At 72.6% G+C, this 57,671-nt stretch carries 41 protein-coding genes, 4 tRNA genes, 1 other RNA gene and 5 pseudogenes (1 of these 51 cut by a window edge); 28 read left to right on the plus strand and 23 right to left on the minus strand.

Annotation, left to right across the window (positions count from 1 at the left end; translation table 11 throughout):
- The 3 genes and pseudogenes from ASF82_RS16060 to rnpB all read left to right on the plus strand — a co-directional run.
- Positions 1-178: pseudogene (locus ASF82_RS16060) on the plus strand (Nif3-like dinuclear metal center hexameric protein); the annotation flags it as partial.
- A gap of 65 nt (positions 179-243) precedes the next feature.
- On the plus strand, positions 244-984 hold the full coding sequence (locus tag ASF82_RS05620) for a zinc ribbon domain-containing protein (protein ID WP_235491167.1): 741 nt from the start codon (positions 244-246) through the stop codon (positions 982-984).
- Positions 985-1,054: 70 nt separating this feature from the next.
- Positions 1,055-1,437, plus strand: an RNA gene (rnpB, locus tag ASF82_RS07620) — RNase P RNA component class A.
- A gap of 112 nt (positions 1,438-1,549) precedes the next feature.
- Here the strand turns inward: rnpB and ppgK are convergent.
- The gene (ppgK, locus tag ASF82_RS05625; protein ID WP_056054479.1) at positions 1,550-2,317 is read right to left on the minus strand and encodes a polyphosphate--glucose phosphotransferase; all 768 of its coding nucleotides are present in this window, start codon (positions 2,315-2,317) and stop codon (positions 1,550-1,552) included.
- A 38-nt stretch (positions 2,318-2,355) separates the two neighbouring features.
- Positions 2,356-3,219, minus strand: a complete 864-nt coding sequence (gene map / locus ASF82_RS05630) for a type I methionyl aminopeptidase (protein WP_056055875.1) — start codon at positions 3,217-3,219, stop codon at positions 2,356-2,358.
- A gap of 92 nt (positions 3,220-3,311) precedes the next feature.
- Here map and ASF82_RS15525 point away from each other — a divergent pair, with 92 nt between their 5' ends.
- From ASF82_RS15525 to ASF82_RS05660, 6 genes are all read left to right on the plus strand, one after another.
- Positions 3,312-3,485, plus strand: a complete 174-nt coding sequence (locus tag ASF82_RS15525) for a hypothetical protein (protein WP_056054483.1) — start codon at positions 3,312-3,314, stop codon at positions 3,483-3,485.
- 66 nt (positions 3,486-3,551) lie between these two features.
- Entirely contained in the window at positions 3,552-4,889 is a 1,338-nt protein-coding gene (locus ASF82_RS05640) for a glutamine synthetase family protein (protein ID WP_056054486.1), read from the plus strand.
- A gap of 30 nt (positions 4,890-4,919) precedes the next feature.
- Complete coding sequence (locus tag ASF82_RS05645; protein WP_056054489.1) at positions 4,920-7,865, plus strand: bifunctional [glutamine synthetase] adenylyltransferase/[glutamine synthetase]-adenylyl-L-tyrosine phosphorylase; 2,946 nt, start codon at positions 4,920-4,922, stop codon at positions 7,863-7,865.
- Between the two features lie 501 nt (positions 7,866-8,366).
- Positions 8,367-10,010, plus strand: coding sequence for a glycosyltransferase (locus ASF82_RS05650; RefSeq protein ID WP_156369927.1), 1,644 nt, complete (start codon positions 8,367-8,369; stop codon positions 10,008-10,010).
- Entirely contained in the window at positions 10,003-11,565 is a 1,563-nt protein-coding gene (locus tag ASF82_RS05655) for a glycoside hydrolase family 26 protein (protein ID WP_056054497.1), read from the plus strand. The genes ASF82_RS05650 and ASF82_RS05655 overlap by 8 nt, the downstream gene beginning before the upstream one ends.
- A gap of 58 nt (positions 11,566-11,623) precedes the next feature.
- Positions 11,624-13,048, plus strand: a complete 1,425-nt coding sequence (locus ASF82_RS05660; protein ID WP_056054500.1) for a UDP-glucose/GDP-mannose dehydrogenase family protein — start codon at positions 11,624-11,626, stop codon at positions 13,046-13,048.
- Between the two features lie 155 nt (positions 13,049-13,203).
- Here the strand turns inward: ASF82_RS05660 and glnA are convergent, their stop codons facing one another.
- Positions 13,204-14,628 carry a type I glutamate--ammonia ligase gene (glnA, locus tag ASF82_RS05665; RefSeq protein ID WP_056054503.1) on the minus strand — a complete coding sequence of 475 codons (1,425 nt, stop codon included), beginning with the start codon at positions 14,626-14,628 and terminating at the stop codon, positions 13,204-13,206.
- 385 nt (positions 14,629-15,013) lie between these two features.
- Between glnA and ASF82_RS16070 the strand changes: the two are divergent.
- Positions 15,014-15,222, plus strand: a pseudogene (locus ASF82_RS16070) (RDD family protein); the annotation flags it as partial.
- A gap of 142 nt (positions 15,223-15,364) precedes the next feature.
- Here the strand turns inward: ASF82_RS16070 and ASF82_RS05670 are convergent.
- Positions 15,365-16,040 (minus strand): annotated as a pseudogene (locus ASF82_RS05670) (DUF4191 family protein); the annotation flags it as partial.
- Between the two features lie 133 nt (positions 16,041-16,173).
- Here ASF82_RS05670 and ASF82_RS05675 point away from each other — a divergent pair.
- The gene (locus ASF82_RS05675; RefSeq protein ID WP_056054505.1) at positions 16,174-17,556 is read left to right on the plus strand and encodes a hypothetical protein; all 1,383 of its coding nucleotides are present in this window, start codon (positions 16,174-16,176) and stop codon (positions 17,554-17,556) included.
- Between the two features lie 12 nt (positions 17,557-17,568).
- Here the strand turns inward: ASF82_RS05675 and sucB are convergent, their stop codons facing one another.
- From sucB to ASF82_RS05690, 3 genes are all read right to left on the minus strand, one after another.
- Positions 17,569-19,104 carry a 2-oxoglutarate dehydrogenase, E2 component, dihydrolipoamide succinyltransferase gene (gene sucB / locus ASF82_RS05680; protein ID WP_056054507.1) on the minus strand — a complete coding sequence of 512 codons (1,536 nt, stop codon included), beginning with the start codon at positions 19,102-19,104 and terminating at the stop codon, positions 17,569-17,571.
- A 64-nt stretch (positions 19,105-19,168) separates the two neighbouring features.
- Positions 19,169-20,542 carry a dihydrolipoyl dehydrogenase gene (gene lpdA / locus ASF82_RS05685; protein WP_056054510.1) on the minus strand — a complete coding sequence of 458 codons (1,374 nt, stop codon included), beginning with the start codon at positions 20,540-20,542 and terminating at the stop codon, positions 19,169-19,171.
- 191 nt (positions 20,543-20,733) lie between these two features.
- Positions 20,734-22,209: a leucyl aminopeptidase gene (locus tag ASF82_RS05690; protein ID WP_056054513.1), complete on the minus strand. Its 1,476-nt coding sequence runs from the start codon at positions 22,207-22,209 to the stop codon at positions 20,734-20,736.
- 86 nt (positions 22,210-22,295) lie between these two features.
- Here ASF82_RS05690 and ASF82_RS05695 point away from each other — a divergent pair, with 86 nt between their 5' ends.
- From ASF82_RS05695 to ASF82_RS05715, 5 genes are all read left to right on the plus strand, one after another.
- The gene (locus ASF82_RS05695; protein ID WP_056054517.1) at positions 22,296-23,210 is read left to right on the plus strand and encodes a proteasome assembly chaperone family protein; all 915 of its coding nucleotides are present in this window, start codon (positions 22,296-22,298) and stop codon (positions 23,208-23,210) included.
- Positions 23,211-23,256: 46 nt separating this feature from the next.
- Positions 23,257-24,606: a nitrate/nitrite transporter gene (locus ASF82_RS05700; RefSeq protein ID WP_056054521.1), complete on the plus strand. Its 1,350-nt coding sequence runs from the start codon at positions 23,257-23,259 to the stop codon at positions 24,604-24,606.
- Positions 24,607-24,742: 136 nt separating this feature from the next.
- Complete coding sequence (locus ASF82_RS05705) at positions 24,743-26,260, plus strand: RNA polymerase sigma factor (RefSeq protein WP_082514457.1); 1,518 nt, start codon at positions 24,743-24,745, stop codon at positions 26,258-26,260.
- 4 nt (positions 26,261-26,264) lie between these two features.
- Complete coding sequence (locus tag ASF82_RS05710; RefSeq protein WP_056054529.1) at positions 26,265-27,524, plus strand: MurT ligase domain-containing protein; 1,260 nt, start codon at positions 26,265-26,267, stop codon at positions 27,522-27,524.
- Positions 27,521-28,276 carry a type 1 glutamine amidotransferase gene (locus tag ASF82_RS05715; protein WP_056054533.1) on the plus strand — a complete coding sequence of 252 codons (756 nt, stop codon included), beginning with the start codon at positions 27,521-27,523 and terminating at the stop codon, positions 28,274-28,276. The genes ASF82_RS05710 and ASF82_RS05715 overlap by 4 nt, the downstream gene beginning before the upstream one ends.
- A gap of 99 nt (positions 28,277-28,375) precedes the next feature.
- Here ASF82_RS05715 and ASF82_RS05720 read toward each other — a convergent pair whose 3' ends face one another.
- Entirely contained in the window at positions 28,376-28,603 is a 228-nt protein-coding gene (locus tag ASF82_RS05720) for a hypothetical protein (RefSeq protein ID WP_056054537.1), read from the minus strand.
- A gap of 234 nt (positions 28,604-28,837) precedes the next feature.
- Here ASF82_RS05720 and ASF82_RS05725 point away from each other — a divergent pair, with 234 nt between their 5' ends.
- Positions 28,838-30,934 (plus strand): type IIA DNA topoisomerase subunit B, encoded by a 2,097-nt coding sequence (locus ASF82_RS05725; RefSeq protein WP_056054541.1) that lies wholly within the window; start codon positions 28,838-28,840, stop codon positions 30,932-30,934.
- A gap of 81 nt (positions 30,935-31,015) precedes the next feature.
- Here the strand turns inward: ASF82_RS05725 and ASF82_RS05730 are convergent, their stop codons facing one another.
- Positions 31,016-33,535 carry a DNA topoisomerase (ATP-hydrolyzing) subunit A gene (locus tag ASF82_RS05730; RefSeq protein ID WP_056054543.1) on the minus strand — a complete coding sequence of 840 codons (2,520 nt, stop codon included), beginning with the start codon at positions 33,533-33,535 and terminating at the stop codon, positions 31,016-31,018.
- A 101-nt stretch (positions 33,536-33,636) separates the two neighbouring features.
- Between ASF82_RS05730 and ASF82_RS05735 the strand changes: the two genes are divergently transcribed.
- The gene (locus ASF82_RS05735) at positions 33,637-34,773 is read left to right on the plus strand and encodes an alkaline phosphatase family protein (RefSeq protein ID WP_056054545.1); all 1,137 of its coding nucleotides are present in this window, start codon (positions 33,637-33,639) and stop codon (positions 34,771-34,773) included.
- A gap of 1 nt (position 34,774) precedes the next feature.
- Here the strand turns inward: ASF82_RS05735 and ASF82_RS16345 are convergent.
- Positions 34,775-34,958 (minus strand): annotated as a pseudogene (locus ASF82_RS16345) (DUF3071 domain-containing protein); the annotation flags it as partial.
- 1 nt (position 34,959) lies between these two features.
- Positions 34,960-35,929 (minus strand): annotated as a pseudogene (gene sepH, locus ASF82_RS16350) (septation protein SepH); the annotation flags it as partial.
- A gap of 197 nt (positions 35,930-36,126) precedes the next feature.
- Here sepH and ASF82_RS05745 point away from each other — a divergent pair.
- Positions 36,127-36,417, plus strand: a complete 291-nt coding sequence (locus ASF82_RS05745) for a DUF4193 domain-containing protein (RefSeq protein WP_056055877.1) — start codon at positions 36,127-36,129, stop codon at positions 36,415-36,417.
- Here ASF82_RS05745 and ASF82_RS05750 read toward each other — a convergent pair.
- Complete coding sequence (locus ASF82_RS05750; protein ID WP_056054551.1) at positions 36,392-36,847, minus strand: DUF3093 domain-containing protein; 456 nt, start codon at positions 36,845-36,847, stop codon at positions 36,392-36,394. The two genes, ASF82_RS05745 and ASF82_RS05750, sit on opposite strands and share 26 nt — an antisense overlap.
- A gap of 38 nt (positions 36,848-36,885) precedes the next feature.
- On the opposite strand from ASF82_RS05750, the gene dut reads away from it, so the two are divergent.
- From dut to dxs, 5 genes are all read left to right on the plus strand, one after another.
- On the plus strand, positions 36,886-37,386 hold the full coding sequence (gene dut, locus ASF82_RS05755; protein WP_056054554.1) for a dUTP diphosphatase: 501 nt from the start codon (positions 36,886-36,888) through the stop codon (positions 37,384-37,386).
- A complete protein-coding gene (locus tag ASF82_RS05760; RefSeq protein WP_082514344.1) occupies positions 37,383-38,102 on the plus strand; it encodes a DUF3710 domain-containing protein in 720 nt (239 codons plus the stop codon). Before dut ends, ASF82_RS05760 begins: the two co-directional genes overlap by 4 nt.
- A 13-nt stretch (positions 38,103-38,115) precedes the next feature.
- Complete coding sequence (locus ASF82_RS05765) at positions 38,116-38,925, plus strand: DUF3159 domain-containing protein (protein ID WP_056054557.1); 810 nt, start codon at positions 38,116-38,118, stop codon at positions 38,923-38,925.
- Positions 38,926-39,081: 156 nt separating this feature from the next.
- Complete coding sequence (acnA, locus tag ASF82_RS05770; RefSeq protein WP_056054561.1) at positions 39,082-41,913, plus strand: aconitate hydratase AcnA; 2,832 nt, start codon at positions 39,082-39,084, stop codon at positions 41,911-41,913.
- 118 nt (positions 41,914-42,031) lie between these two features.
- Positions 42,032-43,972, plus strand: coding sequence for a 1-deoxy-D-xylulose-5-phosphate synthase (gene dxs, locus ASF82_RS05775; protein WP_056054564.1), 1,941 nt, complete (start codon positions 42,032-42,034; stop codon positions 43,970-43,972).
- A 132-nt stretch (positions 43,973-44,104) separates the two neighbouring features.
- Here the strand turns inward: dxs and ASF82_RS05780 are convergent, their stop codons facing one another.
- The 4 genes from ASF82_RS05780 to ASF82_RS05795 form a co-directional block, all read right to left on the minus strand.
- Positions 44,105-46,252, minus strand: coding sequence for a 3-hydroxyacyl-CoA dehydrogenase NAD-binding domain-containing protein (locus tag ASF82_RS05780; protein WP_056054569.1), 2,148 nt, complete (start codon positions 46,250-46,252; stop codon positions 44,105-44,107).
- Positions 46,249-47,454: a thiolase family protein gene (locus ASF82_RS05785; RefSeq protein ID WP_056054573.1), complete on the minus strand. Its 1,206-nt coding sequence runs from the start codon at positions 47,452-47,454 to the stop codon at positions 46,249-46,251. The genes ASF82_RS05780 and ASF82_RS05785 overlap by 4 nt, the downstream gene beginning before the upstream one ends.
- A 72-nt stretch (positions 47,455-47,526) precedes the next feature.
- Positions 47,527-48,828 carry an HRDC domain-containing protein gene (locus ASF82_RS05790; RefSeq protein WP_082514345.1) on the minus strand — a complete coding sequence of 434 codons (1,302 nt, stop codon included), beginning with the start codon at positions 48,826-48,828 and terminating at the stop codon, positions 47,527-47,529.
- Positions 48,829-48,877: 49 nt separating this feature from the next.
- Positions 48,878-49,474: a DUF3000 domain-containing protein gene (locus ASF82_RS05795; protein ID WP_056054577.1), complete on the minus strand. Its 597-nt coding sequence runs from the start codon at positions 49,472-49,474 to the stop codon at positions 48,878-48,880.
- Positions 49,475-49,554: 80 nt separating this feature from the next.
- On the opposite strand from ASF82_RS05795, the gene ASF82_RS05800 reads away from it, so the two are divergent.
- Complete coding sequence (locus ASF82_RS05800) at positions 49,555-50,802, plus strand: S9 family peptidase (protein ID WP_235491168.1); 1,248 nt, start codon at positions 49,555-49,557, stop codon at positions 50,800-50,802.
- Here ASF82_RS05800 and ASF82_RS05805 read toward each other — a convergent pair.
- Genes ASF82_RS05805 through ASF82_RS05815 form a run of 3 tightly spaced genes read right to left on the minus strand, consistent with a single transcriptional unit; the run spans position 50,723 to position 52,886 of the window.
- Positions 50,723-51,493 carry a dihydrofolate reductase family protein gene (locus ASF82_RS05805; RefSeq protein WP_056054580.1) on the minus strand — a complete coding sequence of 257 codons (771 nt, stop codon included), beginning with the start codon at positions 51,491-51,493 and terminating at the stop codon, positions 50,723-50,725. The genes ASF82_RS05800 and ASF82_RS05805 overlap by 80 nt on opposite strands.
- Entirely contained in the window at positions 51,490-51,981 is a 492-nt protein-coding gene (locus tag ASF82_RS05810; protein WP_235491169.1) for a SufE family protein, read from the minus strand. Before ASF82_RS05810 ends, ASF82_RS05805 begins: the two co-directional genes overlap by 4 nt.
- Positions 51,982-51,986: 5 nt before the next feature.
- On the minus strand, positions 51,987-52,886 hold the full coding sequence (locus ASF82_RS05815; protein ID WP_056054586.1) for a sulfurtransferase: 900 nt from the start codon (positions 52,884-52,886) through the stop codon (positions 51,987-51,989).
- A gap of 265 nt (positions 52,887-53,151) precedes the next feature.
- Here ASF82_RS05815 and zapE point away from each other — a divergent pair, with 265 nt between their 5' ends.
- On the plus strand, positions 53,152-54,171 hold the full coding sequence (gene zapE, locus ASF82_RS05820) for a cell division protein ZapE (RefSeq protein ID WP_056054588.1): 1,020 nt from the start codon (positions 53,152-53,154) through the stop codon (positions 54,169-54,171).
- Between the two features lie 256 nt (positions 54,172-54,427).
- Positions 54,428-55,711, plus strand: coding sequence for an ammonium transporter (locus ASF82_RS05825; protein WP_056054591.1), 1,284 nt, complete (start codon positions 54,428-54,430; stop codon positions 55,709-55,711).
- 325 nt (positions 55,712-56,036) lie between these two features.
- Here the strand turns inward: ASF82_RS05825 and ASF82_RS05830 are convergent.
- The 3 genes from ASF82_RS05830 to ASF82_RS05840 form a co-directional block, all read right to left on the minus strand.
- Positions 56,037-56,108: transfer RNA gene (locus ASF82_RS05830), tRNA-Val, on the minus strand.
- Positions 56,109-56,172: 64 nt separating this feature from the next.
- Positions 56,173-56,246: transfer RNA gene (locus ASF82_RS05835), tRNA-Cys, on the minus strand.
- Between the two features lie 66 nt (positions 56,247-56,312).
- Positions 56,313-56,384: transfer RNA gene (locus ASF82_RS05840), tRNA-Gly, on the minus strand.
- Between the two features lie 173 nt (positions 56,385-56,557).
- On the opposite strand from ASF82_RS05840, the gene ASF82_RS05845 reads away from it, so the two are divergent.
- Positions 56,558-56,630 (plus strand) — tRNA-Val (locus tag ASF82_RS05845).
- A 91-nt stretch (positions 56,631-56,721) separates the two neighbouring features.
- Here ASF82_RS05845 and ASF82_RS05850 read toward each other — a convergent pair.
- Positions 56,722-57,671, minus strand: partial view of a carboxypeptidase-like regulatory domain-containing protein gene (locus ASF82_RS05850; RefSeq protein WP_056054595.1) — the 3' portion only. Its footprint extends 79 nt past the window's final position; only the last 950 of its 1,029 coding nucleotides appear in the window; the start codon falls outside the window, past its right edge; it ends in the stop codon at positions 56,722-56,724.

A 57,671-nucleotide genomic window follows, 5' to 3' on the forward strand; every position in this document is an offset into this window, starting at 1 on the left:
CGCCCGCGACCTGATGCGCCTCGGCCACGGGCCCGCCCTCGTCGACGTGTCGCACTGGGCGAGCGAGTGGCTCTGGCTCGACACCGCCGCGGAGCAGCTCCGACGCGAGCTCGACGACGTCGAGGTCACCCTGAGCGACCTCCGCACCGACCCCTGGGACTTCGCGGTCGTGCAGTAGCCGCCGCCGACCCGCCCGGGCGCCCCGGCGCCCGCCCCGTTCCGCCCCTGATGAAAGAAGTCCCCGTGCCGTTGCAAGCCAGCCCCGCCGACCAGGCCCTGCTGCTCGACCTCCAGAAGCTCGACACCACCCTGCAGCAGCTCGCGCACCGTGCCGCGAACCTCCCCGAGATCGCCGTCCTCGCGACGGTCGACTGCGACGCCCACCGCCTCCGCAGCCGCATGGCGTCGGAGCAGGGCGCCTGGGAGGACGCGCAGGCCGAGCTCCGCCGCGTCGAGTCCGACGTGGCGGTCGTCGAGGCCCGCGTCGCCCGCGACCGGCAGCGGCTCGCGAGCACCTCGTCCGTCAAGGACGTCCAGGCGCTCGAGGCGGAGCTCGCCGCCCTCGCGAAGCGGGGCTCCGACCTGGAGGACATGCAGCTCGAGGTGATGGAGCGCGTCGAGAGCCTCGGCGCCGTCGCCACGGTCACCCACGAGGAGCTCGACCAGCTCGAGGTCCGCCGGGCCGACGCCCGGAGCACGCGCGACGCCAAGCTCGGCGAGCTCGAGATCGAGCGCCGTCAGGTCGAGGCCGACCGCACCACGCTCGCCGAGAAGGTGCCGGCCGACCTGCTCGACCTCTACGAGACGCAGCGTCGCCGGTACGGCATCGGTGCCTCCCTCCTGCGCGGCGGCGTCTCGAGCGCCAGCGGGGTCACCCTGACCGGCAGCGACCTGGCCGCCGTGCGCTCCGCCAGCGCGTACGACGTCGTGCTCTGCCCCGACAGCAACGCCGTCCTCGTGCGCACGAACGAGTCCGGGATCTAGGCCTCTCCGGGGCACGGGGGCCGGCACCGGCTCGGCGCCCCGCCGGCGCGCGCTACAGTGGCAGGGCGGATGGGTCGGCAAGACGGTCGCGTCGGTCGGGGGCTCGCTCCCGACCGCCGAGGAACGTCCGGGCTCCACAGAGCAGGGCGGTGGGCAACACCCACCCGGGGCGACCCGCGAGACAGTGCAACAGAGAGCAGACCGCCTCGGTCACGTCGTGAGACGGGGCCGCGGTGAGGGTGAAACGGTGGTGTAAGAGACCACCAGCGGTTCGGGTGACCGACCGGCTAGGCAAACCTCGCCCGGAGCAAGGTCAGACAGAGGACGTCGAGGTGGCTCGCCGAGTCCTCGGGTAGACCGCTGGAGGGCTGCGGCAACGTAGTCCCGAGATAGATGGCCGTCCATGGTGCCTCGGCACCGGGACAGAACCCGGCGTATCAGCCGGCCCATCCGCCCCAGACCGACAGGAGGCCCGGGTGCAGGAGGCACGCCTCCCGCACCCGGGCCTCCGTCACGTCGTGACGACGGTCGGCCCGGGCGGTCGCCGCCCCGGGCCGTCGTCGGTTCAGACCGCGGTCGTGGGCCGCGACGACGCCGCGAGGGCCGCCGCGCCGAGGATGCCCGCGTTGTTGCGGAGCACGGCCGGCACGATCTCGGCCCGGAGGTCGAGCAGGGGGAGGAACTCCTGGTGGTGCTTCGAGACGCCGCCGCCGACGATGATGAGCCGCGGGTAGAGCAGGGCCTCGAGGTGCGAGTAGTACTTCTGCAGGCGCTTGGCCCAGTGCTTCCAGCTCAGCTCGTCGCGTTCCTTGGCGGCGAACGAGGCCTTCGTCTCGTAGTCCTTGCCGCCGATCTCGAGGTGGCCGAGCTCGGCGTTGACGATGAGGACGCCGTCGTTGATGAGCGCGGTGCCGATGCCGGTGCCCAGCGTCGTCATGACCACCAGCCCCGGGACTCCCTTCGCCGCGCCGTAGCGCGTCTCGGCGTAGCCCGCCGCGTCGGCGTCGTTGACGAAGTGGATGTCGCGCCCGAGGGTGGTCTCGAAGAGGCGCTCGGCCTCGAAGTCGATCCACTTCTTCGACACGTTCGCGGCCGAGAGCGTCTTGCCGTCCATGATCGCGGCGGGGAAGCAGACGCCGACGGGCACGTCGAGGTCGTCGACGCCGAGCTCCTCGACGATCTGCTTGACGACGGCCACGATGTCGTCGGGCTCGCCGCCGGCCGGGGTCGGCTTCTTGAGGCGGTCGGTGAGCAGCTCGCCCGACTCGACGTCGACGATCGCCCCCTTGATGCCGGTGCCGCCGATGTCGATGCCCACTGCCTTCTGTGCCACGGGTGGAACCTTCCTAGGGGAGTGTGTCGGAGTTGGGGTCAGCTGAGGGTGAGCACGTCGGCGCCGCGCTCGGTGACGACGAGGGTGTGCTCGAACTGCGCCGTGAGCGACCGGTCGCGGGTCGTGACCGTCCAGTCGTCGGGCCAGATGTCGGCCTCGACGCCGCCGAGCGTCAGCATCGGCTCGATGGTGAAGACCATGCCGGGGGTCATGACGTCGTCGTACTGCGGGGCGTCGTAGTGGGGGATGACCAGGCCGGAGTGGAACGCACGGCCCACGCCGTGGCCGGTGTAGTCGCGGACGACGCCGTAGCCGAAGCGCGCGGCGTAGGACTCGATCGCGCGGCCGATGACGTTCACCTGCCGGCCCGGCGCGACGGCCTTGATTCCCCGACGCAGGGCCTCCCGCGTCCGGTCGACGAGGTCGACCGTGGCCTGGGGCGCCTCGCCGACGATCATCGTGCGGTTGAGGTCGCCGTGGACGCCGTCCTTGAACGCGGTGACGTCGACGTTGAGCAGGTCGCCCTCGACGAGGGTCGTGTCGTCGGGGATGCCGTGGCAGATCACCTCGTTGAGCGAGGTGCAGATCGACTTCGGGAAGCCGCGGTAGCCCAGGGTCGAGGGGTAGGCGCCGTGCGCGACGAGGAACTCGTGGGCGACCCGGTCGAGCTCGTCGGTGGTGACGCCGGGGCGGAGGGCCGCTTCCACGGCGTCGATGGCCTGCGAGGCGATCCGGCCGCTCTCGCGGATGAGCTCGACGGTCGGGGCGTCGTACACGTCGCCGCCCGTGTAGGGCGCAGGACCGGCCTTGCCCACGTACTCCGGTCGAGGGATCGACGCGGGGACCGGACGCTGCGCTGAGATCCGGCCCGGGGTCAGGTGTCCGTGGGAGTCCCGAGGCATGTCGTCCACCTTAGGGGGAGACGTCGTCCGCGGGGCGCACCCGGCGGGCCCTCGGCGGCCCCGGGGCCGGGCCCCGGAGGTAGCCTGCTGCCATGGCACCCGAGTACTGGTACAACATCACCACCCACGAGGTCGAGGAGGGCAAGGTCTCGCCGGCCGTCGACCGCGCCGGCCCGTACGCCACCCGTGAGGAGGCGGAGCGTGCGATCCAGACGATCACGGAGCGCAACGCCCGCCTCGACGCCGAGGACGCCGCCGACGACTGACCGGGCCCGCGCCCCCGCGGCGCGCGTCCCGTCCACTAGCCTGGTCGTCGAGCAGAAAGGCCGTGCATGGACAAGCAGACAGACTTCGTTCTTCGGACCATCGAAGAGCGGGGCATCAAGTTCATCCGCCTCTGGTTCACCGACGTGATCGGCACCCTCAAGTCGGTGGCCATCGCGCCGGCCGAGGTCGAGGGGGCGTTCGCCGAGGGGATCGGCTTCGACGGCTCGGCGATCGAGGGGCTCACCCGCTCCTACGAGGCCGACGTCCTCGCGCAGCCCGACCCGACGACGTTCCAGATCCTGCCCTGGCGGGGCGAGATCGACCCGACGGCCCGCATGTTCTGCGACATCACGACGCCCGACGGGCAGCCGGCCGTCGCCGACCCGCGCAACGTCCTGAAGCGGACGCTCGCCCGCGCCGGTGACCGGGGCTTCACCTTCTACACGCACCCCGAGGTGGAGTTCTACCTCCTCAAGAGCGCCCAGCACGGCCCGGAGGGCCCCCAGCCGGTCGACTCGGCCGGCTACTTCGACAACGTGCCCGGCGGCACCGCCCACGACTTCCGTCGTCGCTCGGTGCGCATGCTCGAAGACCTGGGCATCTCGGTGGAGTTCAGCCACCACGAGGCCGGCCCCGGCCAGAACGAGATCGACCTCCGCTACGCCGACGCGCTGACGACGGCCGACAACATCATGACCTTCCGCACGGTCATCAAGGAGGTGGCCATCGAGCAGGGCGTCTACGCGACGTTCATGCCGAAGCCCTTCAGCCAGCACCCCGGCTCGGGCATGCACACCCACATGTCGCTCTTCGAGGGCGACTCGAACGCCTTCTACGAGGCGGGCGCGGAGTACCAGCTCTCCCGCATCGGGCGTCAGTTCATCGCCGGCCTGCTCAAGCACGCCCCCGAGATCACGGCCGTCACGAACCAGTTCGTGAACAGCTACAAGCGCCTCTGGGGCGGCGACGAGGCCCCGAGCTTCGTCACGTGGGGCCACAACAACCGCAGCGCCCTCGTGCGCGTGCCGCTCTACAAGCCGAACAAGGGCAACTCGAGCCGCGTCGAGTACCGCGCGATCGACTCGGCGGCGAACCCGTACCTCGCCTTCTCGCTCATGCTGGCCGCCGGCCTCAAGGGCATCGAGGAGGGCTACGAGCTGCCGACCGAGGCGGAGGACAACGTCTGGGGCATGAGCGACGCCGAGCGCCGTGCGCTGGGCTACAAGCAGCTCCCCGCCAGCCTCGACCACGCCCTCTCGATCATGGAGGACAGCGAGCTCGTCGCCGAGACGCTGGGCGAGCAGGTCTTCAACTACGTGCTGCTCAACAAGCGCCAGGAGTGGAAGGCCTACCGGGCCCAGGTCACCCCCTACGAACTGCGCTCGAACCTCGAGATCCTCTAGCCCGCGCCGCACCCCGCGCGCCCGACCGTCATGACCCGCCCGAGCACCGGACTGTCCGAGCTCGCCCGGCTGGGCTTCGCGGAGCTGCGGGAGGCCCGTGACCGCATCGAGCGGCTGGTCTCCGGGGAGCCCCGGGCGGAGTCGCTGGTCGCGTCGTTCGCCCGCGCTCCCGACCCCGACGCGGCCCTCCGGCACCTCGAGCGGCTCGTCGAGCGCGACGCCGACGGTGTCTCCCGGCTCCTCGACGGCGGAGCCGGGCCCCGCCTGGTGCGCGTGCTCGGGGCGTCGTCGGGCCTCGCGGAGTTCCTGACGCGACGACCGGACGAACTCGCGGGCCTCCTCGTGCCCCTCACCGCGCCTCCCTCACCGGAGGAGTACGTCGGCGACCTCCTCGCCGTCGTCGCCGGGCTGGTGGGCGACGACGCCGCGGTCGCGCTCCGTCGCCGGTACCGCCACCACCTCCTGCGGCTGTCGGCCTGGGACCTCGAGTCGGCCGACCCGGTCGCCGTCCTGCCCGAGGTGGCCGCCGCCCTCGCCGACCTCGCCGGCGCCGCCCTCGAGGCCGCTGTCGACGTCGCCCGGCGCGAGGTGCCCTTCCCCGCCGACGACGTGGCCCGCACGCGCTTCACCGTCATCGGCATGGGCAAGACGGGCGCCCGCGAGCTCAACTACCTCAGCGACGTCGACGTCGTGTACGTCGCCGAGGGCGCCGACGGGCTCGAGCCGGGCCGGGCCGTCGAGATCGCCACCCGCCTCGCGGTCCACGCCGTGCGCGCGGTCTCCGACCTGTCGATCGAGCCCGAGCTCTGGGAGGTCGACGCGAACCTCCGCCCCGAGGGCAAGGACGGCGCGCTCGTCCGCACCCTCGACTCGCACGTGGCGTACTACGACCGCTGGGCCCGGGGGTGGGAGTTCCAGGCGCTGCTCAAGGCCCGGCCGATCGCCGGCGACCGCGAGCTGGGCGAGCGCTACGTCGAGCGCATCGCGCCCTTCGTCTGGTCCGCGGCCTCCCGCGAGGCCTTCGTCGAGTCGGTGCAGCGGATGCGCGAGCGCGTCACCGACCTCATCCCCGCCGACGAGGTCGACCGTCAGCTCAAGCTCGGCCCCGGGGGCCTCCGCGACGTCGAGTTCACGATCCAGCTGCTCCAGCTCGTGCACGGCCAGGCCGACGACGGCGTCCGGGAGCGGTCGACCCTCGCGGCCCTGTCTGCCCTCGCCCGCCGGGGCTACGTCGGGCGGGCCGAGGCGGCCGAGTTCGACCGCGACTACCGCGTCCTGCGGCTGCTCGAGCACCGCATCCAGCTCTCCCGCCTGCGCCGCACGCACCTCATGCCGACCGACGACGACGACCTCCGCGCCCTCGCCCGCGGCACCGGCCTGGCCGGCTCGGCGCGCGAGCTCGTCGAGGCGTGGCAGGGCGTCAAGCGACGGGTGCGCACCCTCCACGAGCGCCTGTTCTACCGCCCCCTGCTCTCCGCCGTCGCGGCGCGGCCGGAGGAGGAGCTCGCGCTCAGCACCGACCAGGCCGCCGCGAGGCTCGCGGCCATCGGCTTCGCCGACCCGCGGGGAGCGCTGGGGCACATCGCGGCCCTCACGGGGGGCGTCTCCCGCCGCGCGAGCATCCAGCGCCACCTCCTGCCGGCGATGCTGCAGTGGTTCGCCGACGGCACCGACCCCGACCTGGGCCTCCTCGCCTTCCGTCGCCTCAGCGACGGGCTGGGGGAGTCCTACTGGTTCCTCCGCATGCTCCGCGACTCCTCCGGGGCGGCGCACCGGCTCACCACCGTCCTGTCGACGTCGCGCTTCGTGGCGGACCTCCTCGAGCGCACCCCCGAGGCCGCGGTCTGGTTCGAGAACGACGACGAGCTGCGCCCGCGCAGCCTCCCCAGCCTGCTCGACGAGACGCACGCGACCCTGGCCCGCCACGACACCCCGGAGGCGGGGGCCGCGGTCCTGAGGAACGCCCGCCGACGCGAGGTCCTCCGCCTCGCCATCGGCGGCATCCTCGGCCTGATGACGATCGACGAGCTGGCGGCCGGCCTCACCGACGTGACCACGGCCGCCATCACGGGCGCGCTCGCCCTCGCGCGGCGCGACGCGGGCGACATCGAGTTCGCCGTCGTGGCCATGGGGCGCTACGGAGGCCGGGAGCTCGGCTTCGGCTCAGACGCGGACGTGCTCTACGTCTACCGGGCCCCGGACGGCGACGAGACCGCGCACCGCCGGGCCGTCCGCGTCGTGGCGGAGCTGAACCGCCTGACCGCCGACTCCCTCGTGCCCCTCGACCTCGACGCCGGCCTGCGCCCGGAGGGCAGCAGCGGGCCCGTGGTGCGGTCGTTGACCTCCTACCGGGCCTACTACGACCGGTGGTCGCTCACGTGGGAGGCGCAGTCGCTGCTGCGGGCCCGCGCCGTGGCCGGCGACGAGGCGCTGCGCCGTGACTTCACGGCCGTCGCCGACACGGTGAGGTACCCCGCGGAGCTCTCCGAGCAGGAGGTGCGGGAGGTCAAGCGCATCAAGGCGCGCGTCGAGGCCGAGAGGCTGCCCCGCGGCGCCGAGCCGTCCCGGCACCTCAAGCTCGGGCGGGGGTCGCTGAGCGACGTCGAGTGGTTCGTGCAGCTGCTCCAGCTGCAGCACGCCCACGCCGTGCCCGCCCTCCGCACGACCTCGACGCTCGACGCCCTGGCGGCGGCGGAGGAGGCCGGGCTGGTCTCGGCGGAGGACGCCCGCAAGCTGCACGACGCCTGGGTGATCGCCTCCCGCGCGCGCTCGGCCGGCGTCCTCTGGACGTCGCGGACGTCCGACGTCCTGCCGACCGACCGTCGTCAGCTCGAGGGCGTGGCGCGGCTGATGGAGTACCCGCCCGGGTCGGCGACTCGGCTCGAGGAGGACTACCTCGCCGCCACCCGACGAGCCCGGGCCGTCTTCGAGCGGGGCTTCTACGGCCTCGACGAGGCTCCCACCCCCACGGGCTGAGGCACGACACGCCCGGGATGCAGATCTCGGCGGGTGAGGCACGAATTCGTCGCGGGTGATCGCTGCGTACCCCGATATCACCCGATGTACCCCGACCGAGATGACCGGCGTGTTTCGGGCTCGTGGCCGACAGGAGCACGGCCTGTGTCTGACAGGTCCTTCTCAGGTTCACGGGTGCTCGCTCTCGGTGCGTCAGTCCATCCGGCAGAAAACCCTGTCCAGGGGGCTTGTCGCCGATCGTGAGGCGGGCTCTCATCGAGCCCTGAGGGAGGCGACGGCCGTCGTTCAGGGGGCACCAGCCGTGTCGCTGACCGGTGTCGGCATTTCGCCTGACACCAGAGGGAGGACAAGTGCCGTACCCCACGGGGTGAGAGCACGCCCCCGAAGAGGTGACGGCTTGTGAGCACCCGCAGGGTGACTGAAGATTGCCTCACCCGACACCCAGGTTCCCCGACGACGCGGACGCCACCCCCTGTTCCCCCATCTTCCGAGGCGGCCATCGTGTTGACTTTCATCCTTCAGATCCGTTCCATGGCGGGCGGCTACCCCGAGGTCTACCTGTTCGCGGTGTACTCGGCCCTCATCTGGGTCCTGTGGATCGTCAAGGTGGTCCTCTCCCGCCGGTACCGCCCCTCGACGGGCGAGTTCACCGGCACGACCAGCGTCGTCGTCCCCGTGGTCGACGAGCCCCTCGACCTCTTCCGCGACGTCATCGGCCGCATGGTCGAGCAGGCGCCCGGCGAGATCATCGTCGTCATCAACGGCGCCCCGAACCCCGACCTCGCCGCGGTCTGCGACGAGTACGCGCCCCTCGTGCGCTGGGTGCACACGCCCATCCCCGGCAAGCGCAACGCCGTCATGATCGGCACCGAGCTGAGCCGCGGCGACATCACGGTGCTCGTCGACTCCGACACCGTCTGGACGCCGGGCACGCTCTCCGAGCTCGTCCGCCCCTTCTCCGAGGCCAACGTCGGCGGCGTCACCACCCGTCAGCGCATCCTCGAGCCCGAGCGCAGCTGGATCACCCGCTGGGCGGACTGGCTCGAGAACTCGCGGGCCCTGTACTCGATGCCCGCCCAGAGCGTGCTCGGCCAGATCGGCTGCCTCCCCGGCCGCACCATCGCCTTCCGCCGCGTCATCCTCGAGCGGGTCATGGACAAGTTCATGACCGAGAAGTTCATGGGCGTCTTCCTCGAGGTGAGCGACGACCGCACCCTGACGAACCTCACGCTCAAGGAGGGCTACCGCACCGTCTACCAGCACACGAGCCTCGTCTACACCGACGCGCCCCTGCAGGTGAAGAAGCTCTTCAAACAGCAGCTCCGCTGGGCCCGCGGCAGCCAGTACAACACCTTCCGGATGATGCCGTGGATGCTCGGCCACGCTCCGATGCTCGCCTTCTTCTTCGCGATGGACATCATCCTGCCGTTCATGCTCATGGGCGTCATCGGCGGCTGGGTCTACCGCGGCATCACCGGCCAGGGCGTCAACCTCTACCGCGGCATCCTCGCCGAGTACGGCGTCTCGACCGGGCTCATCAGCATCATCGTGCTGATGGTGCTCTCCTCCGTGCTGAGCATGGCGATCCGCCAGATGCGCCACCTCGCCGAGAAGCCCTCGGACTTCTTCCGCCTGCCCGTCTTCATCATCGTGTCGACGTTCTTCCTGATGCCCATCCGGGTCATCGGCTTCTTCCGCATGGGCCACGCGAGCGGCTGGGGCACCCGTGCCGGTGCCTACGGGGGAGGCGCGGCGGACGACGCCGTGCAGGCCCAGGTCCAGTCCGTGGGGGCCGACGACTCCCTCGACGTGCTGGAGCGCGAGTTCCGGGGCGAGGCCGACCCCGGCGTCGACACCCTGTTCGACTTCGGACCGTCCACCTCGACGGCCGGCCCGACCGGCGACTCCACCACGGTGCGCGACGGTGACCGCGGCGCGGTCATGGTGCGCAGCCACCGCGCGGAGACGGCCGTGGACGCCCGCCCCGGCGACGCCGTCACGACCAGCACGGCGACCGCGCTGGCGGAGGCGACCTCCCCGGCCCGCGTGGCCGCGCCTCCCCGTCGTCGCCTCAACCCCAAAGCCGGCTTCCCGTACCTGATCGGTGCCGTCATCCTCGCCCTGGAGGTGCTCTTCATTGTCTGAGTCCGCACAGAAGTTCGTCGCCCCGGCGCACGTGCAGTCGGGAGCCTGGTGGGCGCAGTCCCACGGCAACGCCCGCCGCACGGGCCTCGGCGCCACCGCCGTCGTCGTCCTGCTCGCCATGATCTCGTGGCTGATCTGGATCTCCCCGTCCGACAACGCCGTGCGCAGCGCGGTGCAGACCGCCGTGGGCGCCTCGCCGTCCGACGTCGCCGAGCTGAAGGCCGACCGGTCGGCCCTGCTCGACCAGCTGGTGAGCGCCAAGGCGCAGCTGGCCGACAGCAAGACCGCCCTGGCCGACGTGCAGCAGCAGGCCTGGACCTCCGAGGGGCAGCTGACCGCGGCGCAGGCGAAGCTCGCCTCGGCGCAGAGCGCCCTCGACCAGGCGCAGGCCGCGGCCGACGGCGGATCGACGGCCGCAGGGTCGGCAGCCGGCGGGTCCGGCGGCGCCGCCGCCTTCTCGGGCGCCAAGGGCGCGACGGGGTCGGGGGGCAAGGGCTCCGGCAGCGGCAGCGGCAGCGGCAGCGGCTCGGGCTCCGGCACCGGCAGCGGGACCCCGGCGGCCCCCCAGCCCGTCACGGCGCCGTCGCTGGCGAGCATCATCCAGCCCGAGTCGCGCTACTTCGGCCTCTACACGACGCAGTCGCCCTTCAGCTGGTCCGAGTTCGACGACGTCAGCAGCAAGGTCGGCGCGCAGCCGAACATGGCGGGGTACTTCCAGGGCTGGGACCAGGACTTCGACCCGAACGCGGTCACCCGGGCGTGGGCCAAGGGCGACCTGCCCTTCCTCACCTGGGAGTCGCGCCCGCTGAAGGCGGCCAACGACCAGGTCGTCGACCCCGACTACGAGCTCGGCAAGATCATCGACGGCGAGTTCGACGCGTACCTGACGAAGTACGCCCAGGACATCAAGACCACCGGGCTGCCCCTCGCCATCCGTCTCGACCACGAGATGAACGGCAACTGGTACCCGTGGGACGAGGGCGTCAACAACAACACTCCCGGCCAGTACCGAGAGATGTGGCGCCACGTGCACGACGTCTTCGAGCGCGAGGGGGCGAACGACCTCGTCGCCTGGGTCTGGGCTCCCACCCGCGTGGAGGGCGTGCCGACCAAGAACCGCACGCTCGAGTACACCGCGAGCCTGTACCCCGGCGACGACTACGTCGACTGGGTCGGCATGACCGGCTACCTCCGCAGCAACGCCGAGACGCCGCAGACCGGCGACTTCGACGGCACCTTCGGCAAGACCCTCGGCTACCTGCGGGCCATCACCGACAAGCCGATCGTCCTCGCCGAGATCGGCGCGGCCGAGCTGGGCACGACGAAGGCCGCCCAGAAGCCGCGCTGGATCGACTCGCTGTTCGACACCCTGGCCGACCCGGCGAACGACGACATCGTCGGCTTCGCCTGGTTCAACCTCACGGCGACCACCGTCGCGTCCGGGTCGTACCTGACCAACGACTGGCGAATCGTCTCCCGACAGGACTCGATCACGGCCTTCCGTGAGGGCATCGCCCGGCGCGACACGGGCTTCGACCTCCGGACCCTCCCGTGACCGGCCCCGCCCGTCCCTCCTCCCTCCCTGCAGCCCCCACCATCCTCAGGAGCGCATCATGACCGACGACCTCACCCCCTTCGACAGCGACGCCCCCGTCACCTCCGCCGACTCCGCCCGGCCGCGCATCAGCGTCATCGGCACCGGCTACCTCGGCGCCACCCACGCGGCCGCCATGGCGGAGATGGGCTTCGACGTGATCGGCGTCGACACCGACCCCTCGAAGGTGGAGGCGCTGGCCCAGGGCCGCGTCCCGTTCTTCGAGCCCGGCCTGCCCGAGCTGATCGTCAAGCACGTCGACTCCGGCCGGCTGGTGTTCACCACCGACCTCGCCGAGGCCGTCGCCCTCAGCGACGTCCACTTCATCTGCGTGGGCACGCCCCAGCGGCGCGGGAGCCACGCGGCGAACCTGACCTACGTGGAGGAGGCGACCCGGGCCGTGGCCCGCTCGCTGAGCCACGACGGCCTCATCGTCGGCAAGTCGACCGTGCCCGTGGGCACGGCGGCGCGGCTCCGAGAGATCGTCGCGGGCGTCCTGCCCGCGGGCATCTCGGCCGACGTCGTCTGGAACCCCGAGTTCCTCCGCGAGGGCCACGCCGTCGAGGACACCCTGCGCCCCGACCGCATCGTCTTCGGGGGCACCGACAGCCGCTCGGAGGCCGTGCTGCGGGCCGTCTACGCCGAGCCCATCTCGACCGGTACGCCGGTCATCTCGTGCGACCTGCCGACGGCCGAGCTGGTGAAGGTCAGCGCCAACGCCTTCCTGGCGACGAAGATCTCGTTCATCAACGCCATCTCCGAGCTCTGCGAGGCCGCCGGCGCCGACGTGTCGACGCTCGCCGACGCGCTGGGCTTCGACGACCGCATCGGCCGCAAGTTCCTCAACGCCGGCCTCGGCTTCGGCGGGGGCTGCCTGCCCAAGGACATCCGCGCCCTGATGTTCCGGGCCAACGAGCTCGGCGCCCACCGCGCGGTGGGCCTGATGCAGCAGGTCGACGAGATCAACATGGCCCAGCGCCAGCGCGTCATCGACCAGGCCATCGACGCCTGCGGCGGCTCCGTGCTCAACCGCCGGATCGCCGTCCTCGGCGCGGCCTTCAAGCCGCACACCGACGACGTCCGCGACTCGCCCGCCCTCAACGTCGCCGCGGCGCTGCACCTGCGCGGTGCGCAGGTGCTCGTCGTCGACCCCGAGGCGACGCAGACGGCCCAGCGCAGCTTCCCCACGCTGTCGTTCGCGGACAGCATCGAGGAGGCGGTGACCGACGCCGACGCCGTCCTCCTGCTGACCGAGTGGCCCGAGTTCGTCGGGGCCGAGCCGCTGCCCCTCGCGCAGCTGGCCGCCAACCCCGTCGTGATCGACGCCCGGAACGCGCTCGACGCCGAGGTCTGGGCGAGCGCCGGCTGGGAGGTCCGGCCGCTCGGCAGCCGTCGTGTCCCCGCGCGTCGCCAGGCGCTGTCGCCGGTGGCGATCCCGGCCTGAGCCAGCCGCCGCACGGCGATCACGGGCCGTCCTCCTCCGGGAGGGCGGCCCGTCCGCGTGCCCCCGGCCGGTGCGCCGGGTGGCGACACGGGCTGGGGAACGACGGGAGGCCCGCACCCCAGGGGGTGCGGGCCTCCGCGGAGAACGCTCGTGAGCTAGACGCCGAAGTACATCTCGAACTCGAACGGGTGGGGACGCTGCGCCATGGGCAGGATCTCCTTGTCGCGCTTGTACGCGATCCAGGTCTCGATGAGGTCCTCGGTGAACACGTTGCCCTTGGTGAGGAACTCGTGGTCGGCCTCGAGCGCGAGCAGGGCCGCGTCGAGCGAGGCGGGCACCTGGGGGATGTTCTTCGCCTCCTCCGGGGGCAGCTCGTAGAGGTCCTTGTCGACGGGCTCGTGCGGCTCGATCCGGTTCTGGATGCCGTCGAGGCCCGCCATCAGCTGGGCGGCGAACGCGAGGTACGGGTTCGAGGCCGCGTCGGGGACGCGGAACTCGATGCGCTTGGCCTTCGGGTTCGTGCCCGTGATCGGGATGCGGATCGCCGCGGACCGGTTGCCGGCCGAGTAGACCAGGTTGACGGGGGCCTCGAAGCCGGGGATCAGGCGGTGGTACGAGTTGATCGACGGATTGGTGAAGGCGAGCACCGCCGGAGCGTGCTTGAGCAGGCCGCCGATGTACCAGCGCGCGACGTCGGAGAGACCGCCGTAGCCGTTCTCGTCGTAGAAGAGGGGCTTGCCGTCGCTCCAGAGCGACTGGTGGGTGTGCATGCCCGACCCGTTGTCGCCGAAGAGCGGCTTGGGCATGAAGGTCGCGACCTTGCCCCACTGCTCGGCGGTGTTCTTGACGATGTACTTGAACTTCAGGATGTCGTCCGCCGCGTGGACCATCGTGTCGAACTTGTAGTTGATCTCCTGCTGGCCGCCCGTGCCGACCTCGTGGTGCGCGCGCTCGAGCTCGAGCCCGGAGTCGATCAGCTTGAGGCTGATGTCGTCGCGGAGGTCGGCCGTCTTGTCGACGGGGCTGACGGGGAAGTAGCCGCCCTTGTAGGCCGTCTTGTTGGCGAGGTTGCCGCCCTCCTCGACGCGACCGGTGTTCCAGGCGCCCTCCTCGGAGTCGACGCTGTAGAAGCTCGCGTTCTGCGTGACCTCGTAGCGGACGTCGTCGAAGATGTAGAACTCGGCCTCGGGCGCGAAGAACGCCGTGTCGGCGATGCCGGTCGAGGCGAGGTACTTCTCGGCCTTCTTCGCGACCTGGCGGGGGTCGCGGCTGTAGAGCTCGCCGTTCCGCGGGTTGAAGATGTCGAAGACCAGGATGAGCGTGCGCTCGGCCCGGAAGGGGTCCACGTAGCCGGTCGTGACGTCGGGGATGAGCTGCATGTCCGACTCGTGGATCGAGGCGAAGCCACGGATGGACGATCCGTCGAAGAGCTGCCCGACGGAGAAGAACTCCTCGTCGACCGTGGAGGCGGGGATGTTGAAGTGCTGCTGGACGCCGGGGAGGTCGGTGAACCGGATGTCGAGGAACTTGACGTCGGTGTCCTTGATGAACTTCAGCACCTCGGAAGAATCAGTGAACATCTAGATGTCTCTCCAATGGTGTGGAACGGATCGGCCAGCGGGACGCAGCCACTGACGACGGTATGGGCGAGGGGTTTCGCTGCGGTGTCCCTCGTGTTTCCGGCATGTTACGCATGTGCCGGTCGGTAGGCTCGACGCCATGCCCGACTCCATCCGCCGACCTCCGTCCGAGCCCGCCGCGCCCTCCGGCCAGGGCGGCTCCGACGGCCGCCAGGAGTGGCCGGGCCAGCGTCTCGGCCTGCCGCGCGAGGGGCCGCGGTCGATCGCGCGCCTCGGGCGCCGGGTCGGCGGCCTGGTGATCGACTGGGCGCTCGCCTCTGTCATCGCGTACGCGTTCTTCGACGGTGAGGGCCTCGCCATCACCGCCGTGTTCGTCGTCGTGCNNAGGCGCTCTTCCTGGTCACCCTCGGGGGCACTCCGGGCCACCTCGCCCTGGGCATGCGCCTCGTGCCGATGCGTGGGGGAGCGGTCGGTCTCTGGCGCCCGCTGGTCCGCACGCTCCTGGTCGCCCTCGTCGTCCCCGCCGTGGTGTGGGACCTCGACCAGCGCGGCCTCCACGACCGCATCGCCGGCACGGTGCTCGTCCGCGTCTGACGCCGCCCGCGCGGGCCCGCCCGGTCCGGTGGGTGCCGCTCGACACGACGACGGCGCCGCCCCCGAGGGGAGCGGCGCCGTCGTCGTGCGGGGCGGTCGGTCAGCGCGGTCGGCCGGAGCGGACCTTGAACGGGTCGACGCNCCTTGGGGATGGGCAGGCCGTTCTTGCCGAGCGACTGGAGGCGGTTGCTGACCGCCAGCACCTCGTTGCGGTTCAGGGTCGACTTGACCTTGTTCATGCGCCCGGCGAGCTTGTGCAGCGGGACGGCGTCGGCGTCGGGGCCGACGTGCAGCACGGTCACGGCGACGTTCGGGAGGATGCGGGCGACCTTGCGGCGCTCCTCGTCGACGAGCTTCTTGGTCTGGGCCGCGGCGCCCTCGGCGATGAGGACGACGCCGCCCTTGCCCACGGCCCGGTAGACGGCGGCCTGGGTGCGGCCCTGCACGGCGACGGGCATCTCGGCCGCACGCCACGAGCGGCGGAGGCCGCTCTTCATGACGGCGCCGACGGCGCCCGGCTGGCCCTCGATCTGCGAGTACGCGGCCTTCTCGGCACGTCGCCCGAGGACGATGAGCAGCAGGAGGACGCCGAGCATGAGCCCGACGATGATGTACAGCACGAGCGCGAGCACGTTGCCGCCCGAGAGCAGCAGGGCCGCGACGACGCCGAGCACCACCGGCACGAGCAGCGCCGCGAGCATCAGCGGCAGCGCCTGGGAGTCGTAGCGGCGGGTCATCTGGAAGACCTGCCACATCTGCTTGAACCGACCCGGTTCCTTGGGCGGCTTGGGGGTCGGGTTCTCGGAGCGTCGTGCCATGTCGACCAGGATACGGGACGGGCGTGCGCACGGCGGCCCGGTCGGTCCTCCCGGCCTCCGCCCGGGGCGGGCCCGTCCACAGGGCACCCCGGGGAGTCGCGGGGCCGGGCCCGGCACCGGGCACGCTCTCCGGGTGAGCAGCTCCCGCACCGGCCCCTACGACGTCCACGCCCGAGACGAGCACGACGGCCTCGAGGTCCTCCGCGCGACGGGGCCGGACGGGCTGCCGGTCGGCCTCCTGCGGCCGGCGCAGGCCGGCCCGCACGGAGCGAGCGTGCAGGCGGAGCTCGCCCGGACCGCCCCGGTGCGGCACGCCCACCTGCTGCCCGCCGTCGACGTCCTGCACGAGCCCGACGGGCGCTTGGTGGTGGTCGTGCCCGACGGCGACCTCGTCCCCCTCCCGTCGTGGCTCGCGGGCCGGGGGCCCCTGGCGCCGGGGGAGCTGGTCACCCTGGCGGTGCCTCTCCTCGCGGTGCTGGAGCGCGCGGCCGCGACGGGACTCGTCGTCGACCGCCCCCACCTCGCCGACGTCGTCCTGGACGACCGCGGCGCACCGCTGCTGCGGCGCCTGCGCACGGCGGGCGCGACGGCGGACGTCGCGGCGGCCCGTGCGTCGGCGGCCGCCGCCTCGCGGGGTCTCGTCGAGCTCGTGGCGGGGCACCTCGAGGAGGGCTCGTCGCCCTTGCTCACGGCCCTGGCGGCAGCGGACGACCTCGACGCCGTCGTGGAGGCCGTGCACGACCTCGCGGCCCCGCTGCCCCTGCCGTCGGCGGCGGCGGAGACGGACGACGCGACCCGGGGCGACGAGGTCGACTGGTCCGCTCTGGCGGGTCCGCCGCGCCCCGCGTGGGCGGCCGCGCTGCCGGAGGCGGCGGTGGTCGACGCGGCCCTCGACTGGCTCGCCGCGCGTCGCGAGACCTCCGTCCGGGCGCGCGTCGCGGCGGTGAGGCCCCGGTTCTGGCTCCTGGGCGGCGTCGTGGCGGCGTCGGTCGTGATCGCCCTCCTGCTCTCGGCGCCGGGAGGGTCCGTCGACGGCGGCACCGCCGTCGCGACGGACGGCGGGGGCGCGGCCGGCCCTTCCCCGACACCCGCCCCGGCAGCGGACGCCGGTGATGCTGGGGCGACCTCTCCTCCCGGGCGGCCGCCGACGACCCCCCGGGGTGGCGACGGGCCGGCCCCGGGCGACGACGACGTCGTGACCACGGGGGAGGACGCCGTCGCCGCGGCCCGGGTGCTCCTTGAGGCTCGGGAACGCTGTCTCGCCGACGTCACGCCCTCGTGCCTCGCGGCCGTCGACCAGCCGGGCTCACCGGTCGCGGCGCGAGACGCGCAGCTGCTGGACGACCCCGGGGCGGCGGGAGGGGCACTCGTCCCGACGGCGGTCGACGGCGAGGTGCAGCGACTGGGCGAGACGGTGCTCCTCGACGCCCGCGGGGCCGACGACGAACCGGCCTCGGTCCTGGTGGTCAGGACCGAGGCCGGTTGGCGGCTCCGCGAGGTGGTCGCCCGCCGGTGACGGGCGACCGGGCTAGATGCCGAGCACGGAGGCGAAGTCGCCCGCCTCGAGGCGGTCCTTGACCGCGACGAGGAAGCGGGCGGCGTCAGCGCCGTCGACGATGCGGTGGTCGTACGACAGGGCGAGGTACACCATGGAGCGGACCGCGATGGCCTCGCCCCCGGCGGCCTTGACGACGACGGGGCGCTTGACCACGATGCCGGTGCCGAGGATGGCGACCTGCGGCAGGAACACCACCGGGGTGTCGAACAGCGCGCCGCGCGACCCCGTGTTCGTGACCGTGAAGGTGCCGCCGGCGAGCTCGTCGGGCTTCAGCTTGTTGTCGCGCGTCCGCTGGGCGAGGTCGGCGATCTGGGCGGCGATGCCGGCCAGGTCGAGCTCCGAGGCGTTCTTGATGACGGGCGTGAGCAGGCCGCGCTCCGTGTCGACGGCCATGCTGACGTTCTCGTGGTCCGGGTAGACGATCGAGTCGCCGTCGACGGTCGCGTTGAGCTTCGGGTGGGCCTTGAGGGCCTCCGCCGCCGCGAGGGTGAAGAACGGGAGGAACGACAGCTTGTTGCCGGTCTTCTCCAGGAACTCGGCCTTGTGGGCGTCCCGGAAGGAGGCCACGGCGGTCACGTCGACCTCGACCACGCTGGTGAGCTGGGCCATCGCCTGCATCGACTGGACGGCGCGCTCGGCGACGACCTTGCGGAGGCGGGTCATCGGGACGGTCGTGCCGCGGAGCGGCGAGACCTCGACGGGGGCGGGAGCCGCGGCGCCCGACGACGCCGGGGCCGACGCCGCGGCCGAGGCGGCCTCGGCGGCGGCGAGCACGTCCTCCTTGCGGATGCGTCCGCCGACGCCGCTGCCGCTGAGCGTGCTGATGTCGACGCCCTTCTCGTTGGCGAGCTTGCGCACGAGGGGGGTGACGTAGCCCGTCGGAGCGGAGCTGCTCGAGGCGGACTCGGCGGCGGGAGCGGCCGACGGGGCGGCGGCCGGCGCGGGGCTGGCTTCCGGCGCTGCCGGAGCCGGAGCGGCGGCGGGCACCGCGGCCGGCACGGCGGCGGGAGCGGCCACCGGGGCGGAGGGTGCGGGGACGGGAGCCGACGCATCGGTCGCCCCCGGCTGGGCGGGCGCGTCGTCCGACGCGGCGGGCGCCGGGTCGACCTCGTCCGCCGGGGCGAGGGGAGCCGCGGGGGCCTCCTCGCCAGGAGCGGGAGCGTTCGACGACGAGACGACGGTCTCCTCCGTCTCCGACTCGGGCTCGGGCTGCTGCTCGGCCTCGGCGGGCGCCGACTCGGGGGCGGAGCCGCCGTCGGAGGAGCCGCTGCCGTCACCGATGCGCACCAGCGCCGTGCCGACCTCGACCGTCTCGTCCTCCTGGACGAGGATCTCCTCGACGACGCCGGCGACCGGCGACGGGATCTCGGTGTCGACCTTGTCGGTCGAGACCTCGAGCAGGGGCTCGTCGACCTCGACCCGGTCGCCGACGTTCTTCAACCATCGGGTGACCGTGCCCTCGGTGACACTCTCCCCGAGTGCCGGGAGGTTGACGGATTCGCTCATGCGTGGAACTCCTTTGACGACATCATGTGCCTGTGTGTGCGGTGCGGTGCAGTGGTGGGTGGTGCTACATCGCGTGGAGGGGCTTGCCCGCCAGGGCCAGCATGGCCTCGCCGAGCGCCTCGTTCTGGGTGGGGTGGGCGTGGACCAGGGGAGCGACGTCCTCCGGGTAGGCCTCCCAGTTGACCGTCAGCTGGGCCTCGCCGATGAGCTCGCCGACGCGGGCGCCGATCATGTGGACGCCGACGACGGGGCCGTCGACGACGCGGACGACCTTCACCGAGCCGCTCGTGCCGATGATGTGGCTCTTGCCGTTGCCCGCGAGGTTGTAGTCGTAGGTCGCCACGGCGTCACGGCCGTGCTTCTCGACGGCCTTGGCCTCGGAGAGGCCGACGGAGGCGACCTCGGGGTCGGAGTAGGTGACCTTGGGGATGTTCACGTCGTCGATGACCTGGGGCGAGAGCCCCGCGATCTCCTCCGCGACGAAGATCCCGTGCTGGAAGCTGCGGTGGGCGAGCTGGAGGCCGGGGACGATGTCGCCGACGGCGTAGACGCCGGGGACGCTCGTCGCGAGGCGCTCGTTCGTGATGACGAAGCCGCGGTCCATGGTCAGGCCCACCTCCTCGTAGCCGAGGCCAGCGGTCGAGGGGCCGCGGCCCACGGCGACCAGCAGGATGTCGGCCTCGAAGGTCTTGCCGTCCTCCAGGGTGACGACGACGCCGTCGTCGCTCTGGGTGACGCTCTGGAAGCGGACCCCGAGCGAGAAGCCGATGCCGCGCTTCCGGAAGGCGCGCTCGAACTGCTTCGAGATCGACTCCTCCTCGTTCGGGACGAGGTGCGGCAGCGCCTCGATGATGTCGACCTCGGCGCCGAACGACTTCCAGACGCTCGCGAACTCGACGCCGATCACCCCGCCGCCCAGGATGGCGACGCGCGACGGGACGTGGTCGAGGGCGAGCGCCTGCTCGCTGGTGATGACACGGCCGCCGATCTCGAGGCCGGGCAGGCTCCGTGAGTACGACCCGGTCGCCAGCACGACGTTCTTGCCCGTGAGGGTCACGTCGCCGACCTGGACGGTGGTGGGCGAGGTGAGGCGCCCCTCGCCCTCGACGGTCGTGATCTTGCGGGCCTTGAGCAGGCCCTGCAGGCCCTTGTACTTGCTGGCCACGACGCCCTCCCGGTAGGAGGTCACGGCGGCGATGTCGATGCCGTGGAAGTCGGTGTGCACGCCGTACTTCTCCGCCTCGCGCGAGACGTCGGCCACCTCGGCGGAGTGCAGCAGGGCCTTGGTCGGGATGCAGCCCCGGTGGAGGCAGGTGCCGCCGACCTTGTCCTTCTCGACGAGCGCGACGCTCAGCCCCAGCTCGGTCGCCCGCAGCGCGGCGGCGTAGCCGCCGCTGCCGCCGCCGAGCACCACCAGGTCAAAATTCTGTTCCGACACCCAGCAACTCCCTCGTGCGTTCGGAGGTACCCCGCGGGGCTGAGGTGCTGCGGCGTCGTGGTGACGGCGTCGTCGCACCCGCCAGCGTCTGCTCCGTCAGGAGCTGCGCCCGGCAGGTGCTCTGCAGGGCGCGGGGCTGGTGTCGCCCGGGGGACCGATCTCGGCGGGTTTCTCCCGCCTCCCCGACCCTACTACGCGACCGAAAAGACGGCTGCCAGCTCCAGCAGGGTGCGGACGGAGACGCCGGTCGAGCCCTTGGCCGTGAAGCCGTAGCCGCCGCCCTTGTTGTTCGACGGCCCCGCGATGTCGAGGTGGACCCACGGGAGGACGCTGCCGTCCTCGCGGCGCCCGACGAACTCCTGGAGGAACACGCCGGCGAGGAGCATGCCGGCGGCGGTGTTGCCCGGGGTCGCGTTGACGAGGTCCGCGACGTCGGAGTCGAGACGGGCGCGCAGCTCGCCGGGCAGCGGCATCCGCCAGAACGTCTCGCCGACACGGCCCGCGAGGCCGACGACCTCGTCGGCCAGCGCGTCGTTGCCCATCACCCCGACCGTGCGCGTGCCCAGGGCCACGACCTGGGCGCCCGTGAGCGTGGCGACGTCGACGACCGCGTCGGGCATCTCCTCGCTCGCGGCGACCAGGCCGTCGGCCATGACGAGGCGGCCCTCCGCGTCGGTGTTGGTCACCTCGACGGTGGTGCCGCCGCGGATCGTCAGGACGTCGTCCGGGCGGATCGACGTGCCGCTGACCATGTTCTCGGCGATGCAGAGCCACGCCGTGAGCCGGACGGGGAGGGCGAGGCGAGCGGCCGCGACGGTGACGGCGAGCACCGTGGCCGCGCCCGTCATGTCGTCCTTCATCCCGAGCATGCTGCCGGCCGGCTTGAGCGAGAGCCCGCCGGTGTCGTAGGTGATGCCCTTGCCCACGAGGGCGAGGTGCTTGGCGGCGCCCTCGGGCGCGTACTCGACCTTGACCAGGCGAGGCCCGCGCGACGACCCCTGCCCGACCCCGAGGATGCCGCCGTAGCCGCCGGCGCGCAGCTCGTCCTCCGCGAGGACGGTGACGGTCAGGGGCAGGCCCTCGGCCCGGGCGACGGCCACGTCGGCCAGCGCCTGCGGGAACATCTGCTGCGGCGGGGTCATGGCGAGGTCACGGACGGTGTGGACGGCCTCCGCGACCACCGCGGCGCGCGTCACCAGCGACTCCTCGAGGTCACGGTCGGCGACCAGCACCAGCTCGCGCGCGTGCCGCCGCGACTCGCCGGCCGAGGCCGAGCGGAAGGAGTCGAACTCCCAGGAGGCGATGGCCGCGCCCTCGAGGACGGCCGCGGCCTGGTCGTCGTCGGCCACGGGGAGGGCGAGGGCGACGCGGTCGACGCCGGTGAGCTGACGGACCGCCGAGCCGGCGGCGTAGCGCAGGGACTCCGCGTCGACGACGTCGCCGAGGCCCACGAGGGCGACGACCGTCGCGGCCACGCCCACGGCGGGCACGCGGACGAGCTGGTCACGGGCACCGGTCACGCCGAGGACTGCGAGGTCGGTCGGCAGGCCCTCGAGCTCCACGGTCACGGTGGGGCCGTCGGCTCCCTTGAGGACGCCCACGACGAGGACGTCGGCGGTGGTCTCGGCGGGGGAGGTGCGGACGGCGGACAGGCTGAGCTCGGTCATGACGTCGATGCTACCGACGGCGCTGTTCGCTCTCGGCACGCGCCGGCGGCCGGGGAGGCGACCCCGGGGTGTCTAGGCTCGATCACATGCACGACCCCGCCGGCCTCTACGACCTCGCCCCCGACTCCCACGACGTGCCCGAGGGCCTGCCGCTCGTCGCGGGGCTCACCGGCTTCGCCGACGCGGGCTCCGCCGTCAGCCAGCTCGGGCAGTACGTGCTCGACACCCTCGACCACACCCTCGTCGCGACCTTCGACCCCGACGAGCTCCTCGACTACCGGGCCCGCCGTCCGGTGTTCACCTTCGACCAGGACCACGTCGCCGAGATCACGACCTCCCCGCTGTCGCTGCACCTCGTGCAGGACGACGTGGGGCAGCCGTTCCTCTTCCTCTCCGGGTTCGAGCCCGACTTCCAGTGGCAGCGCTTCACGGCGGCGGTGGTGGGCCTGGTCGAGCGGTACCGCGTGTCGACGACGACGTGGGTGCACTCGATCCCCATGCCCGTGCCGCACACCCGCCCGCTCGGGGTCACGGTCAGCGGCAACCGGGCCGACCTCATCGAGACCCTCTCCGTCTGGAAGCCCGTGACGCAGGCGCCCGCCAACGCCCTCCACCTGATCGAGAAGCGGCTGCACGACGACGGCCACCCGACGGCGGGCTTCGTCCTCCTGGTGCCGCACTACCTGGCCGACACCGAGTTCCCCGACGCGGCCGTGACCGCGCTCTCGAGCATCAGCGCGGCCACCGGACTGATCTTCCCGACCGACCGCCTCCGCACCGAGGGGCGCGACTTCCTCGTGAAGGTCGACGAGCAGGTGCACGGCAACCAGGAGCTGTCGCGGCTCGTGACGACCCTGGAGGAGCGCCACGACACGTACATGGAGGGCAACCCCCTGCCGTCGCCCCTCACCGACCAGGACGGCCAGGTCCCGTCGGCCGACGCCCTGGCGGCCGAGCTCGAGAAGTTCCTCGCGACGCGCCGCCCCGACGACGAGGGCTGACGCCCGCTCCGTGCCGGGGGAGGAGCGGGTCGGGTAGGTTCGTCGGGTGAACTCCGCGCGTGCCTGGCTGGTCTGGGGCACCGCCGTCCTCGCGTACGTGGTCGCCGTGCTCCAGCGGTCCTCCCTCGGTGTCTCGGGCGTCGAGGCCCAGCAGCTCTTCGGCATCTCTGCCGCAACCCTGTCCACGCTCGCCGTCGTGCAGCTCGCGGTCTACGCCGGGCTGCAGATCCCGGTCGGCGTCATGCTCGACCGCGTCGGGCCCAAGGCCCTGATCGTGACGGGCGGCGTCCTCCTGGCAGTGGGGCAGGGCGTGGTCGCCCTGTCGCCGCCCGTGATCGGCGTGGCCGTGGTCGGTCGCGTCCTGGTGGGGGCCGGCGACGCGATGACGTTCATCTCGGTGATGCGGCTCCTGCCGGCCTGGTTCCGCGGGCCGATCCTGCCGCAGGTCTCGCAGTGGACGGGCAACATCGGCCAGGCCGGGCAGGTGCTCTCGGCCCTGCCCCTGTCGGTCGTGCTGCACTCCGCGGGCTGGTCGCCCGCCTTCCTCAGCGCCGCGGCGCTCTCCGTGCTCGCGGTCGTCCTCGTCGTCGCCGTCGTCAGCGAGTCCCCGGAGGGCCGCGACCGCGACCGCGCCGTGCTCACCTGGCGCGAGGCGGGCCGGCAGCTCGGCGAGAGCGTGAAGAGGCCGGGCACCCGCCTCGGCTTCTGGTCGCACTTCGTGACGCAGTCGTCGGGCACCGTCTTCTCCCTCCTCTGGGGCGTGCCCTTCCTCGTGGGCGGGCTGGGCTTCACGAGCGGGCAGGCCTCGGGCCTCCTCACCGTGCTCGTCGTGTCGGGCGTCGTGGCCGGGCCGGTGCTCGGCGTCCTGATGGCGCGCTTCCCGCTGCGCCGCTCGGCGCTGGTGCTGGGCATCGTGACCGTGCTCGGCGTCGTCTGGACGGTGCTGCTGGCCTGGCCCGGGGTGCCCCCCCAGTGGCTGGCGGTCGTGCTGGTCGTGGCCCTCGGCGTGGGAGGGCCCGGCTCGATCATCGGCTTCGACTTCGCCCGCACGTTCAACCCCCTGCGCAGCCTGGGCGTCGCGAACGGGGTGGTCAACGTCGGGGGCTTCCTCGCGAGCTTCGTCATGATGTTCCTCATCGGCGTCGTCCTCGACCAGGTGGACGCCGCACGGGTGGCGTCCGGGCAGCCGAGCGACCTCTTCGCGTTCGACTCCTTCCGGGTGGCCTTCCTGGTGCAGTACGTGGTCGTGGGCGGCGGGGTGGTCGGCCTGCTCCTCGCCCGCCGCGGCACGCGTCGTCGCCTGCACCTCGAGGAGGGGATCCAGGTCGCTCCGCTCTGGGTCGCGCTCGACCGCCGCTGGCGCGAGGCGCGGCGTCGGCGGCGAGGCGGCGCCTGACGCACGGGCGTCCGCCGAGGGCGCACCGCGGGGGCGCCTGCGTGTCGAACGGCTCGCCCGGGCCGTGCAATAATGGTCGAAGGACCCGTTCGTGTCCTCGCACACCGTCCGCCGTGAGGCGCGTCACCGCGAGGACTTGACATGGGTCCTCGTACTGCCCGAAATCCTGCACCATCTCCCGCGCGCCCCGTGGCGTGCGAGACCACAGCGACATCGGCCCGCCACCAGGGCCGATCCGGTCGGCCCGCCCCGCGGGCCGTCCGCCCAGAAGCAAGGCCGACCGACGTCAGGGCGCCGGTCGACACGTCGAGACGCCGCGCCGCAGCCTCCCCGACGCAACCGACGATCGAAAGGTGTTCGCATGGCTACTCGCAGCAAGGCGACCACGGCCGCCCCGGCCGTGTCCGACGAGGGGACCGAGCTCGTGTCCCCGGCCACGGAGGCGGCCGAGACCGCCGCCGCGGCCCCCGCCAAGAAGGCCCCGGCCCGCAAGGCCCCCGCGAAGAAGGCCCCGGCCAAGAAGGCTCCGGCGAAGTCGACGAAGGCGGCGGCCGGCGACGACGCCCCCGACGACGAGGCCGAGGTCGAGCCCGTCGAGGTGCCCGCCGACACCGAGGCCGACGCCGCCGACGAGACCGAGGGCGACGCCCCCGCGAAGGCTCCCGAGGTGCTGCCCACCGGTGCCCTCGTCATCTCGCAGGACGACGACGACGAGATGCCGGTCTACTCGACCACCATCACCGGTGCGACGGCCGACCCCGTCAAGGACTACCTGAAGCAGATCGGCAAGGTCGCCCTCCTCAACGCCGCCGAGGAGGTCGAGCTGGCGATGCGCATCGAGGCCGGCCTCTTCGCGGAGGACAAGCTCTCGCACAGCACGGGCCTCAGCAAGGAGCTCGAGCGCGAGCTCCGCTGGGTCGCCCGCGACGGGCAGCGGGCCAAGAGCCACCTGCTCGGCGCGAACCTCCGCCTCGTCGTGAGCCTCGCCAAGCGCTACACCGGTCGCGGCATGCAGTTCCTCGACCTCATCCAGGAGGGCAACCTGGGCCTGATCCGTGCCGTCGAGAAGTTCGACTACACGAAGGGCTTCAAGTTCAGCACCTACGCGACGTGGTGGATCCGCCAGGCCATCACCCGCGCCATGGCCGACCAGGCCCGCACCATCCGCATCCCCGTCCACATGGTCGAGGTCATCAACAAGCTGGCCCGCGTGCAGCGGCAGATGCTGCAGGACCTCGGTCGCGAGCCCACGCCCGAGGAGCTCTCCCGTGAGCTGGACATGACGCCCGAGAAGGTCGTCGAGGTCCAGAAGTACGGCCGCGAGCCCATCTCGCTGCACACGCCCCTCGGCGAGGACGGCGACAGCGAGTTCGGCGACCTCATCGAGGACACCGAGGCGGTCGTCCCGGCCGACGCGGTCGGCTTCACCATGCTGCAGAAGCAGCTGGAGTCGCTGCTCGACAGCCTCTCCGAGCGCGAGGCGGGCGTCATCCGCATGCGCTTCGGCCTCGGCGACGGGATGCCGAAGACGCTCGACCAGATCGGCGACACCTTCGGCGTGACGCGCGAGCGCATCCGCCAGATCGAGTCGAAGACGATGGCCAAGCTCCGCCACCCGTCCCGGTCGCAGTCGCTCCGCGACTACCTCGAGTAGACCCGTGAAGTACGTCATCCCCGTCCTGGCCGGGCGCCTGGTCCGTGCCGCGGCCCGGCTCCGCGGCGGCGGCTCGGCCTACCCGGGCCGCACCGTCCTGACGCTGGCGCCGGACTTCCTCAGCCACGTCGCGTCGCAGTTCGAGCAGGGCGTCGTCTTCGTGCTCGGCTCCAACGGCAAGTCGACGACGACGATGATGCTGACGGAGACGCTGCGGGCCCACGGCCTCTCGGTCTTCACCAACCCGACCGGGGCCAACCTGCCCCAGGGCATCGCGTCGGCCTTCCTCCGCGAGGTGACGGTGACCGGCCGTGTCAAGCACGACATCGGCGTGATCGAGGTCGACGAGGCCTTCGCGGTCGAGCTGACCCGGTCGCTGCACCCCTCGACGGTGCTGATGCTCAACGTCCAGGTCGACCAGCTCTACCGCTTCTTCGAGACGGAGCGCGTCGGCACGATGATGACCGACACGGCCGCGCTGGCGACCACCGCCGTGGTCACGAACCGCGACGACCAGCACCTCGCGCCCTACGAGGCACGCCCGGGGCAGACCGTCACCCGCTTCGGCGCGGCCCCCGACGTCGTCGAGGCGTCGCCCAACGGCCTGCAGAACGCCCACGACTTCAGCCGCGAGGCCGACGGCGGGCGGTCGGCCGACAGCGAGGTCCTCTCGCTCTCCGGCGACCGAGCCACCATCTCGGTCGGCGGCACCACGGTCGAGGTCAGGCTGCCCGCCCGTGGCCTGCACTACGCCGTCGACGCCGCGGCGGCGCTGCAGACCGCCTCGGTCGTCCTCGGCCGACCCGTCGACCCGGCCGCCGTCAGCCGGGCGTTCGAGTCGATGAAGCCTGCTTACGGGCGGGGCGAGCGCATGTCGCTCGGCGCCGACGAGGCGGAGTTCATCATGTTCAAGAACGCCGCGAGCCTCCAGCTGAACCTCGACGCCCTGCCGCAGGACGTCGAGCAGGTCATGCTGGCGATCGACGAGGGCACCCCCGACATCTCGTGGATCTACGACATCGACTTCTCGCACCTCGACCACGTCGACGTGCTGGCCGGTGCCAAGGCCTGGCAGCTCGCGCTCCGTCTCGAGCACGACGGCATCCCCGTGCACGTCATCGAGGAGGACATCTCGAAGGCCATCCGGCTCATGCGCCGGCTGCCCTCGCCGAGCGACCACACGAAGCACTTCGTGACGAACTACGAGCAGATGATGCTGGCCCGTCGCATCCTCGGCCACCCCGACCTGGAGAAGACCGCGTGAGCAGCGACACCCTCCGCCTCGTCCACCTCTACCCCGAGCAGCTCGGCGTCAGCGGCGACCGGGGCAACGTGACGGCCCTCGTCGAGCGCGCCCGCCGGGCCGGCATCGAGAGCGAGGTCCTCGAGTACCGGGTCGGCGACGCGGTCCCCACGGTCGCCGACGTCGTGCTCGTCGGCCACGGCCCGCTCTCGGGCGTCCGCGCCGTCAGCGAGGACGCACAGCGCCTCCGCGACGCGCTGGAGGGCTTCGCCGCGTCCGGCGTCCCCGTCGTCGGGGTGGGCGGCGGCATGGAGCTCCTCAGCCACGGCGTGCAGACGACGGAGGGCGAGACGGTGGCCGGCATCGGCTTCCTCCCCGGCACCGTCCGTCGGGGCGCGCCGCGCCGCACGAACTACTTCCAGGTCACGACCGAGCACCTCGGCGACCCGCTGACGCTCTTCGGCTTCGAGGACCACGCGGCGCACGTCGAGCTCGACGCCGACGCGGAGGCGTTCGCCACCGTCGTCCACGGCGGCGGCAACGGTGACGGTCGCTCCGAGGGGATCCGGCGGGGCGCCTCCTTCGGCACGCAGCTCAAGGGCCCCCTGCTCCCGCTCAACCCGGCCCTGAGCGACCGCCTGCTGCGGGCAGCGCTCACGCGCCGGAGCATCTCGTACCACCCGTCGGCCGCGCACGCGAAGCTCGACGAGTACGCCGCGGCCTCACAGCGCGTCATCCGCGACAACCTGGAGCGCTCGTTCAAGGCGATGTGACCCGAGCGCGGGCGACCGCACGACGAAGGGCCCGTGCCGGGTGGCACGGGCCCTTCGTCGTCACGGGCCGGGGCGTGCCCGGCCGGTAGTCGTGGGTGGTCAGCTCGCCGTGAGCTTGGCGCTCTCGTCGAGCCACTCGACGGCGTCGGGCTGCAGCTTGTCCTTGAACTTCGCGCCGTGGTGGGCGCAGAAGAGCAGTTCGCCGCTGGCCATGGTCGCGCGGACGTAGGCCTGGGCTCCGCAGCTGTCGCAGCGGTCTGCGGCGCTGAGCTGGTACCGGGAGCCGAGCTCGTCGACGGCGGTGGTGTCGGTGGCCATCTGAGTCATGGGGTGCTCCTCCTGACGGTGGTGCTGTGGGTGGGTGACACTCATCAAAACACGCGCGCGGCGAGCACGGAGCACATTGCGCGGGATTTCGCTCCGCGCGTAGCGGAACGGCCCCGGACGGGGGCCTCGCGGGTGTCGAGCGGGCCGTGTCGGGGGCTCTCGTTAAGATGGTCCGAGCCCACCGCCTCCGGATCCCCCGGTCGACGCGGTCGGCTCAGCGTCAGGAGATCCCCGTTGGCCACGTCTGATTACTCGGCTCGACACCTTTCCGTCCTCGAGGGGCTCGAGGCGGTGCGCAAGCGACCCGGCATGTACATCGGGTCGACCGACTCCCGCGGGCTGATGCACTGCCTGTGGGAGATCATCGACAACTCCGTCGACGAGGCGCTCGGCGGCCACGGCGACGCCATCGACGTCGTCCTGCACGCCGACGACAGCGTCACCGTCCGCGACACCGCGCGCGGCATCCCCGTCGACATCGAGCCCAAGACCGGCCTCACGGGGGTCGAGGTCGTCTTCACCAAGCTGCACGCCGGCGGCAAGTTCGGCGGTGGCTCGTACGCCTCCTCGGGCGGCCTGCACGGCGTCGGCGCCTCCGTCGTGAACGCCCTGTCGGAGCGGCTCGACGTCGAGGTCGACCGCGACGGCGTCACCTGGGCGATGTCGTTCCGCCGCGGGGAGCCCGGCACGTTCGACGACTCCGGCGAGCCGACGCCCGACGCGCCCTTCACGCCGTTCGTCTCCGGCAGCGTGCTGCGCCGGGTCGGGAGGGTGAAGAAGGGCGTGACGGGCACGCGCATCCGCTACTGGGCCGACCGCCAGATCTTCACTCGCGGCGCGAGCTTCCAGCCCGACGAGCTGTTCGGGCGGGCCCGCCAGACGGCCTTCCTCATCCCCGGCCTGTCGCTGCGCATCCGTGACGAGCGGCCCGGCTCGCTGACCGACGGCGGCTTCCCCTCCGAGAGCACCTTCCGCTTCGACGGCGGCATCAGCGAGTTCGTCGAGTTCCTGGCTCCCGACACGGCCGTGACCGACACCTGGCGCATGACGGGCCGGGGGAGCTACACCGAGACCGTCCCCGTGCTGACCGAGGGCGGTGCCATGGTCGCCACCGAGCTCGAGCGCGAGTGCGAGGTCGACATCGCGCTGCGCTGGGGCAGTGGCTACGAGACGGTCTTCCGCAGCTACGTCAACATCATCGCGACGCCCAAGGGCGGCTCGCACCAGGCCGGCTTCGAGGCGGGCCTGCTGAAGTTCCTCCGGCAGCAGGTCGAGGCGAACGCCCGTCGACTCAAGGTCGGCACCGACAAGGTCGAGAAGGACGACGTGCTGGCGGGGCTGACCGCGGTGCTCACGGTGCGCCTCCCCGAGCCGCAGTTCGAGGGCCAGACGAAGGAGATCCTCGGCACCCCCGCCGTGCGGGCGATCGTCGCCGGCGTCGTGGCCGACCAGTTCGGCGAGCTCTTCGGCTCGTCGCGCCGGGAGGACAAGGCGCAGACCGCGCTCGTGCTCGACAAGGTCGTCGCCGAGATGAAGTCCCGCATCGCCGCTCGGGCCCACAAGGAGACACAGCGGCGCAAGAACGCGCTCGAGAACAGCTCGCTGCCCGCCAAGCTGGTCGACTGCCGGTCCAGCGACGTCGCGAACAGCGAGCTCTTCATCGTCGAGGGCGACTCGGCCCTCGGCACGGCCAAGCTGGCCCGCGACAGCGAGTTCCAGGCGCTGCTGCCCATCCGCGGCAAGATCCTCAACGTGCAGAAGGCCTCGGTCAGCGACATGCTCTCCAACGTCGAGTGCGCGTCGATCATCCAGGTGCTCGGGGCGGGGTCGGGGCGGTCGTTCGACCTCGACGCGGCGCGCTACGGCAAGGTCATCATCATGAGCGACGCCGACGTCGACGGAGCCCACATCCGGACGCTGCTGCTCACGCTCTTCTTCCGGTACATGCGCCCGATGATCGAGCAGGGGCGCGTCTTCGCGGCCGTGCCTCCCCTCCACCGGGTCGTGGCCATCAACGCCGGCAGCAAGCCGAACCAGACCATCTACACGTACTCCGAGCAGGAGCTGAAGGGGGTGCTGGCGGGTCTCCGCCGGAGCGGCAAGCGCTACCAGGACCCGATCCAGCGCTACAAGGGCCTCGGCGAGATGGACGCCGAGCAGCTCGCGACCACCACGATGGACCGCAAGGGGCGCATGCTGCGCCGGGTCAGGGTCGACGACGCGGAGAACGCGGCGCGGGTCTTCGAGCTGCTGATGGGCAACGACGTGGCCCCCCGCAAGGAGTTCATCATCGACGGGGCCGGCCTCAGCCGCGACCGCATCGACGTCTGACGCCGCCGCCGGGGTCGGCCCGACCGCTCGCCGCGGGGGAGCCCCGCCGGCCTGGCCGGGCCGGTGGCTGCCCGTCGTCGGTCAGTCGACCGGCTCGGCCCCGGCCTCGGCCCCCGTGGCCGAGTCGGTGACGTGCGCGACCGAGGCCCCCACCGACGCGACGACGGCCGGGAGCGGTGCCCCCGAGGCGTCGCGCCGCACGAGCTCCTCGGGCAGCGAGCGCACGGCGCCGTCCGCCGCGAGCGCCCGGGCGGGGCCCGGCCCCACCCAGGCGAGCGAGAGGCCGCCTTCTCCCTTGAGGAGGGCGTGGGCGCGGACGCCGCCGGTCGAGCGGCCCTTGGCCGGGAACTCGTCGAAGGCGCTGAGCTTCGCGCGGCCGGGGTCGACGCCGTCGATCGAGGCCGCACTCGTCGACACCGTCGCGACCACCGCCTCCTGCCCCTCCGGCACGGCCCCGAAGAAGAGGACGCGCGCGCTGTCGGGCAGGCTGACCCCGGCCACGCCGCCGCCCGCCGGGCCCTGGGGCCGGACGGACGCCGCGGGGAACCGGAGCAGCTGGGCGGCGGACGTGACGAAGACGAACTCGTCGTCGTCGGTGCCCTGTGCCACGCCGACCACCGAGTCGCCCGGCTTGAGCGTGACGACCGGGAACTCGGGCTTGGCCGGCCACTGGCCGGGGGCGACCCGCTTGACGACGCCCCGTGCCGTGCCGAGGGCGACCGGGCGGTCGGCGGTGAGCGAGACGAGCGCCAGCACCTTCTCGGTGGCGTCCGGCAGCCCGAGGTACTCGCGCACCGGGACGCCGGCCCCGAGCTGGACCGAGGTGGGCGGGACGGAGGGCAGGTCCACCGGCGTGAACCGGATGAGACGACCGGTCGACGTCACGGCGCCGACCTCGCTCCGCGTGGAGGTGTCGATCGACGAGAGCACCGCGTCGTGACTCGTGCGTCGGGCCGGGGGAGTCGGGGCCGCGGAGCCCGGCTCGGGGTGGTCGACCCTGAGGAGGCGCCCGGTCGTCGAGAGGAACACCCGCGTGGGCGTGTCCGCGATCTCCAGCACCGGGGCCCCGCGCCCGCGCCCGCGCCCGGCCGTCGCGACGCTCGGGGCGGCCTCGGTGAGCAGGGTGCGTCGCGGGGTGCCGAACTGCTCCGCGATCTCCGCGAGCTCGGACGACACCAGCGCGCGCAGCCGGGCCGGGTCGGCCAGGAGGGCGCGGAGCTCCTCGATGGCGGCGACGAGCTCGTCGCGCTCCGACTCGAGCTCGATGCGGCTGAACTTCGTGAGCCGGCCGAGGCGCAGGTCGAGGATGTACTCGGCCTGGATCTCGCTGAGGTCGAAGACCTCCCGGAGCCGGGCCCGTGCGGCGGCCGAGTCGTCGCTCGTGCGGATGACCTGGATCACCTCGTCGATGTCGAGGATGGCGACGAGGAGGCCCTCGACCAGGTGGAGGCGGTCCTCCTTCTTGCCCAGGCGGTGGCGGCTGCGGCGCGTGACGACCTCGAGGCGGTGGCCCACGTAGACCTGCAGCATCTCCTTGAGGCCCAGCGTCCGGGGCTGGCCCTCGACCAGGGCGACGGCGTTGATGCTGAAGCCGTCCTCCAGGGGCGTGTAGCGGTAGAGCTGCTCGAGCACCGCCTCGGGGCTGAACCCGGTCTTGATGCCGATGACGAGCCGGAGCCCGTGCGTGCGGTCGGTGAGGTCGGTGACGTCGGTGATGCCCGTCAGCTTCTTCGCCTGGACGCCGTCCTTGATCTTCTCGATGACCTTCTCCGGGCCGACGAGGTAGGGGAGCTCCGTGACGACGAGACCGGACTTGCGCGCGGTGATGCTCTCGACCTGGACCTTGGCCCGCGTCTTGAACGAGCCCCGCCCGGTCGCGTACGCGTCGCGCACCCCGGCGAGCCCGGAGATCGTGCCGCCGGTGGGGAGGTCGGGGCCCGGCACGAAGGCCATCAGGTCGTCGAGGCTCGCCCCGGGGTGGTCGATGAGGTGCCGGGCGGCACCGACGACCTCGACGAGGTTGTGGGGCGCCATGTTGGTCGCCATGCCGACGGCGATGCCGCTCGCGCCGTTGACGAGCAGGTTGGGGAAGGCCGCGGGCAGCACCTCGGGCTGCATCAGCTGGTTGTCGTAGTTCGGGACGAAGTCCACGACGTCCTCGTCGAGGCCCCGGGTCATGGCGAGGGAGGCCTCCGCCAGCCGGGCCTCGGTGTAGCGCGGGGCGGCGGGGCCGTCGTCGAGGGAGCCGAAGTTGCCGTGGCCGTCGATCAGCGGCACGCGCATCGTGAACGACTGGGCCTGGCGCACCATGGCGTCGTAGATCGCCGTGTCGCCGTGGGGGTGCAGCTTGCCCATCACCTCGCCGACGACGCGGGCGCTCTTGACGTGCCCGCGGTCGGGGCGGAGCCCCATCTCCGACATCTGGTACAGGATGCGGCGCTGGACCGGCTTGAGGCCGTCGCGGGCGTCGGGCAGGGCCCGCGAGTAGATCACGGAGTACGCGTACTCGAGGAACGACCCCTGCATCTCGAGGGAGACGTCGATGTCCTCGATCCGCTCACCGTCGCTGGCGCTGCTCATGTCGTTCGTCGTCGTGGTCATGCACTTCTCGGGGGAAGGAGGCGCGGGGCGCCTCGGCGGGGCCGGCACCCGGCTGCGGGGCGGCGGGACCGGCCAGACGGCGCTGTGCCAGACTGGTGCCGATGACGACCATCGTACCGGCGCGCCCGACCGGAGCCGTGAGCCTGGCCGACGTCCTGGAGTCGTCCGTCGCCGCCCTCACGGGCCAGGTCGGCGCCCTCCCCCTTCCCCCCGCCCGCTCGGCGGTCGTCCTCCTCGTCGACGGCCTCGGCTCGGCCTCCCTGGGGGCCCGCGCGGGCCACGCGCGCACCCTCACGGGCCGGAAGGGCAGCATCTGGTCGGGCTTCCCGACCACGACGGCCGCCGCCCTCGCGACGCTCACGACGGGTGCGCTCCCCGGCGAGCACGGGCTCGTCGGCTGGTCCGTCCTCGACGCGGAGAACGACCGGGTCGTCAAGCAGCTCTCCGGCTGGGACGACCGGATGCACCCGAGCACCTGGCAGCGCCGGTCGACCGTCTTCGAGCGCGGCTCCGCGGTCGGGGTCCGCAGCTTCGCGGTCGGGCCTCGTCGCTACGCCACCTCCGGGCTCACCGAGGCGATCCTCTCCGGCGCCGACTACGTCACCGCCGAGACCGTGGCCGAGCGCTTCGCCACCGCGCGCTCCCTCGTGGCCGCGCCCGGCGCCTCCCTCGTGTACCTCTACGTGCCCGAGCTCGACATGATCGCCCACCGGGCCGGGTGGGAGTCGGACGAGTGGACGGCGGCCCTGGAGGAGCTCGACGGAGAGGTGCGGCGCCTGGACGAGGCGCTCGGCGCCGACGAGGGGCTGCTCGTCACGGCCGACCACGGTGTGCTCGACGTGGCCGAGAAGGGCCGCGTCGTCTTCGGTGGCCAGGCCGCGCTCGTCGACGGGGTGCGCCACGTGGCGGGGGAGCCGCGCTGCCTCCAGCTGCACTTCGAGCCCGACGCGAGCGACGCCCTGCGGGCCGCGACCGTCGCGGCCTGGCGCGAGGCGGAGTCGCACCGTTCCTGGGTCGTCACCCGCGAGGAGGCGGTGGAGGCCGGCTGGTTCGGCCCGGTCGACGAGGCGGTGCTGCCTCGCATCGGCGACCTGCTCGTCGCCGCCCGCAAGGGGGTCGTCTACTACGACGGCCGCTCCACCGGCGGTGCCGCGGGCAGCATGATCGGCCAGCACGGGTCCTGGTCGAGCGAGGAGACGCAGGTGCCCCTGCGCCGGTTCGGGGCCTTCGCCCGCTGAGTCAGGCGGGGCCCTCGTCGTCCGTCCGGGCGCCGAACACGATCTCGTCCCAGCTCGGCATCGACGCGCGCCCCCTGCCCTTCTTCGGCGGGGTGGTCGTGGCGGAGGTCGGGATCGGGTCGCGACCGCGGCCTCGACGGGCCGAGCCGATGGACCGGGGCTCGGCCGGGGCGGGGGCCGGCGGGNCGTCCCGGGGGGCGGGAGGGGCGCCCTCGGGCAGGCCGAAGTCGGTCAGGGGGACGTCGATGACCCGTATCGACCCCGTGGACGGGTGCGCCGAGCGCTCGTCGTCCGTGAAGCGGGCGGCCTCGCGCTCGCCCCGACGGCGGCGCAGGGCCTCGAGCAGGTCGGCCGTCTGGGCCTGGGACGACGGGGAGGTCGGGGCCGAGTCGCGGTTCGTGGCGGCCAGGGAGGCAGCGGACCGCGGGTCGACGCGGGGGCGCTCGGCGGCCGGGGACTCGACGACGGTGTCGTCGACGACGTCGGAGCGGTCGGGGGCGATCTCGAAGGCGCCGGTGTCGAAGCGGCCGCCGGCGTCCGAGTCGGCGTCGGAGGAGTGGCCCACCGCGCGGAGGCGCGGGACGAGGGGGCCCGGGTCGGCGGAGTGGCGGGACAGCACGTGGGCGTCGCCCGAGTGGGGCGCCAGGGCGGTGCGCTTGGGGTCGAAGCGCCAGACGGCGTCGCGGGCGACCTCCTGGGTGACGTAGGAGACCCGCACGACCCAGCCGTGCTCGCCGTCCTTGTAGCTCGTCCACTCGCGGTCGGTCGCGTCGGCGGCGTCGAGGCGGGACTCGATGACCGCGCCGAAGGTGCCGGAGCCCGTGGAGGGAGCCACCTCGGTGGCGACGGAGACGGCCACGCGGAGGGCCGTCTCGAGGACGAAGGCGCGCTCCGCGAGGACGGGGCCCTCGAAGCGGTGGACGAACTCGACGTCGGCGCCGGTGAGCGCGGCGACCTCGGCCGACGAGAGCCCGGAGCGCACGAGCGACTGGATCTCACGCGGCGGGGCCTTGCGCGTCGTGGCGGGCGTCTCGCCGCTCGCCGTGCGCAGCTGCGCACGCAGCGAGTGCGTGACGGGGAGGCGGTACTCGACACCGGCGTCGGTGGTCAGGAGGAGCGCTCCGTCCTCGACTCCGTTGACCCTCAGATCCTGCATGTGGCACGCCTTTCGCCGTCGTGTTCCCGGGAGAAGAATCGCACGTCAGAGGCCGTCTGCCGGGAATGCGACGGGCGTGCCGCGGGTTCCACCGAGGCGGCCGAGAGGCCCCCCGCGGCGGGTTTGCTATTCGACAACGAGTGATGCAAACTGTGCCCGCCGAATCGGGCAACGATCAACACGAAGACTGGATGGGCATGGCCACCGACTACGACGCACCTCGCAAGAACGACGACGACTCGGAGTCGATCGAGGGCCTCAAGGAGCGCACCCCTGACAAGACGACCGGCGTCATCGACGACGACGCCGACAACCCCGGCTCGTTCGAGCTGGCCGGGCAGGACCTCTCCGACCTCGACCTCGACGTCGTCGTCCTCCCTCCCCAGGTCGACGAGTTCACCTGCGTGGAGTGCTTCCTCGTGAAGCACCGCTCGCAGCTCGACCACGAGACCAAGCTGGGCGCTATCTGCCGGGAGTGCGCCGCCTGAGCTCCTCCACCCGGCGCACGACCTCGTCAGGTCGTCGCGTCGACACCAACCAGTAAGGAGCGGGGTCGGACTCGTCGGTCAGCGTGATCTTCACGACCGGCCCCACCCAGCCCCGGAAGAGGGTCCAGGCTCGCGCGTCGAGCCCGGGCCCTCTCTGCGTGGTGGCGGCGGAGCCCGTGAACCCCGTCACCTCGCCGATCTCGTCGGGGTGCAGCCGGGCCCGGCCGGCGTGGAACCCCTCGTCGTCCACACGGACGACCGGCGAGCTGACCACGAGCGCCACGACCGCGGCCGCGTAGAACAGCACGGCCACCACGACGCCCACGACGGGGTCGATGGGCAGGAAGACCAGCAGGGTCGCGGGCACCAGGAGCGCCGAGGCGAGGAAGACGGTGAGCGGCGGCAGCAGCCGTTCGCGGTAGGGGTTCATGGGTCCATTCGACCAGACTTCTGCACTACCCTCGACACGTGACCCAGAGCCTCGACGTCCCCCTCACGGCCCGGAGGTCGCCCGCCGACCCGTCCACGGGCACGGCCGCCGTCGACCACACGCCGCGGTACGCCCACCCGGGCGACGCCGGCGCAGACCTCCTCGCGAGCGAGTCCGTCGTGCTCCTGCCCGGCCGTCGTGCCCTGGTCGGCACGGGGGTCTCGATCGCGCTGCCCGAGGGCCACGCGGCCTTCGTCATGCCCCGCAGCGGGCTCGCGGCCAAGCACGGCGTGACCGTCGTCAACAGCCCGGGCACCGTCGACGCGGGCTACCGTGGTGAGATCAAGGTCGCGTTGTTGAACACCGACCTCGAGGCCGAGCACCACGTCGCCGTCGGTGACAAGATCGCCCAGCTCGTCGTCATGCCCGTCGTCCGGGCCGAGTTCCTCCCCGTCGACGCCCTCCCCGAGAGCGTCCGCGGCGAGGGGGGCTTCGGCTCCACGGGCTACGCACACACCACCGGAGGCACCGCATCATGAGGAAGTCGAAGCGCGAAGCGCAGCAGCTGGCCACGACCGAGGTCGAGGTCGAGACCGCTGACCTCGACGACGTCGAGGTCAGCATCGAGTCCCTGGAGGACGCGGAGGTCGAGGTCTTCGACGACTCCAAGTCCGCTCCTGCCGACCGTGCCGACACGGGCCCGCTCGACGAGACCGAGGCCAGCCCCGTCCGCCCGTACGTCGACCTGGGCGGCGTGAAGATCCTGCCGCGCGACGGCCTGCACCTTCGCCTCGAGGTCGAGGAGGGCAGCAAGCGCGTCGTCGCCGTCGGGCTCGACTTCGCGAAGTCGACGCTCCAGGTGCAGCCGTTCGCCGCCCCCCGCAGCACGGGCCTGTGGAACGAGATCCGCGAGCAGATCACCGAGCAGATCCAGCGACAGGGCGGCACCACGGCCGAGGTCGACGGCCCGTTCGGCCCTGAGGTCAGGGCCGAGATCCCCGTCATGGGCGGCGACGCCAGCACGACCCGCCGAGCCCGCTTCATCGGCGTCGACGGCCCCCGCTGGTTCCTCCGCGGCGTCATCGCCGGCGAGGCGGCGGTCGACCCGGAGGCCGCGGAGAAGATCGAGGAGCTCTTCCGGAGCGTCGTCGTCGTCCGCGGCAGCACCCCGATGGCCCCGCGTGACCTCATCCCGCTGACCATGCCGAAGGCCGGCCCGACCGACGCCCCCAGCACGACGCCCTCGCGCGTCTGACGCGACCGAGCCCGTGAGCACGCCCGGCCTCGGCGACGCCGACGACCTCCGCGCGACCGGCACGCCCGTCGGCGACGGCGAGGCGTCGCCTCTCGACGACCCTCGCGTCTCGCTCTCGGCCCAGCTCCGCTCGGCGGCGCAGCGTGCCGGCATCGGGCAGGTCGCGCCCGGCGAGGTGCCCACGGCGTCGGCGCTCCTCTCGGCGATCGGCGGCGTCCGCGGCCTCGTCGAGTCGATCGTCCCCGGCCTGGGCTTCGTCGTCGTCTACGCCGTGACGCGCGACGTGCTCCCGTCGGTGCTGATCCCGGTCGTCGTGGCCCTGGCCTTCGTCGTCGCCCGCGCCGTGCAGCGGGGCCCCGTGGCCCAGGCCCTGGCCGGCGTCCTGGGCATCGCGATCTCCGCCGCGATCGCCCTGCTCAGCGGTCGCGCCGAGGGAAACTTCGTGCCCGGGCTCGTCATCAACGCCGTGTCGCTGCTCGCCCTCCTCGCGAGCGTCGTGGTCCGCTGGCCGCTGATCGGCGTCGTCGTCGGCCTCCTGACCAACGAGGGCTCCGCCTGGCGCGGCGACCGCGCCAAGCGTCGCGTCCTCACCCTCGCGACCGTCCTGTGGGCGGGGCTCTTCGCCGCCCGGCTGGCGGTCCAGCTCCCGCTCTTCTTCGCGGGCCAGATCACCGCCCTCGCGACCCTGAAGCTGATCATGGGCGTGCCCCTCTACGCGGGCCTGCTCTGGGTCACGTGGCTGCTCGTGCGGACGGTCTACCGCGGCCGAGCCGAGGCCGAGGTCGGCGACGCGGCCGCCGAGGGCGATCCGCAGCGCTCCTGACCGCTGTTCCGCGACTCCTGGTGGTACCGTTGTCTCGACATCGAGATACATCGACGGCCACGGCCGCTCGCGGTCGATCGACTTAGGCTGGCCTCGCTGGTGCGGCTCCGGGTCGGGCGACCATGATGAGGGCGTAGTCAGCAAGGGAGACGGCACGTGTCTGCAATCAACAGCTTCAGCTCGAAGGACAGCCTGACGGTCGGCGCGACCGAGTACGAGGTCTACCGCATCGACGCGGTCGACGGCTCGGCCAGGCTCCCGTTCAGCCTCAAGGTCCTCCTCGAGAACCTCCTCCGCACCGAGGACGGCGCCAACGTCACGCGCGACCAGATCACGGCCCTGGGGGAGTGGCAGCCCACGGCCGACCCCGACACCGAGATCCAGTTCACCCCGGCGCGCGTCGTCATGCAGGACTTCACGGGCGTGCCGTGCATCGTCGACCTCGCCACCATGCGCGAGGCCGTGTCGGCCCTCGGCGGCGACCCGACGAAGATCAACCCCCTCGCCCCCGCCGAGCTGGTCATCGACCACTCGGTCATCGCCGACCTCTTCGGCAGCGAGAACGCGCTCGAGCGCAACGTCGAGATCGAGTACGAGCGCAACGGCGAGCGGTACCAGTTCCTCCGCTGGGGCCAGACGGCCTTCCAGGACTTCAAGGTGGTGCCGCCCGGCACGGGCATCGTCCACCAGGTCAACATCGAGTACCTGGCCCGGGTCACGTACAGCCGCGACGTCGCGGTCGAGGGCGGCGGCACGGTCCTGCAGGCCTACCCCGACACCCTCGTGGGCACCGACTCGCACACCACCATGGTCAACGGCCTCGGCGTGCTGGGCTGGGGCGTCGGCGGCATCGAGGCGGAGGCCGCGATGCTCGGCCAGCCCGTGTCGATGCTCATCCCCAAGGTCGTCGGCTTCAAGCTCCGCGGCTCGATCCCCACCGGGGTCACCGCCACCGACGTCGTCCTGACGATCACGCAGCAGCTCCGGGCCCACGGCGTCGTCGGCAAGTTCGTCGAGTTCTACGGCGAGGGCGTCGCCGAGGTCCCCCTCGCGAACCGCGCCACGATCGGCAACATGAGCCCCGAGTTCGGCTCGACCGCCGCGATCTTCCCGATCGACGACGTGACCCTCGACTACCTCCGCCTCACCGGGCGCTCCGACGAGCAGATCGAGCTCGTCGAGAAGTACTCCAAGCTCCAGGGCCTCTGGCACGACCCGTCGGTCGAGCCGGTCTTCAGCGAGTACCTCGAGCTCGACCTGGCCACCGTCGTGCCCTCGATCGCCGGGCCGAAGCGCCCGCAGGACCGCATCGAGCTCACCGCGGCCAAGAGCCAGTTCGAGGTCGACCTCGAGAACTACGCGACGACCGACCACTCGCACGTCGACGCCGCGGTCGAGGGCACCTTCCCGGCCTCCGACCCCATCGGCTTCACCGCCGAGGACGACGACGAGGCGCAGCCGCACAGCATCTCGCACACGTCGCACGCCCCGGCGAAGGTCTCGAAGCCGACGTCGGTCGAGCTGGGCGACGGCTCCACCTTCACCCTCGACCACGGCGCCGTCGCGATCGCGGCGATCACCTCGTGCACCAACACCTCGAACCCGTCGGTGATGCTCGCCGCGGGCCTGCTGGCCCGCAACGCCAGCCAGAAGGGCCTCAAGGCCAAGCCGTGGGTGAAGACCACCCTCGCGCCCGGCTCGAAGGTCGTCACCGACTACTACGAGAAGGCCGGCCTCACGACCTACCTCGAAGACCTCGGCTTCTACACCGTGGGCTACGGCTGCACGACCTGCATCGGCAACTCGGGCCCGCTCCTCGACGAGATCTCGTCGGCCGTGCAGGAGAACGACCTCGCCGTCACGGCGGTCCTCTCGGGCAACCGGAACTTCGAGGGCCGCATCAACCCCGACGTCAAGATGAACTACCTGGCGAGCCCCCCGCTCGTCATCGCCTACGCGCTGGCCGGCTCGATGAACTTCGACTTCGAGTCCGACCCCCTGGGCACGACGCCGGAGGGCGACGACGTCTACCTCCGCGACATCTGGCCCGACGCGGCCGAGGTCCAGTCGACCATCGACTCGTCGATCGACACGGGCATGTTCACCCACGAGTACGCGGGCGTCTTCGACGGCGACGAGCGCTGGAGGTCGCTGCCGACGCCCACCGGCGCCACCTTCGAGTGGGACTCCGAGTCGACGTACGTGCGGAAGCCCCCGTACTTCGAGGGCATGACCCTCGAGACGACGCCGGTCCGCGACATCAGCGGGGCACGGGTGCTCGCGAAGCTCGGCGACTCGGTCACCACCGACCACATCAGCCCGGCGGGCTCGATCAAGGTCGACAGCCCCGCGGGCCGGTACCTCGACGAGCACGGCGTCGACCGCAAGGACTTCAACTCCTACGGGTCGCGACGCGGCAACCACGAGGTCATGATCCGCGGCACGTTCGCGAACATCCGCCTGCGCAACCAGCTCCTCGACGGGGTCGAGGGCGGCTACACCCGCGACTTCACGCAGCCCGACGCGCCGCAGTCGTTCATCTACGACGCGAGCGCGCGCTACCAGGAGCAGGGCACGCCCCTGGTCATCCTGGGCGGCAAGGAGTACGGCTCCGGCTCGTCCCGCGACTGGGCGGCCAAGGGCACGAGCCTGCTCGGCGTCGCGGCGGTCATCACGGAGAGCTTCGAGCGGATCCACCGCTCGAACCTGATCGGCATGGGCGTCGTGCCGCTGCAGTTCCCCGCGGGCGAGAGCTGGGAGTCGCTCGGGCTCGACGGCACCGAGTCGATCAGCATCTCCGGCCTCGAGCAGCTGAACGAGGGCGTGACGCCGAAGACGGTCCGTGTCGTCGCCGAGCCGACCGAGCACTCCGCCGCCGGCGCTCAGACGATCGAGTTCGACGCCGTCGTCCGGATCGACACCCCCGGTGAGGCCGACTACTACCGCAACGGCGGCATCCTGCAGTACGTGCTGCGCAGCCTGGTCTAGCCCGCACGAGGAGCCCCCACCCGCGTCGCCGACGCCCGGTGGGGGCTTCCGGCGTTCTCGCCGGGTCGACGCATAAACTGAGCCCGGCTGCCTCCGGGTAGGCGGAAAGGAAGCCGGCATGAGCATTCTCGAGACGATCAGCGGTCCGCGTGACCTCCTCGCGTTGACCGACCAGCAGATGGTCGACCTCGCGACGGAGATCCGGGCGTTCCTCGTGGCGGAGGTCAGCAAGACCGGCGGCCACCTCGGGCCGAACCTCGGGGTCGTCGAGCTGACGTTGGCCATGCACCGCGTGTTCCGCTCGCCGCACGACGCGTTCGTCTTCGACACGGGCCACCAGTCGTACGTGCACAAGCTCGTGACGGGCCGACAGGACTTCAGCGGTCTCCGCCTCCGGGGCGGACTCGCGGGCTACCCGCAGCGCAGCGAGTCGGAGCACGACATCGTCGAGAGCTCGCACGCCTCCAGCAGCCTCTCGTGGGCCGACGGCATCTCGCGCGGCTTCGGCCTCACCGGCCAGTCCGACCGCCACGTCGTCGCCGTCGTCGGCGACGGCGCGCTGACCGGTGGCATGACGTGGGAGGCGCTGAACAACATCAGCGACGACAACGACCGCCGCCTGATCATCGTCGTGAACGACAACGGTCGGTCGTACGCCCCCACCATCGGCGGCATGGCGCGCTTCCTCAACACGGTGCGCACGCGGAGCACCTACCGCGAGATGCACATGGGCAGCGAGGCCGTGTTCGACCGGCTCGGCCACCCGGGTCGCGCGTTCTACCGCGGCGTGCGGGGTGGGCTGCACGGCTTCCTCAGCCGCTTCACCAACAACGAGGCGCTCTACTCGAACCTCGACATCAAGTACATCGGCCCCGTCGACGGCCACGACCAGGTCGCGATGGAGGAGGCCCTCCACCAGGCCAAGAACTACGGGGCGCCGGTCATCGTCCACGCCATCACGGAGAAGGGGCGCGGCTACGACCCCGCCCGCGCCGACGTGGCCGACCAGTTCCACGCGGTCGGCCAGATCGACCCCGAGACCGGCGAGCCGCTCGAGACGACCGCCGCGCCCTCGTACACGAGCGTCTTCGCGGACGAGATGGTCGCCGTCGCCGCCGAGGACGAGACCATCGTCGGCATCACCGCCGCGATGCTGCGGCCGGTCGGGCTGCACAAGATGGCCGAGCGGTTCCCCGAGCGGGTGCTCGACGTCGGCATCGCCGAGCAGCACGCGGTCACCTCCGCCGCGGGGCTGGCCTACGCCGGGCTCCACCCGGTCGTCGCCCTGTACGCCACCTTCGTCAACCGCGCCTTCGACCAGGTCCTGATGGACGTCGGCCTGCACCGGGCGGGCGTGACCTTCGTGCTCGACCGCGCGGGCGTGACCGGGCCGGACGGCCCGAGCCACCACGGCATCTGGGACTTGGCGCTGCTCCAGATCGTCCCGCACATCCGGCTCGCCGCGCCCCGCGACGCCACGCGCCTCCGGGAGGAACTCCGCGAGGCCGTCGCCGTCACCGACGCCCCGACGGTCGTGCGCTTCTCGAAGGGCACGGTCGGCACCGAGCACGAGGCCGAGCGCCGGCTCGACGACGGCGTCGACGTCCTCTCGAGCGACGAGCGCCGCGACGTTCTGCTCGTCTGCGTGGGGCCGATGGCCTCCGTGGGGCTCGAGGTGGCCGAGCGCCTCGCCGCACAGGGCATCGGCGCCACCGTGGTCGACCCGCGCTGGGTCGTGCCCGTGGCCCGGTCGATCGTCGACCTCGCCGCCGACCACCGCCTCGTCGTCACGATCGAGGACGGCGTCCGGGTGGGGGGCATCGGCACCCGGGTCCGACAAGACCTCCGACAGGCGGGCGTCGACACGGCCGTGACCGAGCTGGGCCTGCCCGACGAGTTCCTCGAGCACGGCTCACGGGCCCAGATCCTCGAGGAGGCGGGCCTCACCCCCCAGCACATCGCGCGGGACGTCGTGGCGCAGGTCCTCGGGAGCAAGATCCCCGTGGCCCGCCCGCTCGACGACGCCGACGAGCGTCGGGTGGACGCCCAGCACGACTGACCGACACCGGCGTCCGCGCCGGCTCGGCTCTCCTTGGCGCCCGTCCGGCCTCGGCGGGCCGCGCCGACAGCGTCGGAGGGCCCGCCACGACCGTCGTCGTGGCGGGCCCTCCGATGGCCGTGCCCCGTGGCGTCAGGCGTCGACGTACTCCGGCCCGACGATCATCGGGTCGTGGAATGTCGTGCCACGCACGCGGCGGGTCGCCCCCACACGGTCGAGGTAGGGCGTCACCCCGCCCATCTGGAACGGGTACCCGGCGCCCAGGATGAGGCAGAGGTCGATGTCCTCCGCCGCCGACACCACGCCGTCGTCGAGCATCCGGCCCACCTCGTCGGCGAGGCCGTCCTCGATCCGGCGACGGAGCTCGTCGTCCGTCATCCGGGTGCCGGGCCCGGCCGCGAGGGCGACCGCCTTCTTGTCGAAGCCCTTGCGGCGGCCCTTGGAGTCCCGCTCGAAGATCGTTCCGTGCTCAGCGAGGCGGTGCAGGCCGTCGCTGGCGAAGAAGCGGTCGGGGAAGGCCGCGTGGTGCGTGTCGAGCACGTGGGCGCCGACCGTGAGGCCGACGAGCTCCAGGAGCTCGAACGGGGTCATCGGGAGGCCGAACGGGGCCGTCGCACGGTCGACGACCTCGAACGGGGTGCCCGTCTCCACCGCGTGCATGGCCTCGCCGAGCAGCTTCGCGAGGATGCGGTTCACCACGAACCCGGGGGTGTCGGCCGTGATGACCGCGTTCTTCCGGAGGGCGGCCGCCGTCACCATGGCGGTGCTGAGGGTGGCCTCGTCGGTGGCGGGCGTGCGCACCACCTCGACCAGGGGCATCACGGCCACCGGGTTGAAGAAGTGGAAGCCGACCAGCCGCTCGGGGTGGCGGAGGCGGGCCCCGATCGCCTCCACGCTGAGCGACGAGGTGTTCGTGGCGAGCACGGCGCCCTCCGCGACCACCGCCTCCACCCGTTCGAAGACGTCCTGCTTCACGCCGAGCTCCTCGAAGACGGCCTCGATCACCCAGTCGCAGTCGGCGAAGTCGGAGAGGTCGGTCGTGCCGGTGACGAGCGCGGAGAGCCGGTTCGACTCGTCGCCCGAGATGCGGCCCTTCGTCGCGAGCTCGACGATCTCGCCGCGGATCCGCTCGACGCCGGCGTCGACCCGGGCCTGGTCGAGGTCGGTGATGACGACGGGCACCTGGAGACGGCGGACGAAGAGCAGGGCGAACTGGCTCGCCATCAGGCCCGCGCCGACGACGCCGACCTTGGTCACGGGCTTCGCCAGGTCGCGCGGGGGAGCGCCGGCCGGCTTCTTGGCCCGCTTCTGGACGAGGTCGAACGAGTACATGCTCGCGGCGAACTGGTCGCCCGCGACGAGCCCGGCGAGGGCCTCGTCCTCCGCGGCGAAGCCCGCGGCCCGGTCGGTCGACCGGGCGGCCTTCAGCAGTTCCAGGGCCGCGTAGGGCGAGCGCGCCACCGTGCCGATCTTGCCCTCGAGCGACTTCCGGGCGATCGAGACGGCGGCGTCCCACTTCACCGCACGCTCCAGGCGTCCGGGCACGTGGGGGCGGGCGACCTTCGTCGTGCCGGCCACCACGCCGTCCGCCCAGCGGATCGAGTCCTCGAGGAAGGCCGCCGGGCCGAACGCCACGTCGACGATGCCGAGCTCCAGGGCCTGCGCCGGCTTCAGCGTCCGGTTGTTCTTGAGCGGGTTCTCGATGACCACCCGGAGGGCGGACTCGATGCCGATCAGGTTCGGCAGCAGCCACGCGCCTCCCCAGCCGGGGACGATGCCGAGGAAGACCTCGGGCAGCGCGAGGGCGGCGGCGGACGTGTCGACGGTGCGGTAGTCGGCGTGCAGGGCGATCTCGAGGCCGCCCCCGAGCGCGAGCCCGTTCACGAAGACGAAGGTCGGCACGCCGGCGTCGTGCAGCTTGCCGAGGGTGGAGTGGCCGAGTCGCGCGAGCTCGCGGGCGACCTCGCGGCTGGGGATCTGGCTGACCTTGCTGAGGTCGGCCCCGGCGGCGAGGAAGTAGGGCTTGCCCGTGACGGCGATCGCCGCGACCTCGCCGCGCGACGCACGCGCCCGGAGCTCGTCGAGCGTCGCGCCGAACTCGAGCAGCGTCGCCGGCCCGAGGGTGCTCGGCCGGGTGTGGTCCCGACCGTTGTCGAGGGTCACGAGCGCGAGGACCCCGCCGGAGGCGAGGGCCACGTCGCGGACGTGGCTGTGGGTCACGACCTCGTCGTGGCTGAGCTCGGTGAGGGCCTCGAGGGGGGCGTTCGTGGTCGTGCTCATGCTCGTGCGGCCTTCCGGTCGAAGTGCGGGTTCTCCCAGATGACGCTGCCGCCCTGGCCGAGGCCGACGCACATCGCGGTGAGGCCGTAGCGGACCTCCGGGTGCTGCTCGAACTGGCGGGCGAGCTGGATCATCAGCCGCACGCCCGACGAGGCGAGCGGGTGGCCGACGGCGATGGCGCCGCCCCACGGGTTGACCCGCGGGTCGTCGTCGTCGACGCCGAAGTGGTCGAGCAGCGACAGGACCTGTACGGCGAAGGCCTCGTTGAGCTCGAAGAGCCCGATGTCGTCGATCGTGAGCCCCGCCTTGCGGAGCGCCTTCTCGGTGGAGGGCACGGGGCCGATGCCCATGATCTCCGGCTCGACCCCGGCGTAGGCGAAGCTGACGAGGCGCATCTTCGGGGCGAGGCCGTACTCGCGCGCGGCGTCCGTCGAGGCGAGCAGGCTGACGGTCGCGCCGTCGTTCAGCCCCGACGAGTTGCCCGCGGTGACCCGCCCGTGGGGGCGGAAGGGCGTCCGCAGGCCGGCCAGCGCCTCCATCGTGGTCTCCGGGCGCGGTGCCTCGTCCCGGGTCACGAGGCCCCAGCCCTCGGCCGACGGCACGGCGACCGGCACGAGGTCGGGCTGGATGTGCCCGGCGTCGTAGGCGGCCGCGAGCTTCTGCTGCGACCGCATCGCGAAGCGGTCGGAGCGCTCCTTCGTCAGCTGCGGGAAGCGGTCGTGGATGCGCTCGGCCGTCGACCCCATGTTGAGGGCGTCGCCGCTGACGAGCTTCTCGGTGAGGAACCTCGGGTTGGGGTCGGCGGCGAAGCCCATCGGGTGGCGGCCCATGTGCTCGACGCCCCCGGCGACGGCGACGTCGTAGGCGCCGAAGGCGATGCCGCCCGCGAGGGTCGTCACGCTCGTCATCGCGCCGGCGCACATCCGGTCGATCGCGAAGCCGGGCACCGACCGGGGGAGGCCCGCGAGGAGCGCCGTCGTGCGCCCCAGGGTCAGCCCCTGGTCGCCCTGCTGCGTGGTCGCCGCGACCGCGACGTCGTCGACGCGGTCGAGGGGGAGGGAGGGGTTCCGCTCCAGCAGCCCCTTCATGGCCTTGACCACGAGGTCGTCCGCCCGGGTGCCCCAGTAGACGCCCTTCTCCCCTGCCCGGCCGAACGGGGTGCGGACCCCGTCGACGAAGACGACTTCTGTTCTCTCGGCCACGTTGCCTCCAGTGCTCGGAACTGGTCCGATCCTAGGGAGGCGGCGGGGGCGGGCAGAATCCTTCGCGGATTGCTACGAAGGCTCGGCGGGCTGCGTCTCGGGCTCTTGGTGGGCGTCGACAAAGGCGTCGGCGAGGGGCCCGGCGACGGCCTCGACCTGCCAGGCGCGCGCCCCGAGCTCGGTGAGGGCCGCGGCGAGGGCCTCGGGCTCGAAGGGGATCGGCGGCTCCCAGCAGACCCGGCGGAGGAGCTCCGGCGTGAGGAGGTTCTCGACCGGCAGGTCGAGGCGCTCGGCGATCGCCGCCACGACGGGGCGGGCGTGCCGGTACCGGGCGTCGGCCATCGGTGACTTGTCGGCCCAGCTGCGGGGCGGGGGCAGCGTGTCGCCGGCCGGCCCGCGGTGCGAGGGCAGGTCGGCGGTCGCCTGGCCGCGCTCGACGGCGGCCCACCACCGGTCGAGCTCGCTCCGGCTCGCGCGGCCGACGAACTCGCGGAGGCCGGCCAGGGCGCGCTTGTCGGCCGGCAGCGCCTTCGCGGCGGCGACCAGGGAGGAGTCCGGCACGAGCCGGCCCGCGGCGGTGTCGACCTGCCGGGCGTAGTCGTCGCGCGCGGTCCAGAGCTCACGGGCGACGGCGAGGCCCCGCGACCCGCGCACGGTGTGCAGCCCGGTGAGGCGACGCCAGGGCTCGGCCTTGGCCGGCTTGACCTCGCGGGCGACCGTCGCCGCGAACTCCTGCCGGGCGATGTCGAGCTTGCCGTCACGCTCGAGCAGCTCGGCCATCGCGTCCCGGAGGTCGACGAGCAGCTCGACGTCGAGGGCCGCGTAGACCAGCCAGCTCTGGGGGAGGGGCCGGGTCGACCAGTCGGCCGCGGAGTGCTCCTTGGCGAGGTGGACGCCGAGGAGCTGCTCGACGACGGCCCCGAGGCCCACCTTCGGCAGCCCGGCGAGGCGGGCGCCGAGCTCGGTGTCGAACACGAGGTCGGGGTCGAGGCCGACCTCGCGCAGGCACGCCAGGTCCTGGCTGGCGGCGTGCAGCACCCACTCCTCGTGGCTGATGACGGCCTGGAGCTCGTCGAAGCGGCCGATGGCCGGCGGGTCGAAGAGGAAGACGCCCGAGCCGCGGCGGAACACCTGGATGAGGTACGCGCGCTGCGAGTAGCGGTAGCCGGAGGCGCGCTCCGCGTCGATCGAGATCGGCCCCGTCCCGGCGGCGATCGCCTCGACCGCGGCCAGGTAGCCGTCGCGGTCGTCGATGACGTCGACGTGCCCGTGGGCGGAGTCCGCCGTGGCGACGACGGGGGCCACGGTCACTCGGGGAGCGGCGGCGGCCTCGGGCGAGGGCGTCTCGCTCGGGTCGGGGGTGACGGTGTCCATGTCTCGGCGGTCCTGTTCTCGGCTCGGAGGTGTCGCGGTGGGCGACGGGTCAGTCGCGCCCGACGCGGCGCGACGCGAGGAGGGTGACGCCCTCGACGGTCGGCGGCAGGCCCGCGAGGGTGCAGATCAGTTCGCTCCAGGCCTCGAGGTGCGGTGCGAGGTCGGTGCTCGTCGGCGTCCACGAGGCGCGCAGCTCGAGCTGCGCCCCCTCGCCCTGCTCGGCGAGGTCGCCGTAGCCGGTCGAGAGCACCTTCGTGGCGGTGCCGGAGGCGGAGTGGTGGGAGGCCCCGCCGGCGGCGAGGGAGTCGACGAGCCACGACCAGGCGACGTCGGCGACGAAGGGGTCGAGCGCGAGGTCGGCCTCGAGCGGCGCCTGGGCGAAGCAGACGACGCGGAAGACGCCGCCCCAGGCCTCCGGGGCCGACTCGTCGTGCAGCAGGACGAAGCGGCCCGTGCCGAGGTCGGGGTCGGCGCGGCCCGAGGCGCCCACGACGTCGCCGGCGAGGGCGAGGGCGTGCGGCGCGAGGCCGCCCGGAGCGGGGATCTCGCTCACGGCGAGGTCGTCGCGGGCGACGGCTCGGCGCACGGACTCGACCGCTGCGGCGAACGCGGACGGGGTCGTCGGCGTCGAGGGGGTGTCGGACACCCCAGCAGACTAGGCTCCCAGCTGATCCCGAGGTGGGCGGCACGCCGCGTCCGCCCGCCGCCCCGTCGATCGGAGCTCCCGTGACCCGCCCCTCGACTCCGTCCCCCGACCTCGGCGCGCGTCGCGCCCGGGGCGTCGGCCTCGTGCTCTCGGCCTCCGTCGTCGCCACGGCCGTCGTCTCGGCGGCGGCCGTCGTCTCCGGCGCCCTGGTCATGGCCGACAAGGTCGTGACGCCGGCCCGGCGTCGCGCCGACGGCGTCCGGGTGCTCGGGCACGACCCGGCCGTCCCCTCGGTCACGCTCAGCTCCGACCCCGACACCCGCCTGCCCGGCCGCTACAGCTTCTGGTTCGACCACGGCCGGGGCCACGCCCGCGTCGGAGAGGTGCTGAGCGACGACGGCCATCGGGTGGTCCGGTCGGTCGAGGCCGTCGACGCGGGCGACCTCGCGTCGGCCCGGCGGGGGCGACTGGGGGGCTGGCTGTGGCGCACGCCGGCCGACGCCGGCCTCCCCGTCGTCGACGTCGAGGTCGGCACCCCGGTCGGGCCCGCCCCCGCCTGGCTCGTCCCCGCTCCCGGCGGCATCGACGGGCCGTGGCTGATCAGCGTGCACGGCCGGGGCGTCACGCGGGCCGAGACCATCCGCGCCGCGCCGGCCGCGCACCGCGCGGGCTGGACGTCGCTCCTCGTCTCGTACCGCAACGACGGGGAGGCGCCCCCCTCTCCCGACGGCCGCTACGCCCTCGGCGACCAGGAGTGGCGCGACGTGGAGGCCGCGATGGAGCACGCGGTCTCCTCCGGCGCGACCGCCCTCGTGCTCATGGGCTGGTCGATGGGCGGAGCGACCGTCCTGCAGGCCGTCACGCGCGCGAGGCACGGCGAGCGCGTCGTGGGGGTGGCCCTCGAGTCGCCCGTCGTCGACTGGCGGACGACGCTGCGCTTCCAGGGGCGGGCCATGCACGTCCCGCGCCTCGTGCAGGAACTCGCGCTGCGCCTCCTGCAGTCGCCCGCGGCGGCGCGGCTCGGCCGCCGCGACGGGCCGATCGACCTCGACCGTCTCGACCTCGTGGCACGGGCCGACCAGCTCGACGTGCCGGTGCTCCTGCTGCACAGCGACGACGACGGGTTCGTCCCGTCGACCGCGTCGCACGCGCTGGCCGAGGCGCGGCCCGACCTCGTGCAGCTGGAGGTCTTCGCCGTGGCGCGCCACACGAAGATCTGGAACTACGACCCAGAGCGCTTCGAGCGGGTCATCGGCGAGTGGCTGGGCCGTCTGCCACGAGCCAGCGCGCGTACAGCGCGTCGTGGTCGTCCTTCAGCAGCTGGCTGAGCGAGAGGCGCGCGGGGTCGAACCTCTCGCGGCCGAAGACGGGCAGGCCGCTGCCGATCGCGACGGGGGAGGTGCTGAGGCAGAGCTCGTCGACGAGGCCGTCGCGGAGGAACTGCCCGGCCAGCGACGGCCCGCCCTCGCAGACGAGCGAGAGGAGGCGGTGGTCACGCAGCCGCCGGAGCACCGTCGCGGGGTCGAGACGCCCGTCCACGTCGTCGACCACCAGGACGGTCGCCGCCTCCGCGACCGCCTGCCCGAGGCTCGCGGCCACGGCGTCGGTCGCGCCGGCGGGGCACACGACGACGACGCGCTCGGCCTCCGCGGGGTCCATCCGGTGGCCCGACAGGTCGCCGGACGACGTGACGACGACGAGCCGGGAGGTCTTGGGCACGCGGTAGCCCTCGGCGCGGACGCTGGCGGCGCCGACCACCACGCCGTCCGCGAGGTCGCGGACGACCGCGAGGACCGCCCGGTCGACCGCGTTGCTGAGGGTGTCGGAGGTGCCGTCCTCGCCGGCGGCGTCGCCGCTCACCGCCGCGATGAGGTTGAGGCGCAGCCAGGTCTCGGCCGGGGGAGCGTAGAGGCCCCGGAGGGTCTCGCGCCCCCCGTCGCCGTCGCCCTCCACCGGGACGAGGTCGCCCGCCGACGCGAGGGAGGCCGGGGCGGCGGTGTGCAGGACCCGGAGGCTCACGCGCCCGAGGCCCCCGGGGCGCTGGCGGTGTCGGCCTGCGCCGTCTTCTCGGCGATCTGGCGCTTGGCCCGCCCGAGGAGGGCGGTCATGCCCCGGACCCGCAGCGGGCTGACGGCCTCGACCAGGCCGATCGTCTGGGGGTAGTCGTCCGGCACGTCCCGGAGGACCTGCTGGGCGGTCAGGCCCGTGAGGCCCTGCGCCAGGATCGACGCGAAGCCGCGCGTCGTCGGCGCCTCACGGGGGGCCGTGGCGTGCATCGCGACGACGCCGTCGACGACCTCGACGAAGATGAAGACCGGCGACTGGCACTCCTCGACGCGCTCGAGCAGGTCGGGGTGGCCCTCGTACTCGGCGGGCAGCGCCGGCAGCTCGTTCGAGAACTCGAGCAGCAGCTGGAGGCGGTCCCGCACCTCGAGGGCGAGGAACTCGTCACGGATCTCGGCGAGCGAGGCGGGCAGGTCGCCCGCGCCGGCCGCGGTGTCGGCCACGGCCGTCATCGAGCCGGGACGGCGCCGGGCTCGGTGCCCTGCACGATCGGGACGCGCACGGCGCTGCCCCACTCGGTCCACGAGCCGTCGTAGTTCCGGACGTCCTCGAAGCCCATCAGGTGGTGCAGCACGAACCAGGTGTGGCTCGACCGCTCGCCGATGCGGCAGTAGGCCACGACGGAGTCCCCGTCGGCGAGGCCGGCGCCGTCGCGGTAGATCGCGTCGAGCTCCGCGCGCCCGCGGAAGCGGCCGTCGTCGGCCGCGGCCTTGCCCCACGGCACGTTCTGGGCGCTGGGGATGTGGCCGGCGCGCAGGGCGCCCTCCTCCGGGTAGGCGGGGGCGGTGGTGCGCTGGCCCGAGTACTCCTCGGGGGAGCGCACGTCGATGAGGGGCCGGCCGAGGTGGGCGAGCACGTCGTCCTTGTAGGCACGGATCACGGTGTCGTCGCGCTCGACCACGGGGTAGTCGGTCGGCTCCGGGCTCGGGGCCTGGGTGGTGTACTCACGGCCCTCCGCCTCCCACGCGGCGCGGCCGCCGTCGAGCAGGCGCACGTCCTCATGGCCGAAGAGCGAGAACACCCAGAGGGCGTAGGCCGCCCACCAGTTGTTCTTGTCGCCGTAGACGACGATCGTCGAGTCGCGCGTGACGCCGCTGCGCGACATGAGCGCCGCGAAGGCCTCGCCGTCGACGTAGTCGCGCTGCACGGGGTCGTTGAGGTCGAGGTGCCAGTCGATCTTGACGGCGCCGGCGATGTGCCCGGTCTCGTAGAGCAGCACGTCCTCGTCGGACTCGACGACGACGAGCCCCGGCGTGCCGAGGTGCTCCTGCAGCCAGTCGGTGCTGACGAGGCGCTCGGGGTGCGCGAACTCCTGGAACTTCGGTGCTGCGTCGTGCTCGACGACCATGGGTGCCTCCTGCTGTGTCTCTCCGTCGCGGGGACGGAGCGCCGCCGGCGACGGCGGACGATCTCGGGTGCAGCGCGGCGGGCGCTGCGGTCGGGCGCCGGTGCCCGGTGGCTAGACTCGGGCCCGGGTCACCGTCGAGGCTACGCACACGGCGTGAGCGTCGTCCGGGCGCCCCTCCGACTCTGACACAGATCGCCCCGACGCACACCGCGGCCAGGCCCCCGACGTGCGTCGCCCCCTGGTCCCCTGCCTGCGAGGTCGCCCGATGTCACCAGATCCCCTCACCGCCCGCGTCGCGCTGACCGAGCGCGCCCCCACGATCACGGGCGCCGAGATCGTCGCCGAGCTCGTCCCGCCCCGGCAGTTCGACGGGGCGTCGCTCGAGAACTACGTGCCCGACGCGGCCTTCCCGTCGCAGGCGGAGGCGGTGGAGGCGGTGGCCGGCTTCGGCGGCGCCGCCGAGCGTCCCGCACGACGCGGCCTGTTCCGCCGACGCGCGGACTCTCCCGACGTGCTCCCCGGCCTCTACCTCGACGGCGGCTTCGGCGTCGGCAAGACCCACCTGCTCGCCGCTCTCTTCAACCGGACCACGGGGCGTCGCTACTTCGGGACGTTCATCGAGTACACGGCCCTGGTCGGCGCCGTCGGGTACGCGGGCGCCGCTCGCCAGCTGGAGGGCGCCTCCCTGGTCTGCATCGACGAGTTCGAGCTCGACGACCCGGGCGACACGATGATGATGACGCGGCTGCTCGGCGACCTCGCCGAGGGCGGGACGCGGATCGCCGCGACCTCGAACACGCCGCCGGCGGCCCTCGGCGAGGGCCGGTTCGCGGCGGCGGACTTCCTCCGCGAGATCCAGGGGCTCTCCGACCGCTTCCGCACCCTCCGCATCGACGGTGACGACTACCGCCGTCGGGAGGTCGAGGCGAAGGCCCACACGGTCGACGACCTGGACGCCGCGGTGGCCTCCCTGCCGGGCACGGTGTCGGTGGACGACTTCGCGGCCGTCGTCGCGCACCTCTCGTCGGTGCACCCGAGCCGGTACGTCAAGCTCATCGACGGCCTCGACGGGGTCGCCCTGCGAGACGTCCGGCCGTTCACGAGCCAGACGGACGCGCTCCGCTTCGTGGCCTTCGTCGACCGGCTGTACGACGCGCAGGTGCGCGTCGTGGCGTCCGGCGCACCGCTCGACACGGTGTTCAGCGACGAGATGCTGGCCGGCGGCTACCGGAAGAAGTACCTACGGGCCACCTCGAGGCTCGTGGCGCTCACGTCGGCGCACTGACTGACGTCCGGGGCGCGCGGCGACGTCGCCCCTTGGGCCCCGACCTCGGAGGCCTTCCCGAGGCGGGCGAAACACGTTGTTCACAGTCGCGCGATACGTGTTACATCCCCGAAACACGACGGCACACGACCCGAAACACCTCGTCGAGACACTGAGGGCGGCACCACCCGCATCGTCCCGCACAGCCCGTGGCACCCCCACGGTCGGGGCGGCCGGTGCCTCCCTGGCTTGTCAGAACTCGAGAGGTGACACACACATGGATCAAGGCAACACCGCCTTCATGCTGATCTGCGCGGCACTCGTGCTGCTCATGACGCCCGGCCTGGCGTTCTTCTACGGCGGCCTCGTCAAGGCCAAGAGCGTGATCAGCATGATGATGCTGAGCTTCGGGGCCATGGGCCTGATCGGCGTCCTCTGGGTGCTCTTCGGCTACTCCATCGCGTTCTCGAACGGCCCCCAGGGCCCCGCGGGCACCGACACCTACATCGGGTGGGACGGCGTCTTCGGCTTCGACCCGTCGATGTTCAGCCTCGACTCGCTCTTCCAGGAGAGCGCGGCGCCGGTCGGCGACTACCCGACCATCGCTTTCGCCGCCTTCCAGGCGACGTTCGCGATCATCACCGTCGCCCTCATCTCGGGCGCCATCGCCGACCGCGCCAAGTTCGGCGCGTGGATGATCTTCGCCGGCGTCTGGGCCACGGTCGTGTACTTCCCCGTCGCGAGCTGGGTCTTCAACTTCACCCTCGGCGAGGACGGCTCGGTCGTCGACGGCGGCTGGATCGCCAGCATGGGCGTCATCGACTTCGCCGGCGGCACGGCCGTCCACATCAACGCGGGCGCCGCCGCCCTGGCCCTCGCCCTGGTGCTCGGCAAGCGCGTCGGCTTCGCCAAGGGCGCCGACAAGCCCCACAACCCGCCCTTCGTGCTGCTGGGCGCCGGCCTCCTCTGGTTCGGCTGGTTCGGGTTCAACGCCGGCTCCGAGCTCGCCGCCGACGGCGTCGCCGCCCTCGCCTTCCTCAACACGATCGCCGCCCCCGCGGCCGCCATCCTCGGCTGGCTCGTCGTCGAGAAGGTCAAGGACGGCAAGGCCACCTCGGTCGGAGCCGCCTCGGGCGCCGTCGCCGGCCTCGTCGCGATCACGCCGGCCTGTGCCGCCCTGTCGCCGTTCTGGGCCATCGTGCTCGGCGTCGTCGCCGGCGCCGTCTGCGCCCTGGCGATCGACCTCAAGTTCAAGCTCGGCTTCGACGACTCCCTCGACGTCGTGGGCATCCACCTCGTCGGCGGCCTCCTCGGCACGCTGTACCTCGGCTTCTTCGCCAACGGCTCGGGCCTGATCTTCTCCGGCTCGTTCCGCCAGCTGGGCATCCAGGCGCTCTCGGCCCTCGCCGTCATGGCCTACTCGTTCGTGCTCGCCTTCCTGATCGGCCTGGCCATCGAGAAGACGATCGGCTTCCGCGTCAAGAACGAGGACGAGGTCGCGGGCATCGACCTCGCGCTGCACGGCGAAGAAGGCTACGTGCTCGAGAACTCGCGCGCCTAGCTCGTCACCGCTGCTCCACCAGGACGGCCCCGGTCACCACGACCGGGGCCGTCCTTCGTCTGTGGGTGGGGGAGCTCCCGAGCCGCGCAGGCGGGCTGCTGCGCCCCGCAGGAACGCCGGGAGGCGCGCGAGGCCACCCGAGGACGTTCGATACGACGAGACATGCGGCGGACACGGCTGAGGCGGCTGAGGCGGACGGTGCCCTCGGGGGAGGACGGAACGCTCCTCGGAGGCCGACAGCCCATGAGATCGAGGAAAGCCCTCGGGAACGAACTAACCCCCGGGAACGACGAAAGCCCCCGGCGAACCGGGGGCTTTCTCTGTGTGAGCGATACTGGGATCGAACCAGCGACCTCTTCCGTGTCAGGGAAGCGCGCTACCGCTGCGCCAATCGCTCATGCATGTCGCCGAGGCGACGTATTCAGTTGATCACGACATCATAGACCGGAGTCTTGACGGCATGGAGGTGGAGACGGGATTTGAACCCGCGTGAACGGCTTTGCAGGCCGGTGCCTCGCCTCTCGGCCACTCCACCATACGAGCAGCTCCCAGAGGGGGAGCCACCAGTCGGTGGACCACCCTCTGGTGAGCATTACACTCGAGCGGATGACGAGATTCGAACTCGCGACCCTCACCTTGGCAAGGTGATGCGCTACCACTGCGCCACATCCGCATTTCGCTTTGCATTTCTGCGTGCAAAAGAACAATACCCAGACCCGGGGCAGAAAACAAATTGAGGCATGTTCGTGTCTTGGAGGCCCTCATCAGCAGGGTCGGGCCCGCCCTCGCCGGGGCCTCGAATGGCGCCGGGCCGCCCCGATGCACTAGCATCGACGAGTCCCGCAGGGGCGATTGGCGCAGTTGGTAGCGCGCTTCCTTCACACGGAAGAGGTCATCGGTTCGAGCCCGGTATCGCCCACACAGAACACCTCTCGACAGAGCATGTCGACAGAACCCCGGTCCGCCGGGGTTTTTTCATGCCCTCACCCGACATCACGGCCAGCCGCCCGTCACGGCGTGGGCGACTGCGGCGCCAGGAAGACGTCGGTCGACTGATCGGCCCCGTACGTGACCGAGATCGGCACCGCCTCCGCCGCGCTCCGCACGAGCGGGACGGGCACGTACTGCCCCGCCCACCACCAGCGCTGGTGCGACGCCGTCTCGACGCCCACCGTGTAGCGACCGCTCGGCACGATGAACTGAGCGACCTTGCGGGGCGAGCTCGTGGCGTCGAGGGCCTGCGTCATGACGGCCCCGGTCACCGTGTCGGTGATGGTCACGACGGCGCCGTCGAGGTCCGGGCCCGGGGCGTTCACCGGGTCGGGCTCGTCGACGACGACCTGGAGGTCGTACGTCGTGTGGACGTACCGGGGAGCCGCGGCGACGTGGCTCGCCGGCGTCGTGGCGGTCTCGGCCTCGACGTCCTGTCGCCACACGGTGGGCACCCCACCCGGGGCGGCGACGACCGTGGCCGTGTAGAGGTCCGTGGGCATGCCGGAGAAGAAGTAGCGCCCCTCGGCGTCGGTGACGGAGGTGAGGGAGGTGCCGGTCCGGTTGCCGTAGACCTCGACCGTGAGCCCGGCCGGCGGCGTGGGCCACGGGCCGACCAGCCGGCCCCCCAGGGTGCCCCCGACGGGGAGCGTCACGTCGGCCGCCGTCGACGCGCCCGCGCGGACGGTGAGGTCGGTGGCCATGACCGGTGTCCGACGACCGTGGCCGGCGGTCGGCGGCGGGGTCACGGAGACCCAGTAGCGCGAGCCCACGGGCACGTCGGCGAAGGTCAGGGCCCCGGTGGAGTCGGTGGTCGCCTCCCGCTCGAAGGGCCAGGCTCCCACGAGGCGGACCCTGGCCCCCGGGAGGCCGAGGGTCGTGCCCGACGACCGCAGCAGCCGGACGGAGACCGAGCCCGTCGCCGTCGCGGCCGGCACCGCGGCGGCCGACGACACGACGGGCGGAGGCG

It is taken from the genome of Frigoribacterium sp. Leaf164 (assembly GCF_001423665.1).
GTDB lineage: Bacteria > Actinomycetota > Actinomycetes > Actinomycetales > Microbacteriaceae > Frigoribacterium > Frigoribacterium endophyticum.

Excerpts from the sequence above, each read along its gene's own strand:
- ASF82_RS05790 (WP_082514345.1), bottom strand. The coding sequence starts at position 48,828 with ATGGACACCGTCACCCCCGACCCGAGCGAGACGCCCTCGCCCGAGGCC.
- dxs (WP_056054564.1), top strand. The coding sequence starts at position 42,032 with ATGAGCATTCTCGAGACGATCAGCGGTCCGCGTGACCTCCTCGCGTTG.
- ASF82_RS05825 (WP_056054591.1), top strand. The coding sequence starts at position 54,428 with ATGGATCAAGGCAACACCGCCTTCATGCTGATCTGCGCGGCACTCGTG.
- ASF82_RS05640 (WP_056054486.1), top strand. The coding sequence starts at position 3,552 with ATGGACAAGCAGACAGACTTCGTTCTTCGGACCATCGAAGAGCGGGGC.
- zapE (WP_056054588.1), top strand. The coding sequence starts at position 53,152 with ATGTCACCAGATCCCCTCACCGCCCGCGTCGCGCTGACCGAGCGCGCC.
- glnA (WP_056054503.1), bottom strand. The coding sequence starts at position 14,628 with ATGTTCACTGATTCTTCCGAGGTGCTGAAGTTCATCAAGGACACCGAC.
- ASF82_RS05750 (WP_056054551.1), bottom strand. The coding sequence starts at position 36,847 with ATGAACCCCTACCGCGAACGGCTGCTGCCGCCGCTCACCGTCTTCCTC.
- sucB (WP_056054507.1), bottom strand. The coding sequence starts at position 19,104 with ATGAGCGAATCCGTCAACCTCCCGGCACTCGGGGAGAGTGTCACCGAG.
- ASF82_RS05815 (WP_056054586.1), bottom strand. The coding sequence starts at position 52,886 with ATGGTCGTCGAGCACGACGCAGCACCGAAGTTCCAGGAGTTCGCGCAC.
- ASF82_RS05745 (WP_056055877.1), top strand. The coding sequence starts at position 36,127 with ATGGCCACCGACTACGACGCACCTCGCAAGAACGACGACGACTCGGAG.
- ASF82_RS05695 (WP_056054517.1), top strand. The coding sequence starts at position 22,296 with ATGCACGACCCCGCCGGCCTCTACGACCTCGCCCCCGACTCCCACGAC.
- ASF82_RS05760 (WP_082514344.1), top strand. The coding sequence starts at position 37,383 with ATGAGGAAGTCGAAGCGCGAAGCGCAGCAGCTGGCCACGACCGAGGTC.
- ASF82_RS05780 (WP_056054569.1), bottom strand. The coding sequence starts at position 46,252 with ATGAGCACGACCACGAACGCCCCCCTCGAGGCCCTCACCGAGCTCAGC.
- ASF82_RS15525 (WP_056054483.1), top strand. The coding sequence starts at position 3,312 with ATGGCACCCGAGTACTGGTACAACATCACCACCCACGAGGTCGAGGAG.
- ASF82_RS05660 (WP_056054500.1), top strand. The coding sequence starts at position 11,624 with ATGACCGACGACCTCACCCCCTTCGACAGCGACGCCCCCGTCACCTCC.
- ASF82_RS05690 (WP_056054513.1), bottom strand. The coding sequence starts at position 22,209 with ATGACCGAGCTCAGCCTGTCCGCCGTCCGCACCTCCCCCGCCGAGACC.
- ASF82_RS05730 (WP_056054543.1), bottom strand. The coding sequence starts at position 33,535 with ATGACCACGACGACGAACGACATGAGCAGCGCCAGCGACGGTGAGCGG.
- ASF82_RS05645 (WP_056054489.1), top strand. The coding sequence starts at position 4,920 with ATGACCCGCCCGAGCACCGGACTGTCCGAGCTCGCCCGGCTGGGCTTC.
- map (WP_056055875.1), bottom strand. The coding sequence starts at position 3,219 with ATGCCTCGGGACTCCCACGGACACCTGACCCCGGGCCGGATCTCAGCG.
- ASF82_RS05720 (WP_056054537.1), bottom strand. The coding sequence starts at position 28,603 with ATGACTCAGATGGCCACCGACACCACCGCCGTCGACGAGCTCGGCTCC.
- ASF82_RS05735 (WP_056054545.1), top strand. The coding sequence starts at position 33,637 with ATGACGACCATCGTACCGGCGCGCCCGACCGGAGCCGTGAGCCTGGCC.